The sequence below is a fragment of the Ureibacillus chungkukjangi genome (genome assembly GCF_044795995.1).
GTDB lineage: Bacteria > Bacillota > Bacilli > Bacillales_A > Planococcaceae > Ureibacillus > Ureibacillus chungkukjangi.
In genome coordinates this window covers 3,590,000-3,647,670 of sequence record NZ_CP085009.1, presented here as the reverse complement: position 1 = coordinate 3,647,670, position 57,671 = coordinate 3,590,000, and the positions used below count along the sequence as shown (strand labels likewise).

Genomic DNA, 57,671 nt, shown 5'->3' with positions numbered 1-57,671 from the left:
CAATCCAGATTTACGCGGAATTGTAGTCGCCCATCATGAAAAACCAATTGCTCATATTACAAGAACTCATTTCTATCAAAAAATTGGAACGTTATATGGTTATAATTTGTATATGGGAAGAGAAAGTAATTTACTAGCAAAGACAAGCCCTCTAATCGTTGATTTTCATCAGCCCATTACTGAGGTCAGTAAACTAGCTATGGAAAGAGAAGAAGAAGCATTATATGATGATGTGATTGTAACGAAGGGCGACAAATTTTTTGGTGTTGTAAGTATTAGAGCACTACTCATGGAATTTGTTGATATCCAAGTACAAACGGCTAGTTTCCTGAATCCATTAAGCAAATTGCCTGGAAATCACGTAATTGACCAAAAGCTAACTGAAATATTGTATTTAGAGAAATATAGCGTTCTCTATTTCGATATTGATTACTTCAAAACCTATAATGACCTATATGGTTTTAATAAAGGAGATAAGGTTCTGCTTCACTTAACAGATATCCTCAAAAGAAATATTACGCAGCAAGGATATTTTTTAGGGCATATAGGTGGGGATGACTTTATGGCTATTCTTCCACTATATAAGGTTGATGAAATCTGTGAAACCATTATTAAGGAATTTGATGAAACAATTCCTAGCTTCTATGAGGACTATCATTTAAGCGACCCGAACTTTAAGGTGAAGGGGCGATCAGGTAGTTTAGAGAAATTTACAATCATGTTTTTATCAATTGCTGTTTTGACAAATCAAAAAAGGCAATTTGTCAAAATAGAGGATGTATCCAATGCGGTCGCAGCTATAAAAAGAAATTGCAAAAAAGTAAAGGGGAGCTGTTTTATTATAGATGAGACAGATTGCTGTTCCCCTACATATTAATTATAAGCATCGAATGAAAAGGAGCAGCTATTTTTCCATTCGATTTTTTTATTGCCCAATGTATAATAGAACTTATAAACTGTGTTTTAAAAGGATGTGACGTAATGGCCGGAATCAATGCGCCATTTAATGGAACTACTCATGCAAAGCCTATGAATAATATGGCGATACTTTGCGTGAGGTAATTAGATTATTAATCGCCCTAACTGTATAGTCACTTTGTTCATGTGTGCTTTGCCCTTCACTTGAAAGTTAAAAAGTAAAGGAGCGAAAGTTCAAATGCGTTACGTAAATGCACATGAAGTTTTACCAGAGGAGCTATTGATGGAAATTCAGAAGTATGTTCAAGGAGATTTAATTTATATTCCTAAGCCTGAAAAAGAACGAATTCAATGGGGAGTCTTATCTGGTGAAAGACAACGACTACAAAAAAGAAATGATCAAATAAAAAAGCAGTTTCAACAGGGGGTAGCGCTTCAAGAGTTAGCGGAGCAATACCATTTATCTACTGAAACGATAAAAAAGATAATATATAGGAAAAGGTGAACTGGTGAAATCTCAGTTCACCTTTTTATGTACAGTTTGATTTTAAAAGAACTTGCCAATTGCTGTTTTTGGCACATTTATGTACCCTTATCTTAAGGAGTGGTGAAAATGCAATTTATGACGCCAGAGCAGTACCAATTTATTAAAAAACAAGCTAAAAAAATACTGAACACATATACAACCTCAAAAGATCAAAAGGTCATTCAGGCGATTCAAGCCCTTGTCCAAGAGGAAATTGATAGCAAGCTAACCTTTAGTGAAATCGATCAGCAGCTAGTACTACAGCCTATTTTTCATATTCAGTCCAAGGATCAGTTAGAAAAATTTCTAACTGATATCAAGCAATATGTTGAACCGTTTCTTCAACCAACAGAAGCTCAATTGAAAAAGTTGTTTCCAAAGGATAAAAAATTAAAGCTTCCGAAGCTTGAAGCCTTTGATTGGCAGGAAACCTCTTATTTAAGCTGGTTTGACCCAGGGACGAATCGAAAATACATTGTGTATAGAGAAGACGGGGCTTTAAAAGGTGTGCGCGGTACATTTAGCAATTCAGCAAAGGTAGGAATCTGTACAGTATGTAACCAGCATGCTAAGGTTGGCTTGCTTTTAGTATCGAAAAAGGGAGCAGATTTAGGCACATACACGAAAAGAGGGAACTATATTTGTGAGGATAGTGAATCATGTAATGGAGCATTATCAGACTTAGAAAAATTCACTAATTTCGTTAACAACTTAGTATAAAAATAAAAAAAATCGAGGTGCGAGTAAAAACGCAGGCTCGATTTTTTGCTTAGTTGTTAAAATAATCATATGCGTTCTTAGTTAGTAAAAGAACAGTTACGACAATAAATAAAATACGAACGTAGCCACTTCCACGACTAATGGCGAATTTAGAACCGCAAATTGCTCCAATAATTTGGGCGACCCCCATTATAAGACCATAGGCGAAATTAATTTGCCCTAAAAATAAGAACATCACCAAAGCGCCGATATTGCTTGCGAAATTTAAAAATTTCGCATTACCAGCAGCCTTTAAGAAGTTAAAACCAATCATTAAAAAGGCGAACATAAGAAAAGACCCAGTACCAGGACCTAGAAATCCATCGTAAAAGCCAATTGCCGAAACCAAGAAGATAAAGCCAATATATTTTTTTGTTGTCAGTTTCTTGTAGGTAGAAATACTTCCCCAATCTTTCTTAATAAGTGTATATATCGCCACAGCTGCTAACATGATGAGCATTAGGGGTTTTAATACATTAGGGTCCATCAAATGGACAACCCATGCTCCGAGCATCGCCGCTAAAAAGACAAAGGGAAAAATCTTGGCAATAGATTTGAAGTCGATATTTCCTGAACGGTAAAACGTAATGGTGCTAGTTAAAGAGCCCATTGTTCCAGCAAGCTTATTTGTTGCTACTGCTGCTGAGGGACTTAAGCCTGTAAACATTAATGCGGGTAAAGAAATTAACCCACCCCCACCAACGACAGAATCTATAAATGCAGCTAAAAACCCAAAAACAAATAAAATAATAATAAGGGTAGGATCTAAATCAAAAAACATATTATAGTAACTACCTTTCAGTAAACTTGTTATATTAATAGTTTGTCATACACATAATAGTCTTAATAAAGATAGTTTTCAAGATGTTTGGGAAAATAACCCACTAATTATCCTCGCTGTAAGAATGATAAAAGTGAGGATAAATTTTTTATGTTAAAAAATATGAATAATATTGTTGCACATATAATACTGTATGACATACACTGTATAGTATACAGCATGGAAATTCGGAGGTGATTCCTTGAGTAATTTACTGGATTCGTTAAGTACAGAGCTCAGAAGAGGTACATTGACTTTAGCGGTATTAAGTCAATTGCAAACACAGCAATATGGTTATTCATTAGTCCAGTTACTGGAGAAATCCGGAATAACGATAGAACAAAGTACGCTATATCCACTACTTCGACGACTAGAAAAGCAAGAACTAGTGGAAAGCGTTTGGGATACAACAGAAGCCAGACCAAGAAAGTACTATATTCTAACGGATTATGGTGCTGAGGTTTATGAAAAGCTTAAAGAAGAATGGCTAAAAAATTCGAAAGAGCTTTATAAATTATTGGAAGGAGATGATTAAAATGAATTTAATTGAGGTTTATATATATGAAGTGACTCGAAGGCTCCCTAACAAAAACCGTGAGGATATTGGTCTTGAATTAAAATCTACTATTGAAGATATGCTGCCTGAGAAGTATTCAGAGGATGAGGTAAAAAAGGTCCTTGTGGAATTAGGCAATCCTGCTGTTTTAGCAAGCGAATATAATGAACGGCCGATGCACTTAATCGGTCCAAAATATTATGATCTGTATATGTCCTTATTAAAAATGATTGTACCAATTGCTGTTGTGATCGCATTTATTAGCGTTGTTGCAAAGTATCTTGTGGGCTTTGAAGGTGGCGATACAGTATTAAATATGGGTCTAATGATTTTGGGTGAAGGGATATGGAGTATACTTAATGTTTTTATGCAGGTATTCTTTTGGCTGACTTTAACATTTGCCATTCTAGAAAGAACTGACCATAACGAGGATAAGTATCCACGTACAATGAGTCTGCAAAAATGGACACCTGATGATTTAAAGAATATATCCTATATACCCCAGAATAGAGCTGTTTCAAAAGGTTATGTATTTGGTAGCTTACTGTGGACAGCTATTTGGGGAACGATTTACTTTAATGCCGATCACTTAGCTGGTGTTTATGAAGGCACTGGAGAAGGACTTGAGTTTATATTGCCAGCATTAAACCAAGAGGTATTGAACTCATTTTGGCCCCTTATCGTTATTGTTATAGGATTAGAAATTGTTTTTGCCCTAACCCTTTTTATAAAGAACCAGTGGACAAAGAAAATTGCATTTTTTAATGTGATTCGAGAGGTTATAGCTGTAATTGTTTTAATATTCCTTATTACGAATTCAAATCTACTCAATCCGGAGTTTCTAGCATATATGAGTAATATCCTGAATATTGCTGCCGACCAAATTAGAAACTTTATTATTGGGTTAACGTTAATTTTATTTCCTATCTTTTCAATTTATAACAGTGTGGAAGGCTACCGAAAAGCGAATAGATAAAAAAGCTTAGGCATCTTTAATTATGAGATGCCTTTTTATCATACAACAACTATGTAAAACTACCCTTTTTATATATAATTTACTATTTATTACATATCTTTCTTCCTAATCGTTGTTTATATTTTGTTGAAATTTACGTCAAATTAACAAATTTTAATTTTTAAGAAAAAAGTATTTTGGGTAAGAAATCTACTAAATAATTTAAATTTGGATAGATAAAATTGTGCTATGAATAAATTTGGAATTGCCAATGAAACATCAATGTTTTAGAGCGTTTTCGGGCTCTTTATCTCTGTTGGACACTAGTATTTTTACAACAATTATCACATAATAAGTGTAAAAACTAACAATTAATAGAATTATACTAATATAACTACTTATCTAAATTTTCGTTTAACAGTGAATTTTTTGTTTATTTCGTAAATCTTTTTTGATATGATGAGAATTGTTAATCCTATTATCAGAAAATAGGGAAAAAACAAAAAGAGGGGGATTCGCATTGAAAAAGCGCAATCTATTTTTAATGCTTATGTTACTAGCTTTAACTCTAGTACTTGCAGCATGTAACTTCGGAGGCGAAAAAGAAAACGCATCTGAAGAAGGAACAACAAATGAAGGCACTTCTGATACAACAGAAGGTGGCTCTAAAGAGATTAACTTAGTAGTAGCATCTGAACCACCATCATTACACCCACAATTAGCAACAGATACAACATCTGGAGTTATTATCCAAAACGTATTTGAAGGTTTAACAACTTTAGTTAATGGTGAAGTAGAAAATGCAGCAGCTGAAAATGTAGAAGTAAGTGAAGACTTAAAAACTTATACATTTACATTAAAAGATGCTAAATGGTCAAATGGTGACGCTGTAACAGCAGAAGACTTTGCTTATGCTTGGACTTTTGCATTAACACCAGAAAACGCATCTGAATATGCTTCAATCCTTTACCCAATTAAAGGTGCAGAGGCTTTCAACTTAGGTGAAGGTTCTGTTGAAGACTTAGGAATTAAAGTAGTAGACGAAAAAACATTAGAAGTAACTTTAGAAAACCCAACGCCATACTTCTTAGAATTAACGGCGTTCAAAACTTATTATCCAATCCACAAAGCAACTGCAGAAGCTAATGATACTTGGTTTGCAGAAGCTGGAGATTCTTATGTATCAAACGGTGCATACACTTTAGCTGATTGGCAGCACAATGGTTCAATGACTTTAGAGAAAAATGCAAATTACTGGGATGCAGACAAAGTTGCAATCGACACAGTTAACATTTCAATGGTTGAATCAGAAGCAACTCAAGCAACTATGTTTGATGCTGGTGAAATTGATTATTTAGGTGCTCCATTCGGAAGCATTGCTCTTGATGTTATTGATCGTTATAAGCAAGAAGGCATTTTAACAATTGCTGACTATGCTGGTTTATATATGTATAAATTCAACACAACTGGTGAATTTACTTCGAATGCTAACATTCGTAAAGCTTTAACTCTTGCAATCGATCGTCAAGCTTTAATTGATAACGTATTAAAAGGTGAGCAAGCACCAGGTGTAGCTCTTGTACCTGCTGCTATTAAAGGCTTTGAAGAAGACATGGGTTACATCAAGGATAACGATATTGAAGAAGCAAAAGCTGCTTTAGAGGCAGGTTTAAAAGAGCTTGGTCTTTCTGATGCAAGTGAACTTAAACTTAACCTTTCATTCAATACAAGTGAAGCACATGCTGCAATCGCTCAATTCATCCAAGAAGGATGGCGTACAAACCTAGGTATCGAAGTAACTCTTGATAACTCAGAGTGGCAAGTATACTTAGACAAAGTTTCTAACTTAGACTACGATGTAGCTCGTATGGGCTGGATCGCTGACTACAACGATGCTTACACATTCTTAGAAATGTACAACTCTGCTACAAACGGTAACAACGATACTGGTTGGGAAAATGCAGAATACACAGCATTATTAAATCAATCAAACACAGAATCTGATCCAGATAAGCGTTTAGAGTTAATGAAGCAAGCAGAAGCAATCTTCATGAAAGATTTACCAATCGCGCCTATCTATTACTACACAAACCTTTCTGTTAAGAAAGACAATGTACAAAATATCGAACCAGATTCACTTGGTAACATTAATCTTAAATACGTAGATATCACAGAGTAATCTTTTCTAATACTAAAAGGTTACGCATCTTAAGGCTGCTTACAATCGAGAAATCGATTCAAGCAGCCTTTTTTTCTGAATATATATATTCTCCTAAAACACCTAATAGGACTCTGAAAAGTCTTGAAGAAGCGATAAGTGCTTTTTAAAGGACAAGTAAAAAATGGGCAAAAGAAGTATTATTCAACCTTCGATTGATGGATGAATTATCAGCTTCTTTTATGCCAAACTAATTTATAAATTGAGAGCTAGAGGAGGAAAGGGAAAGTTAGTTCGATATTTATAATAAGAATATTAGGAGGATTCGTTATATTCAGAAAATAATAATAGTTATTAATTGAATAATATTTCAAACAATTTAACAATTCAGATTACAAAAATTTGAAATTAACGCAGGAAAAATGAGCATTTTATAAATAAATTAAATAATAAGTTAGAAAAATAAAATTTTTGTTTATTTAGTTAAAACTTTTTGTTAATATAGTAAACGTCAGCTCTAATATTTCTGAAAAATGAATCTTACTGAGCTGAGTTTTCTGAAAAATGGGAAATATATTACAAAAATAAAGTTAGGGGGATCCTCATGAAGAAAAATAACTTTCTACTTCTTTCATTGTTATTAGTGCTTTCTGTAGTGTTAGCAGCTTGTAACTTTGGAGGATCAGAAAAAGATAGCAGTACAACTGATGGGAATGGTGCTAAAGAACTTAATTTAGTTACTGCATCTGAACCACCATCATTACATCCACAATTAGCAACAGATAGTTCTTCGGGGGCTATTCTACAAAACGTTTTTGAAGGTTTAACTACAGTTAAAGACGGAGAAGTAGTAGAAGCTGCTGCAGATAAAATTGATATTAGTGAAGATTTATTAACATATACTTTCACTTTAAAAGATGCTAAATGGTCAAACGGTGACACTGTTACTGCTGAAGATTTTGCATATGCTTGGAAATTTGCATTAAACCCAGAAAGTGCTTCTGAGTATGCATCAATTCTTTACCCAATTAAAGGCGCAGAAAGCTATAACCTGGGTGAGGGTACTGAAGAAGATTTAGGAATCAAAGTGGTTGACGAAAAAACTTTAGAAGTTACTTTAGAAAACCCAACTCCTTACTTCTTAGAGTTAACAGCATTTAAAACTTACTATCCAATTCACAAAGCAACTGCTGAAGCAAATGATACTTGGTATGCAGAAGCTGGTGATAGCTATGTAACAAATGGACCATTCACATTAGCTGATTGGAAACATAGTGCATCAATTACATTAGAGAAAAACGACCAATATTGGGATGCTGAAAATGTTGCTTTAGACAGAGTAAACATTTCAATGGTAGAAAATGAAGCAACTGCTTCAACTATGTTTGATGCAGGAGAAATCGATTTCTTAGGTGCTCCATTCCAAACAGTAAGCTTAGATGTAATTGATCGTTATAAACAAGAAGGAATCTTAAATATCCAAGATTTCGCTTCAATTTATATTTACAAATTTAATACAACTGGTGAATTCACATCTAATGCTAACATTCGTAAAGCATTAACACTTGCAATTGACCGCCAAGGATTAATTGATAATGTTTTAAAAGGTGAACAAACACCAGCTTTAGGTATGGTACCAACTGCAGTACCAGGATTTGAAGAAGATCGTGGTTACTTCAAGGATAATGATATTGAAGAAGCAAAAGCTGCTTTAGAAGCAGGTATGAAGGAACTTGGTATTTCTAATCCAAGTGAAATCTCAATTGGTCTTTCTATTAATACAAGTGAAGCACATTCATCTATCGCTCAGTTCATCCAAGAAGGCTGGCATTCAAATTTAGGTATCGACGTAACTATCGATAACTCTGAATGGCAAGTTTACTTAGACAAGCTTACAAGCTTAGACTTTGATGTTGCTCGTATGGGTTGGACAGGTGACTACAACGATGCTTATTCATTCTTAGAGTCATATGATTCTGCAGATAATGGTAACAACGATACTGGTTGGGAAAATCCCGAATATGCACAGTTACTAAAGCAATCGCTTACAGAAACAGATGAGAATGCTCGTTTTGACTTATTAAAACAAGCAGAGGGAATTGCAATGGCTGAATTCCCAATTGCACCAATTTACTATTACACAAGTCTTCATGTGAAAAAAGATTATGTACAAAACATGGAGCCTGATGCATTAGGTAACGTTTATCTGAAATATGTAGATATTAACAAGTAATTATTTAAGAAGTTACTATTTACTAATTTTTAAATGGTACTTAGGCTGCTTAATTCATTAATTCAATTTTATGATGACGAGCAGCCTTATGTACTATTATTTTTTTCTAAAAATTTAAAGGAGGGGACAAAATTGCTAAAATATATTTTAAAAAGATTAGGTTATATCTTGATTGCACTTTATTTAATCGTAACTGCTACATTTTTCTTAATGCAATTAGCACCGGGGAGTCCTTTCGCTAGTGAAAGATCATTCCCACCACAAATTGAAGCGCAGTTAAATGCAAAATATGGATTAGATAATCCTTGGTACATTCAATATAAGGATTATTTAATCGATACTGTGACTTTTGATTTTGGAGAATCCATGAAATACAAAGGTCGCTCAACGAATGATATGATTGCGGAGAGTTTCCCTATCTCCTTAACTTTGGGGATAGAAGCAATGCTTTTAGCAGTAGGGTTTGGTATTTTATTAGGGGTTATTGCAGCACTATATCACAATAAATTCCCTGATTACCTTGCATCTACAATTGCAGTACTAGGTATTTCGGTACCTTCATTTATCTTAGCTGGTTTAATGCAATACTTCCTAGCATTTAAAATGGGACTATTCCCTGTAAGTGGTTGGAAAGGCTTTATCTATAGTGTGCTGCCAGCATTCGCAATTGCTATTACACATATGGGGTTCATCGCAAAGCTTACGCGTTCTAGTATGCTAGAGCAAAGTAGCAGTGATTATGTTAAAATGGCCCGTGCAAAGGGGCTTGGGAAGTGGACAACGGTATTTAAACACACTTTAAGAAACGCTTTACTTCCTGTTGTTACATACTTAGGACCATTAACTGCTGGGGTTGTAACTGGTAGTTTCATCATTGAACAAATCTTTGCAATTCCTGGTTTAGGTAAACACTTCGTAACAAGTATTACAAACCGTGACTACACAGTTATTATGGGTACGACGGTATTCTATTCAATCATCCTACTATTCGCAGTTTTAATAGTAGATATTCTATACAGCGTAATTGATCCACGAATCAAATTGAAAGGAGCGAAAAAATAATGACACAAAAGCAATTTGATAAGTTCTCACCTGAAATGTTTAAAGTTGTCGGTGGACGTCAGAGTGAAAATGAAAAATTGGCTGCTAAGTCAGTTTCCTTTTGGAAGGAAGTTATACTTCGCTTCTCTCAAAACAAATTAGCAATATTCGGTATTGTTGCTTTAATCGTTGTAGCTTTGTTGGCAATTTTTGTGCCAATCTTCAGCCCATATAGCTATCGTGAGCAATTGGGTTTATATAATGCTGCACCATCAGCAGCACACTGGTTTGGTACGGACGATCTTGGACGAGATATCTTCGTTCGTGTTTGGCAAGGTGCACGTATTTCGTTATTTATCGGTATAACTGCAGCGGTGATTGACTTAATCATCGGTGTATTCTGGGGAAGTGTTTCCGGACTTGCAGGTGGACGTTTAGATAATATTATGATGCGTATTGCGGATATTTTATCTGCTGTTCCTTACCTATTAGTAGTAATTATCTTATTGGTTGTATTACAGCCAGGTTTAATACCTATGATTATTGCGTTATCGATTACAGGTTGGGTTAACATGGCCCGTATCGTGCGTGGAGAAGTATTATCCATTAAAAATCAAGAGTACGTATTAGCTGCTAGAACATTAGGAGCAAATACAGGACATCTAATTATGCGCCACATTGTTCCAAATGCATTAGGTGCAATTTTAGTAACAATGACTTTAACAATTCCTTCAGCGATATTCACAGAAGCATTCTTAAGTTACTTAGGACTAGGTGTACCAGCTCCAATGGCGAGTTGGGGTACGATGGCTTCTGAAGGAAACAAAGCATTAACTTCGGCACCATGGCGTTTATTCTTCCCGGCGTTCTTTATTTCTTTAACAATTTTCGCGTTTAATGCTGTTGGAGACGGCTTGCGAGATGCACTAGATCCAAAATTACGTAAATAGAAGTAGGTGAAAAAAGATGAGAAAAAAATTGTTAGAGGTTAATGATTTAAAAATTAACTTCAAAACATATGCAGGTGTTGTCCAAGCTGTTCGTGGAGTAAACTTTGAGCTATACGAAGGAGAGACACTAGCAATCGTTGGTGAATCTGGTTCAGGTAAAAGTGTAACGAGTAACTCTATTATGAAATTATTACCACAGCCACCTGCTATTTATGCTGGTGGGGAAATTCTATTTAATGGACGCGACCTTGTGCCATTAAGTGATAAAGAAATGGCAAAGGTTCGAGGAAATGATATCGCAATGATTTTCCAGGATCCAATGACTGCTTTAAATCCAACAATGCGTGTTGGGCGTCAAATTACTGAGGTTATCTTAAAGCATAACAAAAACATTTCAAAGTCTGAGGCAAAAGACCGTGCAATTAAATTATTAGATCTAGTAGGAATTCCAATGCCTGAAAAACGTTTCCGTCAATTCCCGCATGAATTCAGTGGTGGGATGCGCCAACGTGTAGTTATCGCAATTGCCTTAGCTGCAGATCCAAAATTATTAATTGCCGATGAGCCAACAACTGCACTTGATGTAACGATTCAAGCACAAATTTTAGAGCTAATGAAAGACATTCAAAAGAAAAGCAATACATCAATCATCTTTATCACACACGATTTAGGTGTAGTTGCAAACGTTGCTGACCGTGTTGCGGTTATGTATGCCGGGCAAATTGTAGAATATGGAACAGTAAATGATATTTTCTATAATCCAAGACATCCGTATACTTGGGGATTATTAGGATCAATGCCTGATCTTAAAAATAATGCAAAAGAAGAGTTACGTACGATTCCAGGTTCTCCACCTGATTTAATTCACCCACCAAAGGGAGACGCTTTTGCAGCGCGTAATGAATTTGCAATGGCAATCGATTATGAACAAGAACCACCAATGTTCAAAATTTCTGATACACACTATGCAAAAACTTGGTTATTGCATCCTGATGCTCCAGAAATTCCGATTCCAGCTGCAGTTCAACAAAGAATTGATGGATACTTAAAGGAGGCAGAAGAAAGTGGCAAATAAGTTATTAGAAGTTAAAAACTTAAAACAGCATTTCGGCTCGCCTTCTAGTCCTATTAAAGCTGTAGATGGTATTACTTTCGATGTATTCGAAGGAGAAACTCTTGGTTTAGTAGGAGAGTCTGGTTGTGGTAAATCGACAACTGGTCGTTCAATCATTCGCTTATATGACATCACAGAAGGCCAAATCCTATTTAAGGGTAAGGATATTCACGCTAGTAAATCACGTCAGGAGTTAAAGGAATTTAATCGTGAAATGCAAATGATCTTCCAGGATCCATATGCTTCATTAAATCCTCGTATGACTGCTGGTGAGATTATTGCTGAAGGCTTTGATATCCATGGACTATACAAAAACAAAAAAGAACGTCGCGAACATATTGGAGATTTACTTGAAGCAGTAGGTTTAAACCGTGAGCACGCTAACCGTTATGCTCATGAGTTTTCAGGTGGTCAACGTCAACGTATCGGGATTGCTCGTGCATTAAGCTTAAATCCAAGCTTTATCATTGCTGATGAGCCAATCTCAGCTCTAGACGTATCGATTCAAGCACAGGTAGTTAACTTATTGAAAAAACTACAAAAGGAACGTAACTTAACGTATTTATTCATCGCCCATGATTTATCGATGGTAAAATATATTAGTGACCGAATTGCGGTTATGTACCGAGGAAGAATTGTTGAACTTGGTGAAGCAAACGAGATTTATAACAACCCAATTCACCCTTATACAAGATCTTTACTTTCAGCAGTACCACTGCCAGATCCACTAACTGAAAGAAAACGTACTAGAATTCAGTACAGCCATGAAGAAACAACTGAAGAAATCAAAGTACACGAAGTATTACCAAACCATTTTGTATATGGGTCAGATACTCAAATCAAAAAATGGACTAACTAAACTTTGCGAATCGCTTTGGTTAAGCAATAGAAAGAAGAGACATCTCAATATGGGGTATCTCTTCTTTCTTTAAAAATAGGTGAATAATTGATTGACATTTCTGAGTAGTGTGACATATAATATGAGTAATAATATGGAAAAGAGGTGAAGTTTTATGACAAATGTATATGCGATTGTAAACAAGCGATTTGGTTTGTCTAATTTCACTCACCTCAAAGAACGGTCTTAACTACCTTCCTTAATGATAACTATTAAGGTGTATTTAATTTACTCTTTGAATGTGTTGAAACCTTTGACTGCCAAATCGCAGCTCAAACGGTTTTTTATTTTGCAAAATTTTTGTGAAAACAACACATTTATCGGAGGAATTTAAATTGAATATAAAATCATTAGGATTAACTACTTTTTTTGAGGACCAAATAAAGGGGTTTTCAGAAGAGAATAAATACGAAAACTGCGTACCTGCTCGCGTGAGTTTAGAGCATAAACATGCTTATCGGGTGATTTCTGAAAATGGTGAATGGCTGGCATCTGTTTCAGGTCTTTATGCATACGAAGCAATTAATCGTGCAGAATACCCAGCTGTCGGTGATTGGGTACTTGTTGAAAAAATGAATGGTGAAGATCGAGCAATCATTCATAAGCTTTTAAATCGAAAATCTCAGTTTTCTCGGAAGATTGCAGGTCGAGAAATCGAGGAGCAAATTGTTGCGGCAAATGTAGATATTGTATTGCTGGTAATGAGTTTAAATGCAGATTTCAATATTCGTCGATTAGAGAGATATTTAGTAGCTGCATGGGACTCTGGAGCAACTCCTATCGTTATTTTAACTAAATCGGATTTATGTAAGGATGTCGACCACTATTTCAGAGAAGTGGAAGCTGTAGCAATGGGCGTAGATATTTTTATAACAAGCTCTTATACAGGCGAGGGAATCGAGGAAATTCGTGCGTTATTTAAAGAAGGGGTTACTGGGGCATTACTCGGTTCTTCAGGTGCTGGGAAATCCACGCTCACAAATGCATTATATGGTGACGTAAAAATGGATGTATCAGATATACGAGAAGACGATGCTAAAGGAAGACATACAACAACACATCGTGAGCTTGTGGCACTACCAGGAGGAGGTTGTTTAATCGATACACCTGGTATGAGAGAGCTGCAACTATGGGATCAAGGAGATAGCTTGTCTTCTAGCTTTAAAGATATTGAGGCGTTCGCATCGGATTGTCGTTATAGAGATTGTACTCACAAAAGTGAACCTGGCTGTGCAGTTAATTTTGCTATTGATAATGGAAATCTTGAGCAAGCGAGATTACAAAGTTATTTTAAACTGCAAAAGGAACTGGCATTCCTAGAAAGAAAAACGAATGCCCAGGCAAAGCTGGCCGAGCAACGAAAATGGAAGCAAATTTCAAAGGGTCAAAAGAAAAAGTATAAATAATCCTTTTCAATAGGAACTTTTGAAATATAAAGTAGTCAATATATAATAATGTTACTATGGCCAACGGAAATTCTCGTTGGCTTATTTTTTTATAAATAATATCGTGAATGAATAAAAGAAAAATTGAATAGGTTGTAATAATAGAGTAGCATTAGAGTATAGAAAAGACAGTGATAGATTCATCACACTATATATTTATACATAAGGAGAGACATAATGGAGACGTGGATAACAACGATAATGGAGGACTTTGGATACTTAGGGGTATTCTTATTAATCATGCTTGAGAATTTATTTCCCCCTATTCCTTCAGAAGTGATTTTAACCTTTGGCGGGTTCATGACGATTTCTACAGATTTAACAGTAACAGGCGTTATTATTGCATCCACAATTGGCTCAGTAGCAGGTGCCATCATTCTTTACGGTGTTGGAGCGATTGTTGGCATTCATAGAATTGAACGATTTGTAGATAAGTGGGGTAGAATTTTACGATTAACAAGTAAAGATATTCATAAAGCCAATGCATGGTTCGAGAAATATGATGTCTGGACAGTATTCTTCTGTCGTTTTATTCCGTTGATTCGTAGCTTGATTTCTCTGCCTGCGGGTCTTGCCAAAATGAACTTTTGGATTTTCCTAGTGCTAACAACCTTTGGTACACTAATTTGGAATATGGTATTAGTCAATTTAGGAGCGGCATTAGGGAACTCGTGGGAAACAGTTGTTCATTACATGGACATCTATTCAAACTTCGCATATGCAGCTATCGTGGTGATCTTTTTAGTTGTAGTTATTCGATTCTATAGAAAAAAGATGAGAAGTTAAACAGGAATGTCCTTCATCCAAGGTGATGAAGGACATTTTTTTAATGGATTGTAGGTTTTATTTTATTGTGGTAATGAAGGGTATTTCTATGGTGCGCTTCATAAGTGGAATGAAGTGCTAACGAGCGGGAGGTGTCGTATGGATGTGGTTCATAATCGGAATGAAGTGCATCCCGCACACCACCCCCAGACTGCACTCCATATGCCAACTGCAGCTCCCAGAATCACTCAAAAAACTCAGCCTCTAGACACAAAAATTTAGATGCTTCACGCTGTGCGTTCAACTTTATCCTTCGGCAGGAAGAAGGCAACTATTAAAAATAGCGGTAAAATGGAGACGATTTTTATTGTAGTCTCGATACCTACATAATCGAGTAAAAAGCCAATCACGACTGCCCCTATCGCTCCCATTCCGAAGGCGAAGCCGGTTGTAAGACCAGCCATTGTGCCGATTTTACTTGGCACTAATTCTTGTGCATAAACTACTGTCACGGAAAAACTAATCATAATTAAGGTGCCGATGATGATTAAGAAAACAAGCACTAACCAAATCGGCATATAGGGTAGTAGTAAACAAAACGGAAGCGGTCCTACTACTGAAAGGATAATAACGTTCTTACGTCCAATTCGGTCAGATAGTGAGCCCCCGAAAAATGTACCCACCACACCAAATGCCATAAAGGTAAAAATAAAGACCTGTCCCATTCTCAGGGTTAAGTCATAGTGATCCATTAAATAGAACACGTAGAAGGTTGTTATATTCGTCGTATAGAAGGAACGAGCAAAAATTACTGTAAGCAGTAATCCAAGTGCAATACCAACCTGCTTCTTTGTAAGTGGTGGTAAGGAGGAGACGAGATTTTTTTTCTTTTTCTTTTCTAATTTTTCTTCTTGGAGCTGGCGCAAATACCAGCGTGACAATTTAAGCAAAATAGCGATACCAATTGATGTTAATAGAAGAACGATAGCGGCTCCATGTTGGCCATACACATCTAGTATGAATGCGCTGATTAATGGTGCTAGTGCTTGTCCTGAATTCCCTCCAACCTGATAAATCGATTGCGCAAGGCCCCGTTTATTACCCGCAGACATAAATGATACCTTGGAGCCTTCTGGGTGAAAGATTGCTGAGCCAAAGCCTAAAAATAAAACCGAGATAAGAATCACCCAATAGGATTCTGCTAAAACAAGAATAAGTAAGCCGACAAAGGAACTCATCATGCCGATGGGTAAGGCATAAGGCATTGGTTTCTTATCACTTACGAAGCCAACAACTGGCTGAAGTGTCGAAGAAAACATATTTAAGACAAAAGATATAATACCAAGCTCTGTAAAGGATAGATTTAGTTCACGCTCCAATAGTGGAAACATTGCAGTAACAACAGACTGCATCGTATCGTTGATTAAGTGCGCAACTCCAATGGCAATCATTACTGGATAAATAGGATTATTGGAGAGGGCATTTTTGTCATTCATATTTTGAAATTCCTACCTTCTATAGAAGCTAATATTTACAATTATACCCTTTTCCACTTGATTTCAAAGGGCAATTTCACGACTCAAAAAATTAACCAATCTCTTTACAGAAACTTAAGTAAGGATTTACCTTTTCTATAATATTAAAGGGTGAGGATGTGTTACAATATAATTTCACTTATAGGAACGGAGGGTTTTCAAAAGATTCAATCAGTTAGACTACGTCACCAAATTTCGAACCACTAATTACATGCTTTCAAAGCTCTGTCATTTGCAGAGTAACTGGGATTGGTCTAACGATTTTGGAAACCTATATTTTATATTCGAGCTCAAGAGGGAGCAGTAACTCTCGTTAAATCGAATTAGGAAAGCTGTTATTGATTTCTTCCACATCAGATCAATACCAACCAACTACAAGAAAAAACAGACAGTGTTTAATGAACGTATTGTAATATAACGGTTCTAATAAGGTTTGAACAATTAAATGACCATTAGAAAAGGATGTATTATTATGAGTCAATCTGAACAAGTTACAGTACAAAATTGGAAGAAAAGCATCACGTTATTTTTAGGAAGCCAAACTATTTCATTATTTGGCTCAGCTCTCGTTCAATATGCCATCATGTGGTATATTACTTTAACTACTCAGTCTGGGATTATGATGACAATCTCAATCATCTGTGGATTTGTCCCAACATTTTTCCTTTCACCATTTGGGGGAGTTTGGGCGGATCGATATAATCGGAAGGTTTTAATACTATTAGCGGATTCGATGATTGCCATTTCTACGCTAATCTTAGCGATTTTATTTTTAAATGGATTTGATTCAATGTGGTTACTGTTTGCCATTTCAGCTGTCCGAGCAGTTGGAACGGGGATTCAAACACCAGCAGTGGGAGCAATCTTACCTCAAATTGTACCAGCGGATAAGCTGACAAAGGTGAATGGTGCGAATGGAAGTATACAAGCACTTATTATGCTAGTAGCTCCTATCGCAAGTGCTGGGCTTCTTGCTACAACCTCAATTGAAATCATTTTCTTTATTGATGTTATTACTGCAGCAATAGCGGTATTTACATTATTATTTTTCTTAAAGGTGCCACTACACGAAAAAGCGAAAGAGGCACAAACAACTGGATATTTTAGTGATTTCAAAATGGGCTTAACCTATATTAATAATCATGCGTTTTTAAAGAAATTCTTTACATTCTTTGCTATGTTCCTCATATTAGCAGCACCGGCAGCCTTTTTAACCCCGCTACAGGTAACAAGGAGCTTCGGAGCGAACGAATGGTATCTATCTGCTATTGAAATTGCCTTTTCGATTGGGATGATGGCTGGAGGTATTATAATTGCTTCTTGGGGCGGCTTTAAAAATAAAACATATACAATGGCAATCTCTGCCTTTGGATTTGGCCTAGGAACAGTTTTACTTGGGATAGTACCTGTTTTTTGGATTTACCTTCTTGTTATGGCGTTAGTGGGATTAGTCATGCCGATGTTTAATACGCCAGCAACGGTATTACTTCAGGAGAAGGTTGAACCTGATTATTTAGGTCGTGTTTTTGGGGTTTTAACGATGATTTCTACTTCTATAATGCCTTTAGGTATGATTATATTTGGTCCTCTTGCAGATGTGGTAGCCATTGAGTGGCTTTTAATTGGAACGGGAATCTTACTGTTCATGCTAGGTTTTGTTTTACTAGGAAGTAAAGTATTGATCGAAGCAGGGAAACCAGATACAGAATAAAATAAAAAGAAGATTTCGGCTTACTACCGAAATCTTCTTTTTTTAGCATCAGGAATGCTTTATGAAAACCTTAAGCTTTAAGTATTAGTATGCTAAACCGAATAGGGCTTTAATATGTGATAAATAACGAACGTGACTAGCTTCTTTCATCAATGAAGCTGGGAGTCCTTTTAATGGGATATTGTTGCTTCCAACTGTAGCAACTCCATCTTTACGTCCAAGACTAGCAAGTGTACCAGAGTTTACAGGACTGAATACTTCAAGCTTTTGACCTTCAAGCGTTGCATATAGGTTATAACCTGCTGTTTCCCCCATTTGCCATGCTACTTGAGCAGTAGGTGCAAATAATGGGCGACCACCATCAGCAGGAAGTGCAACAGAAGCATCACCAACAACATAAACCTCTGGGTGAGATTTAGAACGTAAATACTCATCGATAACAGCTTTACCACGGTCACATTCAAGACCTGATTCTTGTACTAATGGAAGGGCAGCAACCCCACCAGTCCAGATGAATGTGTTTGCTTCGATAATTGAGCCGTCTTTAAGTGAAATTTTATTCCCTTCTACACCTGTAACAGGAAGACCAGTTAAGAATTCAACGCCACGTTTTGTTAAGCTTTCAGTAGCACGAGTAATAAGGTCATCTGGAAGTACAGGCAAGATTTTTGGACCAGCTTCTACAAGCTTGATGCTAAGGTCTTTAAAGTCCACACCGTATTTTCTAGCGATTTTAGGGAAGTTGTCCACGATTTCGCCAACTAACTCAACCCCAGTTAAACCACCGCCGCCAATAACAATTGTTGCATCAGCTGGATTTTTTGATTTTGCGTAAGCAGCAATTTTGCTTTCAATATGGTGATTGATACGGTTTGCATCATCAACAGATTTTAACACCATACTGTTTTCTTCAAGACCCGGAATGCCGAAGAAACCAGTTTGGCTTCCAAGAGCTACTACTAGGTTGTCATACTCCATTACAGAACCATCAACCATATGTACCTCTTTGTTTGCTACTGAGAAAGATTTAACTTCATTTACTACTATGTTTACATCTTTTTCCTTAAACAGCTTTGTTAAAGGGAAAGAAATTGAGCGTTCTGTAGTTGTACCACCAGCAAGGCGGTGTAATTCTGTAATCAGTTGGTGAGTTGGGTATTTGTTTACCACTGTCACTTTTGCTTCTTCTTTACTTACATATTTACGTAATGTTAGAGCAGTTAGTAAACCACCATAACCTGCACCTAAGATGACGATTTCTTTTGCCATGATAAATCCTCCGTCCATACTAGTTAAATATAGGAAACTATTCTTGAGTTTTACGTTCTGCTTGAACTTCTAAAAAAGCATTTGCAAAGCGGAAAAGCTTTTGTGCTTCAGGATCTTTTAATAATTTTAATAGACCAAATAAGCCGATTGTTTCATTTGTAGCATCAGCGCGGTCTTTTGCTTCGATAGCAGTAGCTGCCAGAGTTTTCACTGAACCAATAACTGGCTCTGACATTTCTTTAAGAGCACTTACTGTATCGCTTTTTAATACGTCATCTGTTGCAACTAATTGTGCTAAATCATAAGTCTTAGTTAAAAGTGTTACAACCTCAGTTAGCTTAGGTAATTGCTCTACTAAAGTAGTTAATGATTCTTGAACTTCAGGTTTTAATAATTGGTCAAGTAAATCTGTTCTTCCTGCAAGTAAGCCTTGCTGTGCTTGAGTCAATTCTTCTGACATATCCAATTCTCCTTTGCATTTTGCCTCATGTGCATTTTACTGTGAAAAAATTTGATAAAGCATTTCAAATACAGATATTAAGATGTACTGAAATCAGACCAAATTTTTCATCAATGTGAAATTTATACATCTTCCATGATAAACTAAATATTCTCGTAATCCTATAGTTCTTTGTTAAAAATCTAAATGTTAGTAATATGTTAGAAAATTTTTAATATAAAAATAATTTTATATCAAAACATATACTTTCTAAGAGAGAAAATTGTAGCTTAGGTGTTTTACAAAATGAATTATACGATTTAATTCTTGTAATTTCTAATAAAAAAAATTATTATCCTATTTGTCCACCTGCGAAAAACGTAATGCATACTTTTTTTTATAATAATTTTAATGCTGTTGGTCGTTAGGGATTATACCAGATACCTTCTTTTTAAACTCTTTACTATAATTTGTTGCTTCCATTAAAGCCTTTTCCTCTGTAGGGATTCGAACAGCTAACATTGCAAAATTGAGTAGGGTAAAGCAAATCGCTGTAAAATAAGCCTGAAACATTAAAGGGAGCAGTAAAATTTCAGTACAAACAATAAGATAGTTTGGGTGTCTGATAAATTGATAAGGTCCCTTTTTTACGACGTTTGCTCCAGGCAAGATAATGATTTTTGTATTCCAAAATTGTCCTAAGGAAGCCAAACACCATACTCTTAAGCCCTGCACTAGCAGGAATAAAACAAAGAGCCATAAAAACAAAGGGGAAATTACCCGTTCAAATACAAGCACTTCAGTAATCAAGCTAAGAAAGAAACTAACATGAAGGGCAATCATAAATGGGTAATGAGAAGCACCAGCCTCGAATGCCCCAGCAGCCAACATTTTCTTTTCATTTCTCCTAGCAATTACTACTTCCATTAATCGTTGTAAAATAACAATCGATACAAATAATAAAAAGAACATGATTAACCCCTCCATTGAAGTAATAATGCTTCGCCACTAAAGCCAGGTCCAAGTGCTAATAATAAACCGTAACTATCGGTGCTTGTTTCATTTAGCATAAATTGCTCTAAAACATAATGGACAGTTGGTGAAGACATATTCCCGTGATTTTGAAGTACCTCTCTAGATGTTGCCGTATGTTGTTCGTTCATATTTAATGTATCTTCATAGGCCGCTAAAACCTTTTTTCCTCCTGGATGTGCCACTAAATTCTTAATTTGCTCCTTAGAGAGCTCTTGTTCCTTTAAAAAGTCATCTATAAATGGTCCCAGCCATTTGTTAATAATAGAAGGGATGTCTCGAGAGAAAATGACATGAAGGCCATCGTTTTTTATGTCCCAGCCCATTACATTTTCAGAATCAGGCATCCATTTTGATGCGGTATTTACTATATAAGGCATTGGCTTTTTGTTTTTAATAGCTGCATTATCGCCACTAACTAAAAGGCAGGAAACGCCATCTGCAAAAAGAGAGGCACCTACTAAGTTACTTTTAGAAAAATCATTTGGTTGAAAAGTTAAGCTGCAAAGCTCTACACAAACAACAAGTACATTTGCATCTGGATGAGCTAAACAGTAATCAAATGCTCGACTGATCCCTGCAGCCCCTCCAGCACAACCAAGCCCCCAAATAGGTATACGCTTCATGCGATCTGAAAATTCTAGTTTGTTCATGATACGTGCGTCGATGCTTGGGGTGGAAATACCTGTACTGGATACAAATATAAATGCATCAATATCTTTCGTAGGAATGGTCTGCTCTAAAAAATGTGTATTTGAAAGACAGGCTTCGATGACTTTTACCCCATATTCAACAGCTAATTCAATATACAAATTATTACGTTCCTCAAAAGTATGCTGCTCTTTATGCCATTCTAAAGGAACACAAAAGTGACGCTGTTTTATTTCCCCGTTTGCAAATACCTTCAATAAACGCTCAAGTTGAGGGATTTTATCGGTAAAAAGCTCTTTTGTAAGCTGTTCAATGTTTTCTTGGTTTAATGTATGTGGAGGTTTGTATGTACTAATCGATGAAATTTTTGGCATAGTAAAACTCCTTTTTATAAGTATCTTCCCCTGGAGCATGCTAAATATGCACAATTTGCAAAGGAACTATAAAAGGGGATAATTAAAGGAGTTTGATTGGTGAATCAAACTCCTCACGTGCTATTAATCTGAAGTTTTTTTTGTTTCATTTAAAGTTAATGTTTTTAAAAGCAGCTCTAAATAGAGTAAGAAATAATCGATACAATCCTTCACAAGCTCGGAATATGCATAGAAGTCCGCATTCTTTTGGTAATGTAAATAATCATTTTTTAAAACCTCGAGCAACTTTTTAGAAAAAAGGTGAATATTAGTGGAATGAAATTGTTCAAGACAAGCAATAACATTGCAAAATAAAATAATATCCTCTGAATCAGGATGCTCCAAAATAGCAATATCCTTAAGTAAAATTTCTAGTGATTTGATATAACCGAAAAAGGCAAGGTCATAATAGCCCAAGAGCTCACAGTTAGTAGACTGAGTATATAGGTTTTGAAACTTATTGGATGTATTGTTAATTAATGAGCTCTCATTAAAGCTATACTTTGGAATGGATATCAGAAATTTTTGATTAGTAGTAGCTTCAAGTCGATCATCATTAAAGATAAAATAATCTTTTTTACATGAAGGGCAAGTTAAAGAAATGACACTTAATTTAAAGCTATTATTTTCAAATAAATACGTATTTTCTGTTGTAGGATGAATATCTAAATTGCAATGTGGACATTTATTTATAACTATGTATTCCTTATCGTCATGGTCATATTGTATTTTCTTTAGCTTTTTCTCATGTTTTTGCATTGTAAGATATTGCTCCTTTATAAGGCAGTTAAGTGTCTTTGGAATCGATTCATCTTTAGTATGAGCAATATAATCGGTAATTTTGCATATGAAGGGGAAATAAAAAAGAGGCAAGCAATTGCTTCCCTCTGTATAGCTAATTATTTATCTACATAGTTAATAATCGCATCTCTTAAAAACTCTGTAGCGCCCTTTGCCACCTTGTCGTAATATGCTTTAAAGCGTTCGTCGGCAACGTACATTTCTGCAAGCCCTTTGTGTGCTTCTTTTGAGTAGGAAGCCCATGAGAAGGTTAACCATTCTTTGTGTTTTTCAGCAAGTTCCTGTGCTATTTCTGAAGTTGGGTCACCAGTTGCGATAGCTTTAGGTAGCAAATCGAATATTTCATTTCCGAGCTTTTCCATTGCAGCATAATCTTCCTTAGACATCCCTCGAAGTTTTGCATTAGACTCATCGACAGTTTTGTCTCCGTATTTTTCACGTATTTCTTCACCATACTTCACTTCATTCTCGGCAATTAGGCTCTCTTTGAAGGCCTTGAATTTTTCTTCATTACTCATTACAATCTCTCCTTTTTGATGAGCAATTGTTTTGTCAATTGTCTCGATTAATTTATCTAGGCGGGCTCGTTTTTGGATAAGCTTATTTTGATGGTCCAATAGCGCGGAGAATTGATCAAAGCTAGACTCATTCATGATTTGAATAATAGTCCCTAGATCTACCTCTAATTCGCGTAAAAATAAAATTTGCTGTAATCGATCGATTTCCTTTTGACCATAAATACGATAGCCTGAGCTATTGATTCTAGATGGTTTTAATAGATTGATTTCATCGTAATAACGAAGAGTTCGACTACTTATGCCAGCTAATTTTGCTAATTTACTAATTGTGTACTCCATTGAAATCCCTCCTGATGGATTTATCATAAAGTGTAACGTAACGTGAAGGTCAAGAGTTAAAAAAATATTTTAAGGACGGTTGCTTTACCTCGGAGAAAATCATTAACTAGTCGGATTTAAAACGTGTTTACCTTTTACCAATAAAATAATAATAGCGAGATGTTGACACATGCTTTAATATAATCATATTGAAGAATACAAGCGATATTAATTTTGCCGTTTGAAAGGTAGTCACAATAATGGAAAATAAGAAGGTCCAAGTAAAGCAGCCGAAATACCAAAAGATAGCTGCCGATATAGCATCAAGAATTGTTGAAAAGAAATACTTGGTTGGAGAAAAAATCTATGCACGATCTTCCTTAGCAAGTCAATATAATGTATCCTCGGAAACAGCTAGAAGAGCAATTGCTGTTCTGCAGGATCTGGAAATTGTAGAGGCAACAAAGGGCAGTGGGGTAATGATTAAATCCTATGAAAAGGCTGCACAATTTGTCCATCAGTTTTTAGAGGTACAATCTGTTTATCAAGTCCAGCTAGAGATGCTAGAAAGTATTAAAAGACAAAAAAGTGAGCTAGAGGTTTTACAGGAAACAACAGAGCGATTGGTTAGTAGAACGGAAAGGTTTAAATCTGTTAATCCCTTCGTTCCATTTCAAGTAGAGATTCATGAGGAAACTCCATATATAACGCAAACCATTGGAAGCATTAATTTTTGGCAAAATACGATGGCAACGATTGTAGGAATTCGACGAGGAGTAGAGCTGATTATTTCTCCTGGACCGTATGCTACATTAGAACAAAATGATGTCATTTATTTCATTGGCAATGATGAATGCATAGAGCGAGTTCAAAAATTTTTATATCCGAAATGATTAGGGCATAGATACCGTTTAGGCGGTGTCTAAAGCCCTTTTTTTATTGAGAATAGGTATATCTCTACTACCAGATTCATAGAATGCTAAGTTGACATAAGTAACAACCTTTTGTTAGGATGAAGTTGTTGCTTTGTTGTAATCTAGTAAAATACAGATTTGAGAATTATAGGAAAGGAGAACTGTATGACGAAAATAAAAGTTGAAAATGTTACGAAAATTTTCGGTAAGCATATTAATAGTGCGCTTAAGCTTGTCGAACAGAAAAAAAATAAAACAGAGATTTTAAAGCAAACAGGAGCTACAATCGGTGTTAATGATGCTAGCTTTTCTGTCAATGAAGGTGAAATCTTTGTAATTATGGGACTTTCAGGTAGTGGTAAGTCAACATTAGTACGTCTACTAAATCATCTCATTGAACCAACCAGCGGAAGTATCTACATAGATGGTGAAAACATCTCCAAAATGAATAAACAACAGCTCAGAACAATTAGACGCGAAAAAATGAGCATGGTGTTTCAAAACTTCGGTTTATTTCCACAACGAACAGTCCTTGCTAATACCGAATATGGATTAGAAGTGCGCGGTATCCCTAAAGAAGAGAGAACAAAAAAAGCTGAGCAAGCATTAGAAAATGCAGGGTTATTACCATATAAAGATCAGTTCCCAAGCCAATTATCAGGGGGAATGCAGCAGCGTGTAGGATTAGCGCGTGCCTTAGCAAATGACCCGGATATATTGTTAATGGATGAGGCTTTTTCTGCACTTGACCCATTAATTCGAAAAGATATGCAGGACGAATTATTAGACTTACAACAAAAAGTAAGAAAAACCATTATATTCATTACACATGATTTAAATGAGGCTTTGCGTATCGGTGACCGTATTGCACTAATGAAGGATGGAAAAATCATTCAAATTGGTACAGGTGAAGAGATTCTTACAAATCCTGCAAACGATTATGTTAAAACATTCCTTGAGGATGTAGACCGTTCAAAGGTATTAACAGTAGAAAATGCAATGATTCGCCCAATTTCAGTGAATGTTGAAATGGACGGACCAAAAGTAGCGTTAAAACGTATGCGAGATGAAGAGGTTAGTGTATTGCTTGCGGTTGATAAAAGGAGAGAATTTAAAGGCTATATCACGGCAGACGATGCATTGGAGGCTTCAAAGCGTGGGGAAAAAGATGTGAATGGTATTTTAAAAGCCGACATGCCTGTAGTTCCTCCAGATATGTTAATCCAAGATGTGTTAGGTGTTATTTCAGAATCACCAACTCCGTTAGCTGTTGTTAACGAAAATAAATTAGTTGGTGTATTAATTAGAGGCGTAGTCATCCAATCTCTTGCTTCGAATACAGAGGAGGTGACTCGTGATGAGTAAAATATTAGATCGTATTCCGAGTCTGCCTGTTGCAGATTCAGTGGAATCAGTGATGGATTGGTTAACTGGTAATCTATCATCATTATTTAGCTTTATACAATCTGGTGGTAAGAATGCTATGAACCTTATTACAGATATGCTGGTTGCTATTCCACCGGTTGTATTTATTTTAGTGATTGCCCTTATTGCATTTATAGCAACGAAAAAGAAGCTTGGTTTAGCCATCTTCTCAATCGTAGGTCTGTTATTTATATATAACCAAGGCTTATGGGAACAACTGATGAACACAATAACACTTGTTATTTTTTCAAGTATTATTGCAATCATCATCGGGATTCCAGTAGGGATATTAATGTCAAAAAGTGCTGTTGCAGAAAATGTTATTAAACCGATATTAGACTTTATGCAAACAATGCCAGGGTTTGTTTACTTAATACCTGCGGTTGCTTTCTTCGGTATCGGTGTTGTACCAGGTGTGTTTGCCTCTGTCATCTTCGCACTACCGCCAACAGTTCGTTTTACAAACTTAGGTATACGACAAGTACCAAAAGAGTTAGTGGAAGCAGCTGATTCCTATGGTAGTACTGGCTGGCAAAAACTATTCAAGGTTGAGCTACCATTAGCTAAATCAACAATAATGGCTGGTATTAACCAAACTGTGCTGCTATCTCTATCTATGGTGGTAATCGCATCAATGATTGGTGCACCTGGTTTAGGGCGAGAAGTGTTATCTGCTTTGCAACGTGCTCAAGTAGGTAATGGTTTTGTTGCAGGACTTAGTCTTGTAATCTTTGCTATTATTGTTGACCGTTTAACGCAAAGCTTCAATAAAAAGAAATAAAAAATAGAAAGGAAGATTCGGGTGGATTTTAAAAGATTAAAAATGATGGGTTTAGCCCTAGGTATGGGTGCAATGCTTGCAGCGTGCAGTGGTACAGATGAAGGGGAAACTTCAACTGAAAACACAGGAGATTCAAACGGCTCTACAGCAACTGAGGAATCTAAAGAAATCAATTTAGCTTATGTTGAGTGGGATACTGAAGTTGCTTCTACACATGTAGTAGGAAAAGTACTAGAAGACTTAGGCTATGACGTAACTTTAACTCCATTAGATAACGCTATTATGTGGGAAGCTGTATCAAAAGGGGAAGCAGATGCAATGGTAGCTGGTTGGTTGCCAAATACACATGCTTCACAATATGCAGAATACAAAGATGGTCTAGTAGAGTTAGGTGAAAACTTAACTGGTGCTAAAATTGGCTTAGTTGTTCCTTCTTATATGGATGTGAATTCAATCGAAGAACTAACTGAAGAAGCAGACATGACAATAACGGGTATTGAACCTGGAGCAGGTGTTATGGGAGCAGCAGAACAAGCTATCGCAGAATATGAAAACCTAAGTGATTGGGAATTATTACCTTCATCTTCGGGTGCGATGACTGTAGCCTTAGGTCAAGCTTTTGAGAATGAAGAAGAAGTTATTGTAACAGGCTGGTCACCACACTGGAAGTTCTCATCTTATGATTTAAAATACTTAGAAGATCCTAAAGGTGTATTTGGTGGGGAAGAGACGATCAATACATTTGCTCGCCTTGGATTAGAAGAAGAATCACCAGAAGCTTATAAAGTACTTGATGCTTTCAATTGGACAACAGAAGATATTGAAGCAGTAATGCTTGATATTAACTCTGGCACTAGTCCAAAAGAGGCTGCTGAAAAATGGATTAATGACAATGCAGACAAAGTTGCTGAATGGACTGAAGGCGTAGAATAATTCTAAAGCTGGAGTACATTTAGTATGTGCATTGCAAAAAGTTGCTAAATTTTTTACAAAAGAAGGAGTTATCTTATACTGGATAACTCCTTTATATATAAAGGGGTTGTAATTTTGGTTAAATTAAAAACAATGGGTATTACATTTGGTTTATCAGCTTCGTTATTATTAGCTGCTTGTGGTAGTGATGAAGGAAATCAGGATAATGGGAATAACGCTGGAGAAACTGCTAGTATAGGTGAACAAATCGATTATACGATTACTGGAATTGAACCAGGGGCAGGAACAACAGAGTTAGCCCGTGATACTTTAGAGGAATATGAGAACTTAGAGGGTTGGAACCTTCTAGAAAGTTCAACTGCAGGCATGCTAGGTGCATTAGAAGAAGCCGTTAAAAATGAAGAACCAATTATTATTACTGGCTGGACTCCGCACTGGATGTTCACTGCATATGATTTGAAATTTCTAGAAGACTCCAAAGGCACATTCGGTGGCAGTGAAAATGTAAACACAATCGTAAGAAAAGGTTTAGAAGAGGATATGCCAAGTGCCTATACAATTCTTGACCGCTTTTACTGGGAACCTAAAGATATGGAAGCTGTAATGTTTGACGCACAAGAAGTGCCATTTGAAGAAGCGGCGACGAAATGGATAGAAGAAAATGCCGACAAAGTAGCAGAATGGGTTGAAGGTGTTGAGAAAGTAGATGGCGATGAAATTGAATTAGTTTCAACACCGTGGGATACAGAAAGAGCGTCAGGCTATGTTGTGAAGGCAGTATTAGAACAACAGGGTTATAATGTAACGTTGACACCAGTAGATCCTGCGGTTATGTTCCAAGCAATTGCTACGGGTGAAGGAGATGCCTCTGTTGCACCGTGGTTGCCTTCAACACATGCGTCCTTTTACGAGAAGCATAAGGAGGATTTAGTAGACTTAGGTGAAAACTTAAAAGGTACAGAAATTGGTTTGGTTGTCCCATCGTATATGGATATCGATTCAATCGAGGATTTGCAGCCTAAAGAGTAAAAATAAAGAGGAGAATTCCCGTAATCAGGGAGTTCTCCTTTTCGCGTTATAGAATTATCCACACAAAGACACTTAAAGCAACAGATGTCAAAATTAGAGTAAGAATAGGCTTTAATGCATTTTTACCAAATTTCTTTAAATCTACCGACATTCCTAATGCCGCCATTGCTACAGTTAATAAAAAGGTAGCAGCCTGAGCAACCTGGCTTTGGAACGAAAGCGACATCCAACCATTTTGTAAGGAGATTGTTCCGATAATAGAAAGGGCGATAAATCCTAATATAAAGTATGGAAACGATGCTTTTTTCTTGGATTCTTTATTTTGGAATGAAAGAAACACTATGATCAAGATGGTTACGGGAAAAAGTAAGAGTACTCTACTTAATTTGCTTAGTATTGCTGGTGTTAAAGAATCATCACCAAAGGAAGCACCGGCAAGAAGCGCTTGAGCAATCTCGTGTAGACTAAAACCAACCCATTGTCCATATAAATCGGGGGTCATATTGGTTATAGAAGCTATGAGAGGGGCAACTAATGCGAATATTGTTCCTAGCCATGCAATCATTCCAATTGCTATCGCTGTATCTTCTTCATCTGAATCAAGAATAGAGGAAACTGCTCCAATTGCTGCTGCACCGCAAATTCCAGTACCAGAAGCAAGTAAAAGCAAAAGTTTATAATCTACCCCTAACATTTTACCAATGAGAAATGTCATGAAAAGGGTAAATATAATAACGAGTGCCGCTCGGAAAATAAGGGGAAAGCCTTCATCAACAATCAATTTAATATTTAAACGAATACCATAGAGAATAATCGCAATCCGTAATATGATTTTGGCGGAGAAGTGAATCCCGCTACGCAAATTTTCAGGGTACTGAAAAACATTTCGATAAATAACAGAAATTAATATAGCGATTGCTAAAGGACCTATCAATGAAAGAAAAGGTAATAGACTTAAGCTATAGGCCAAAGCTGTAATGAAAAACATCGATAAAATTCCTATATAAAATCCAGCTGTTTTGTAAATCGTCATATATTAGCCTCACTTTCAACTGCTAGGATAATATGTAGTTATTATATATGTAGTCATTTATATTTCAAAACGCTAATTATTAAAGTAAGGTGATGAATGGGCCTTTAATTCATCACCTTACTCTTATTTATCTATTTTATCGTATCCGATTACCGTCCAAATTCCAGAGGCATCCTGGTTAACAAGTCTTTTTAAATAAACGAATTTGATGATAGTATCGGTATCATTAACTTCTACCACAGCCGTATCCTTTGTACTGTGCAAAAGCTTTATATTTCCTTCTTCTATCGGATATTCCCCTTCAATCCCCTTAGGCGATAGCTGTAAACTCACAAATACTTGTGTGGTTAATACGGGATCGATTCTCCACGGTGAGTGGCCTTCATCTACACTTTTTTGGGCAGTCTCTTCTTTCTTTAAATCATATGGTACCTCTACTTGTGGATTGATATCGTATTCTTTTGCTTGAACAGGGAAGATGATGTTGTTATATACATCAACACTTTCAAGCTCAACTATCAACTGAGTCGATTCGAGAAATGCAGGAATGGCATTTTCTTCTATAATGTCCACAGTAAAAACCTCCGTCTTTAAATAGGTATGTTAAGACATTACCGTTATTATTTACAAAAGATAATATTTTACACTAAAAAGGAATAATAAATTTTAGATGTCAAAAACTCTTTTAAGGTTAGTGGCGGCAATTTATTTTTCTAGTGATTAGATATTTGTTAAGTATGTTATCAATTAGCCGATTTATTCTTCTATATTCAAATTTTCAGGAGTAGATTTGTTAGTAATTTGTGGGAAAGTAAATGGGAAACTCCATATTATATATGTCTTAATGGAAGCTTATTTTAAAAAGTAGATATTTTTAAAATTCAATTCCTCATGTAAACATTCCTCCAAATGGACATTTAACCCAGAATAGTTATCAAATTAAACATACCTTACTTTTAGGTTTGAAAAGGGAGAGTGAATTTGAAGAATGTTTTATCATGTGAAGGAATTACAATATCATGCAAAGCCTGATAGACCAGATCCAGTCTTTGCAAGAATGCTTCAAGAGGTTTTAGGTGGACAATGGGGAGAAATCTCTGTTGCTTTACAATACTTATTCCAAGGCTGGAATGTAAGAGGAAATGAAAAGTACCGTGATTTATTACTTGATACGGGTACAGAAGAGCTTGCACATATTGAAATGCTTGCTACGATGATTGCTCGTTTACTTGAGGATGCGCCGCTTCCAACTTTAGAGGCAGCTGCAAAGGATCCAATCATCAATGCAATTCTTGGAGGAATGAATCCTCAGCATATTATTGTTTCAGGTCTTGGCGCAATGCCAGCTGATAGTAATGGGAATAGATGGACAGCAGATTATATTGTAGCAAGTGGAAATTTACTTGCGGATTTTCGTATGAATTTAACTGCAGAATCCCAAGGACGCCTTCAAGTAGCAAGACTTTATGAAATGACAGATGATCGAGGCGTAAAGGATATGCTTGCGTGGTTACTAGCACGTGATACAATGCATCAAAATCAATGGTTAGCTGCTATTAAGGAGCTGGAGGAAAAAGAAAATATCATTGTTCCAAGTACATTCCCTAGAGAATTAGAGCATCGTGAAGTATCTCATGTGTTATTTAATACATCAGCAGGCAATGCAAGTGCTAAAGGACGTTGGGCTCATGGTCCGAGCCTTGATGGTGAAGGGGAATTCAAGTATGTTGAAAATCCCGAGCCTTATGCTAGAAAGCCAAAATTAAAACCAGCCCCACCGAGCCTTCATAATACACCACCGGAAGATCCAAAGCCGAAGTCAAAACGTAAATAGTAATAAAAGAAGCTCTATTAAAAATGAGCTTCTTTTTATTGCAGAAAAATCGACGTAATTTCCCAGGAAATCTGTTTCTTTTTATAAAATCGACTTAAACCAATACTCTCTTTACGTAATCACCATTTATATGTGAAATTGTGCTCTTATTATGCCTTTGGAATCGTGTCTACCCAACTCATATAATTCACCTATAGAGAAATAATAAAACAAGATTATTGAATTTGGCTATTTAGTGCTTTCTTTGGGCAGCTTTTTATGTCATGTTAATAAATAAAGAACTTTGATAGAATGAAATGACGATTAAGTAATAGGGGGAAATTTTGTGGCAATGCTTGTCCTTTTCTTCATAGTATTCATAGGGATACTGTTCGCGGTAAGTATTTATGTATATGATAATAGTCAGTTTAGCAAAATCACTGGCCATTCATTTATATCTGTACAGACGAATAAAGAAGTTAGATTTCTATATAAATTAGCTAAAAACTTGAAAAAAGTAGATGGAGATAATCAGCTATTATTCAATATTGACCTTCCACAGAGTGAGTGGAAAATCGATTGTATTTTTCTTCATGAGTCTGGCATTTATGTCATCAATGCTAAATATTCTAGCGGGTGGATTTATGGGGATGACCAGGATATTAAATGGGCACAGGCACTAGAAAACGGTAAAATGAATAAATTTCCTAATCCAATTATTGAGAATAAACTAAAGATACAAGAAGTAAAAAAGGCAATTCCAGAAGTAAGAGAAGACCTATATCAATCATTGGTTGTCTTTAATAATGATTGCTCCTTTAAAAAAATTGAGCTGCATTCTGAGGATGTAGATGTACTGAAAATAGATGAACTAAAAGCCTTTTTTGAAAACCGAATAGACTCTGCTTTAACAAAGAATGAGATTATCTCAATCCACTCAAAGATAGAGCCTTATATGGTTAAAAAGCAGCCTAAAGAAAAAGCGGCATTAAAGGACGAAACCTTAAGCTAAACGAAAAAGGGATTATCTCTATAAGGGATAGTCTTTTTTTATTGATTTTCTCATGGAATGACTAAATAAGGTAAAACCTGATGATTTTAATTCCATGGATACCTCCTTTTTTGAACAAAAAATTTACCTGCATAAAAATGTGAATGTTCTATTAATATGGAAATCTACCATGTACAATATAGAAAAAGTATTTAAGGGTGGGGGAAATGCGGAAATTCCATTATAGCTGGGTCATTCTGGCTGTTACGTTTATAGCGATTATTGTAGCTGGTATTATCAGGTCATCCTCGGGGATATTTCTAGATCCTTTTGAGTCGGAGTTTGGCTGGGGAAGACCTACGATTTCCTTTGCATTTGCGGTTTGCCTATTTTTATATGGCTTCTCGGGACCGTTTATGGCAGCATTTGTTGAGGTGTTTGGATTAAAGCGAATGATGCTTTTTTCTATGGTCATTCTTTCAGTTGGTCTTGGTTTAACGTTTGTAATGACAACTGAATGGCAATTGATATTAATCTGGGGAATTATGTTGGGAATCGGTTCAGGATTATTCTTAACGGTTTTAAGCACTCAGGTAGCGAATCGCTGGTTTGTAAAAAGACGTGGGCTAGCTGTAGGTATTTTAACTGCTGCAACGGCTACAGGACAGTTAATATTGCTTCCGGTATTAGCAAACTTTGTGGAAAATTATTCGTGGCGTTCTGCTATTTTATTAATATTTGTGTTAAGTGTTTTAATGTTACTTGTCATAGGGATCTTTATGAAAAGCTGGCCAAGGGATATCGGACTTGCCCCATATGGACAAGAGGCAATGCAGGTGGAAGAGGCACAGACATCTCAAACTCGCAACCCCTTTAAAATGGCCATTTCTTCATTATTAGAAGGAATAAGAGTAAAAGAGTTTTGGCTTCTAGCAGGTAGCTTCTTTATATGTGGCCTTTCGACTAGTGGGTTAATCGGAACCCATTTTATATCCTATTGTATCAGCTTTGGTATTCCGTTAGTTACTGCCGCTGCCATGTTATCCTTTATGGGTGTGTTTGACCTAATCGGAACAACGATTTCAGGCTGGTTATCAGACCGTTATGATAATCGATGGTTATTATTTTGGTATTACACATTACGTGGCATATCACTTCTCTTTTTACCCTTTGCACTAGCTGAAGGTTCATACACCTGGCTTGTTATTTTTTCAATCTTTTATGGGTTAGATTGGATTGCGACTGTCCCACCGACAATTGGCTTAACAAGGCAGAAATTTGGAATTGAAAAAAGTGCGATGATGTATGGATGGATTACGGCAAGTCATCAGGTTGGAGCAGGAGTGGCAGCTTATACGGGAGGTATAGTATTTAATGTCTTCGGTTCGTATATGTGGGCTTTCCTATTAGCTGGTGGTTTTTGTTTGTTAGCAAGTCTATTTGTTATTTTACTTAAAAAACATAATCCAAAAGAACTTGTTTAGTTTTTCAATCTCTGTGAATAGATGATATGATACTTACAGCAAACAAAAAGGAGTATGAGTGTGGGAAAGGTATCAAAAAGAGTTGCAAGTATTTTATATATGAAAGAACATGAAACACTTTTTTCCTGTCCTCTATGTAAAGAAAGTATGCATGTTACAGAAGATGGTCACGTAACATGTGGCAATCGTCATTCATTTGATATTGCAAAACAAGGCTATGTGAATTTCATGATTAAACCTGCTACATCGATGTATAGTAAAAGTTTATTTGAATCACGTCAGGAAATAATTAATAGTGGTCTATATAATCCACTGCAACAAACAATAGCAAAGCATATTGGAAGCGAAGTACGAACGATATTAGATACAGGCTGTGGAGAGGGTTCTCATCTAGAGAGAATTGGCAATCTATTAACACAGGACATTGTAGCTGTAGGAATTGATATCTCAAAAGAAGGGATCCAGTCAGCTGCGAAATTTTATGAGCAAAAAATCTGGTGTGTAGGAGATTTAGCGAATAGTCCCTACAAGAAGCAATCGATTGACTGTATCCTAAATATCTTGTCGCCTGCTAATTACGAGGAGTTTAGCAGGCTGTTAAAGCCAAAAGGTAAGGTTATTAAAGTGGTGCCTCAATCTGATTATTTGAAGGAAATTCGTAAACAAGCCTTTGCTAATTCCGAAAAAGAGAGTTATTCAAATGAACAGACAGTACAGCGGTTTAAAGAGCATTTTACGAATGTGTTGCAGGAACGTATTACATACACAATGCCACTTGAGCCAATGCTAGTACCAAAGCTTCTTGAAATGACGCCTCTTGGCTGGCATTTAGAAGAAGGCATTTCGTTAACTGAAATTACGATTGATTTGGACGTATTAGTAGGCGAGCTATCAAAAGTATAAATCAAGAAAAAACAAATAGTATATAAAGGTAGGAATGTAACGGTGTTATATGATTTTGCTGCAAGATTAGTTAAGGTATTTTTAACTTTAAATGGTTCAAAGGCGAAGATATATGGGAAAGAACATTTACCAAAAGAGGGCGGCTATATTATTGCTTGTACTCATAATGGATATGTGGATATTTTGAATTTAGGCGTTTCTTTATTGCCTCGTCATATTCATTTTATGGCGAAAAAGCAGCTGTTTGATATGAAGCTGCTTGGTCCACTAGTTTCTAATTTAAATGCATTTCCTGTAGACAGAGAAAATCCAGGACCTAGTGTTATCAAAATTCCGAGACAGCTGATTAAAGAAGGAAAAGTTGTCGGGATATTCCCTAGTGGAACGCGTTCAACGGAAAACACAGAGTTAAAGCAAGGTGCGATTACGATTGCTCAGCTATCAAAGGGACAAATTGTTCCGGCCGCTTACGTAGGCCCTAGAAATGTTGGCGAAGTAATGAAACGACAAAAAGGCTATTTAATTTATGGTGAGCCCTTCACAGTTGGGGCTGGAAAAGAAGCTCGTGAAGAAGCAACACAGCATCTGGAGAAGGAATTACTTCGTTTAACAGAAGAGTTGAAAGCAAAAACTAAATAAAGAAACTAACACTTTCCTTTGGGAGAGTGTTTTTTTTTAGGGAATTTTTCCGGTAGCAATTGATGTAAGGGGTGGCTTGGTTAACTGATTGAGGACTCTTTCGCCTTAAATGTACTGTGCTACTAAAAAACAGGGTAATACTAAAGTAAATGATACATTTTTTGGAGGAGAGCTATGGAGACAAAAGGCAGAAGAAAAAGCAGTAATGTAGAGGATCGTCGAGGGATGAGCAAGGGTGCTATAGGTGGCGGAATTGGAGGTGTAGGGATTATTATCGCTATTATCTTCACGCTATTTAATGGAGGAGACGCTGGGGATGTATTAAATCAAATAAATCCAGGACAAATTCAAAGTGGAAGCAATACAGAATATGTGCCGACTGCTGAGGAAGAAGAGCTGGCGGAATTTGTTTCTGTTGTGCTAGCTGATACGGAGGATGTTTGGCAGCAGTTATTTCAGGAGCAAGGCTTAACCTATGAAAACCCGAGCCTTGTATTGTTTACAGATAGCGTCCAATCTGGTTGTGGTGTTGCTGGTGCAGCGGTTGGTCCCTTTTACTGTCCAGCTGACCACAAACTATATATCGATTTAAGCTTTTACCAGGAGCTTAAGAACCGCTTTGGTGCGCCAGGAGATTTTGCAATGGCTTATGTAGTAGCCCATGAAGTAGGTCACCATGTACAAACATTATTAGGTACCTCCCAGCAGGTGCATGCTTTAAATGAGAAGGTCAGTCAGGAAGAGTACAATGCACAAACTGTAAGACTAGAGCTGCAAGCAGATTACTATGCAGGTGTATGGGCAAATCATGTACAGGATGCCGGTTATTTAGAGGCTGGTGATGTTAATGAGGCACTGACTGCAGCAAATGCAATCGGGGACGATACTCTTCAAATGGAAGCTCAAGGTTATATAGTACCAGAAAGCTTTACCCATGGTACGAGTGAGCAACGAGTAAGATGGTTTAAAAAAGGATTTGATAGTGGCACAATTGAGGGAGGAGATACGTTCAATGCAAGGGAGTTATAGTTCTTCCTTAAAACTTTATTTCACTACGAGCCATCTTTCACCTTTTTCTTTAATAATAGAATAGTGTATAATATTACAGTCGCATTTACTTTATAGGGTTTGCTTTTAAACCTTCATTTATATTTAACAATAACGGAAAAGAGAGTGAAATTAATGGGTCGTAAATGGAATAACATTAAAGATAAGAAAGCCGAAAAAGACAAAAATACTAGTCGTATTTACGCTAAATTCGGTACTGAAATTTATGTAGCAGCTAAAAAAGGCGAACCAGATCCAGAGTCAAACTCAGCATTAAAGTTTGTTCTAGAACGTGCTAAAACTTACAACGTACCAAAGCATATTATCGACAAAGCAATCGATAAAGCAAAAGGTGCCGGTGGAGAAGACTTTGACGAATTACGTTATGAAGGCTTTGGTGTAGGCGGAACAATGGTTATCGTTGACGCTTTAACAAACAATGTAAACCGCACTGCTTCAGACGTTCGTGCTGCTTTTGGTAAAAACGGAGGAAACATGGGTGTATCAGGATCTGTTACGTATATGTTCGACTCAACTGCTGTGTTTGGTATCGAAGGAAAAACTGCTGATGAAGTATTGGAAATCCTTCTAGAGGCTGATCTTGATGCACGTGATGTTTTTGAAGAAGAAGACAATGTTATCGTTTACGCTGAACCAGATCAATTCCATGCAACACAAGAAGCATTCAAAGCTGCAGGAATCACAGTGTTTACAGTTGCCGAGCTAACAATGCTACCTCAAACAGAAGTAGCGTTATCTGGAGATGATGCAGCTAAATTCGAAAAAATGATCGACGCTTTAGAGGATTTAGAGGACGTTCAGCGCGTGTATCATAATGCTGACTTAGGCGAGTAATAATACGAAATAATATGTAATAACCCAGTAGTTTTCAATTGCTACTGGGTTTTTCTTATTAATCTTGAATGGTACAAAAGTTCTAAAACGGATAAACTCCTCTTGATTATATTAATGAAAAATAAGAAAAAAGACATTTAAAAATTCAAAAGATGTCATTTTTTGTCGATATATAAGATTAGAAGTTTATAAAGGAGTGAATAGATGATGAAGAAGGAAAAAAAGCTATCAAGGCAAATACTTTCCATCATTGTGATTATATTTATTTTCCTATTAGGAATGTATGTTTTTACAATGAACTACAACTCCAAGGAATCTGTTAAGGCAACTATTGGAGACCGAACGATTGAAATTGCAGAGAACATGCTCAATTTCATAGATGAAGAACAATATCAAGAGCTTGCAGATAACCCTGTGGAAAGCGAGTTGTATTGGGAGCTAAGAGAGCAGCTAAATGAACTGCGTGAAATAAACGGCGTGCTATATGCTTATACATATGCAGTGCCAAAAGAAGGCGAAGAGGTTACGTTTTTAGTAGATGGTATGCCGGCAAATGATACTGAAAATGCGGCTGCCATAGGGGATACATCTGTTTCTACAACCTATGAGCATCTTCAAAAGGTTATTAAAAACGGTTCCTTCTATTCGGATTTACTAAGCAGTGACTATGGAGAATACATTTCTGGAACAATTCCTATGAAGGATGCAAGTGGAGAGGTAGTTGCATTTTTAGGAGTAGATATCGATGCTTCTTATGTTGATGAAGTAAGCTCTGCCGTTGCAATGGATATTGTACCGAAAGTAAGTATCATTTTCTTACTTATTGTTTTAGTTGGCTTGTTCATAACATATCGCTATGTAAATAAATCCTTAAAACCATTAAATGTACTAAAGGACGCTTCTGAGCAGCTTGCTGAAGGTGATTTGAAAGGTGTAAACGATACACTTTCATCATTAAATTTAAAGAGTAATAATGAAATAGCTATCTTCTCAAAAACATTCTCAAATGCGCTGAATAGCTTGTCAAATTCGTTATTAAACATTCATACGAAATCTAAAAACCTGGAACAAGCAGTAGCAGATATAGATTTGACGGCTACAGAGGTGGCAAATTCTAATAATATCATTGCTTCAAGTATTATAGAAATTGCCTCAAGTAGTGACCAACAGGAGGCAAGTAATAACGAAGTTACCCTGGCTATGAATGAAATGTCGGTAGGAATTCAACGCTTAGCGGATTCAACATCAGATATGGCTGAAGCTTCAACTGATATGACAAATTTAGTTGAGACAAGTGTTGACCATGCAAAACGTGTAGTCTCCCAAATTCAAAATGTAGAGACATCTGTGTTACATACAGAAGGGTATGTACGCGAAATGAGTGATAAATTCAAGTCTATCAAAGACATGGTATCTGTCATTACAAGTATTGCAGATCAAACTAATCTTTTAGCTTTAAATGCTGCGATTGAAGCTGCACGTGCAGGAGAAGCAGGTAAAGGCTTCGCTGTAGTAGCTGATGAAGTGCGAAAGCTTGCAGAAATGTCTAGAAACTCTGCAGACGAAATTCAAACATATCTTGAAAACTTCTTATTAATTAGTGAAAAAGCTTTAGTAGAGATGGATAACAGCACAGAAGAAGTAAAAGCTGGTAATCAATCCGTTATAGAAATCGGAGAAAAGTTAAGTCAAATCTTAACGGTAGTGGTTGATGTGAATGCTAAAATTCAGGATGATTCTGCAGTAATTGAAGAAATGTCTGCAAGCTCTGAAGAAATTCTAGCTTCAACTGAGGAAATGCAAAAATTAGTTATCAACACTACAAGCCAAACGAAAGAAGTGGCAGGCTCTTCAGATGTTCAAGTAGAGATGGTCCATAAATTAGAGGATGTTGTTCAGCTACTTGATACAACTTCTAAAGAAATGATTGAAGAAATTAGTAAGTTTAAATTTTGAAATTAGAAGCACATTCACCGAGATTGGTGGATGTGCTTTTTTTGATAGAGTGTGACAATGAAAGCTAGTGGTGGTTTGCAAGAAGCGATACCCAGGACAACAAAGAGTTTAAATGCATAATTTACCCCAAAATCTTAAACTCTAAACTATTAAATTACAAAACAATTATCAGAATAGTTGCTCTTTTGGTAAAAATCGTTAATAATAGAATGGTAAACTTCGAATTGCTAAATATGGAGAGGTGTGTAAGAAAAATGGTAACTTTTAAAGATTATGAATATAATAGACCAAACTTAGACGAAGTAAAGGATAAAGTTAGAGCATTAATTGAACAATTTAAAAATGCAGATTCTGTTGAAGCACAAAGTGAAGTAATCGAGAAAATCAATAATTATCGCAACGACTATTCAACACAAGCAAATCTTGTATATATTCGAGCTTCAATCGATACAAATGACGAGTTTTATCAGAAGGAACGAGATGTTTTAGATGAAATCGATCCACAATTTGAGGAGCTTCTTTTTGAATACTATACTGAGCTAGTTAAAACACCTCATAGAAGTCAGTTAGAAGAAAAATGGGGAACACAATTATTTGCTTTAGCTGAGAACCAAATTAAAGCATTCTCTCCTGAAATCATCGAGTTAATGCAGCAGGAAAATAAGCTGGTTTCTGAATATAGCAAGCTTGTAGCGTCTGCACAAATTGAGTTTGATGGCAAAACATTAACTCTTGCTCAGTTAACTCCATATGGAGAGTCAACTGATCGCAATGTACGTAAAGAGGCTATGGAAGCTCGCTTTAACTTCTTTAGTGAACATGGTGCAAAGTTTGACGACATTTACGATCAGCTTGTAAAACTTCGCCATAAAATTGCAACAACATTAGGCTACAAGAATTATGTTGAATTAGGCTACGTTAATATGAACCGTATTGACTATAATGCAGAAATGGTTGCAAACTTTAGAGACCAAGTGCAAAAGCTAATTGTGCCACTTGCAACGAAACTATATGAACGCCAAGCAAAACGTATTGGTGTGAGTGACTTTAAATATTATGATGAGGGGTTAAACTTCTTAACTGGCAATGCTAAGCCACAAGGTAGCCCGGAGTGGATCGTAGCGAACGGTAAAAAAATGTATGAAGAGCTTTCACCTGAAACAGGAGAGTTTTTCAACTATATGATTGACCGTGAACTAATGGATTTAGAAGCGAAGAAAGGGAAAGAAAGTGGTGGCTATTGCACATTCATCGATAATTATGATTCACCATTTATCTTCTCTAACTTTAATGGTACTTCTGGTGATATTGACGTACTGACACATGAAGCAGGACATGCATTCCAGGTGTACTCTAGCCGCAATATCGGAATTCCTGAATATCTGTGGCCGACATATGAGTCAGCTGAAATTCACTCTATGAGTATGGAATTCTTCACATGGCCATGGATGGAATTATTCTTTAAAGAAGAAACAGAGAAATACAAATTCTCTCACTTAGCTAGTGGATTATTATTCTTACCTTATGGGGTTGCAGTAGATGAGTTCCAGCATGTAGTTTATGAACATCCTGAAATGACACCTGCAGAGCGTAAGCAAGCGTGGAAAGAAATCGAAAACAAATACTTGCCACATCGTGATTACGATGGCTACGAATATTTAGAGGCGGGCGGCTTCTGGCAACGCCAAGCACATATTTATGCAAGTCCATTCTATTACATCGATTATACACTTGCTCAAGTTTGTGCATTCCAATTCTGGAAGCGTTCAAGAGAAGACTTTGATTCTGCATGGAAGGACTATCTTCACCTTTGTGAATTAGGTGGTTCTATGCCATTTACTAAGTTAGCTAAAGAAGCTGGTTTAATTTCACCATTTGATGATGGCTGTGTAGAATCAGTAATTGGAGCTATTGAAGAATATTTAAACTCTGTAGATGATTCAAGCTTATAATATGAAAAACTCTCGGGATATTCCGAGAGTTTTTTTATGTGATAGGATATAATAAAAAATAGAATGAATTCTCTAAATTAGAAAAATATAGATAAGCAGCTCTATATACATAGAAGAAAATTAAAATTAGTCTATCATGGATGAATAGGAAATAATTATCAATGCAACAATATGGAAAGAGGTGATGTTTGGTGACAAAAAAAGTCTGGTTCCAAGTAGGAATTGGTATGATTATTGCGCTATTAATAATTAAATATATAGTTGAAATTCATTGGATATTTAATCCGCTTTATATTATTATCAAAACGATTTTTATCCCCTTATTATTAGGTGGAGTTCTATATTATATTTCTGAGCCATTACAGAGACTAATGGAAAAGAAGGGTGCTCCTAGATGGGCAAGTATGTTAACGATAGTCTTATTGTTGGCGGGAATTGTTACAGGGATTTTGCTGATGATAGGTAATCCAATCTCCCAACAGGTTAATAATTTAGTGAAGAATGCACCAACTATAGAAGACAATATTATGGATGCTGCAAATTTTGTATTCGATAATAAAGAAAATCTTCCACCACAGGTTGAAGAATTTGTAGATTCTGTTTCAAGCTCGATTCAAAATATAATGATGACGGGTAGTAAATACATTGTAAGCATAGTCAGTGGAACAGTAACAGCGACCTTTACATTGATTCTAGTCCCATTTTTCTTTATATACATGCTGAAGGACCATGAAAAATTTGCACCCAATATTTATAATATCTTTACAGGAGAAAAGCGTACTTGGGTAAAAGAAACATTAGCTGATATTGATAATGTTCTAAGAAATTATGTACAGGGCCAGGTGCTTATCAGTCTTATCCTTGCGACGATGATGTATTTGGGGTACATGATAATTGAATTGGAATATGCATTATTACTAGCGCTGTTTGCTTTCTTTATGAACATGATTCCATTTATAGGGCCGTGGATTTCTTTAGCTCCTGCACTTGTCATTGCGATTATCCAGGACCCAATATTGGTAGTATGGGTAGCTGTTATTACACTCGTTGCCCAACAGATAGAAAGTAACTTAATCACACCAAATATTATGGGGAAATCCTTAGATGTCCATCCATTAACGGTAATTACAATTGTATTGGCGGCAGGAAACATCGGAGGCTTTTTATTCATCATCATTGCAATCCCGACCTATGCTGTTATTAAAGCCATTGTAATTAATATATATGAAGAACGAAAAAAGATTAAAGAGGCTGCAAACAAAACAGTTTAATAAGAATGAAACGAATTGCAGTATACCTATTAAGGTGTACTGTATTTCATTTTAGTGTATTGTAGAACTAGTAAAGTAAAGATCGTCACTATTAGAAGCATAAAGGAGTTCATTATATACATGTTAACATTTGAACAAAAACAAGCAATTATCGAATCATTCCCAGAGCTAACAAAAAAAGAAATATCCATGAAGAGAGTAAACTATCATTTTGAAGAAAGTTTATATGAAAAAACAATTGTAGTTGAAAAGTTACATCCTAATGGAAATGGTTTTGTATATATAGGGGATTTATTAAAATACGAAAAAGTGGCAAATGACAAAGGATTAGTCAATATAAGAGACTTTAGTGAGGCGGAATTGCGTGAAATCATTCGTGACGCAATTGATTTTTTATCGGAAGACCGAGATATACCAGTTGTCGAGAAATGGACATCCCGTGAAGGGGTTACATTAGAGCTAAGACATCATCAAAGGGACTGGAATATTTATTTCCAAGAAAATTTAGAAGAGACTTTTGGTGCTCGCGAAGAAGCGGTAGCATATTTACTAGAAGAAGGATTTAAGCTGAAAAAATAAAGGAGTAGCTTTATGAATGGAAAAAAGGTAGCAATATACTTTGTGGGATTCATTATCTTGGTTTGTGTATTAATTGTCGTAGCAATGCAAATATTCTTTAAGACATATGAGCCTAAAACGAATAATGAGGAAGACTCAGTTTCAATTAAGATCCCTGAAAGTGAAGGGACTCAACATTTAGATATAGCATAAATAATAAAAACCAAACGAAAATTAATTCGTTTGGTTTTTTACTTAAAAGAACAGATTTAAAACTAAGAAAATAATTCCCGCCATTACAGCTGAAATTGGCATAGTAATTAACCAAGTTAGAACGATTTTACGTGCAACGCCCCATTTAACGCCTTTAACACGCTGTGCAGAACCTACACCCATAATTGCTGAAGAAATTACATGAGTTGTGGAAACTGGTAAATGGATAACTGTCGCCCCGAAAATAATGGAAGCTGATGCTAAGTCAGCTGCCACACCATTTACTGGACGAATCTTCATAATTTTACCACCGACAGTTTTGATGATTTTATAACCACCGATTGAAGTTCCAAGCCCCATTGCGATAGCACAGGCAACTCGTACCCAATCTTGAACCTCATCTGTTGTTTGTAAACCGGCTGCAATCAATGCCATAGTAATAATCCCCATTGCTTTTTGAGCATCATTTGTACCATGGGTAAAGGATTGGATTGCCGCAGTAACAATTTGCACTGAACGGAAGCCTTTGTTCGTTCGGTAAAGATTTAGATTTTTAAACAGTACTTTGAATATCGACATAAATAAAAATCCGATGGCTAAGGCTAAAAATGGTGAAGCGATTAACCCGATTAAGATATTCGTAAATCCACCATAATTTAAAATGCTAAACCCAGCTGCAGCAATAGCAGCACCAGCAATTGAGCCGATTAATGTATGAGAAGAACTTGATGGAATACCGAAGTACCATGTAAGTAAGTTCCAAGTAATAGCAGACAGTAACGCCGCTAAAATAACGATAGTTCCAGTTGTATCATCGGCAGTAGCATTTAATGCGAATGGGTCAACAATATCCTTGGCGATTGCCTTAGCTACACCAACAAAAGTAATTGCCCCAATAAAATTCATAACAGCAGCTAATAATACAGCAACGCGTGGTGGCAATGCACGAGTAGAAACAGAAGTAGCAATTGCATTTGCTGTATCATGGAAACCGTTAATAAAGTCGAATGCTAAAGCAAAGATTACGACTAATATTGTTAGTATTAATATAGTATCCATTTATAAATTCTCCTGATCTTACGCGTTACGCATAATAATTGTTTCTAATGTGTTTGCAACATCTTGACATGAGTCTGCAATTTCTTCAAGCTGGTCGTAGATATCACGCATTTTAATTAAACGAATAGGATCCTTTTCATTTAAGAATAATTGCTTTGTTGATGAACGAGAAATTTCATCGCATTCACGCTCATAATCCTTGATAAGGATAATATGCTTACGCATTGCAATTAAATCCTTCTTGTTTAAAAGGTCAGTAGCCGCAACAATTTCATCTGCACTTCTTGAAATGTATTCAAAGAATTTTCTCATTGAATCATCAATTTCAGTGAATGAGAACATTTCAAAGTGTGCTACACAATGCTCTGCTCCATCTAAAACGTCATCCATTTTATTAGCTAATGCTAAAATGTCTTCACGCTCAATAGGAGTCATGAACGATTTATTTAACATGACGATTAACTCATGAATTAAATGGTCACCATCAGTTTCATATTTTTTCATTTTAACGCTTAGCTCTTTTAAATCAGCAACTGATTCAATTTTGAAGTCTCTAGCGTAATGTACAGCTTCTCTCATATTTTCTGCGATCTTGTGTAAAGATAAGAAAAATGGATCTGGTTTTCTTGAACTAAACATGGAATTGCCCCCTGATATACGTGTGATTAAAAAAGTTAAATTAAACCTAAATCATCATAACAAACTATTTGCAAAATCAGTACAAAAATTTAACGCGAAGTCTATAAAATTTACATTGCCGTAATATTACCTAGTGTTCAATTGTATTATTTGTAAAATAAAGGAAAATGAAAGGAGGTAAGTATATTTTGAATAAGAAACTTCTTATTTAATATACTTACCCATTTATTTTATTTTATGAAGGATTATTTCTTTAAATAATCTTTCAGCTCATTTTCTAAAAAAGGCTTTGCAGATAAGAACTGTGTAAAGGCATGATATCTTTCTAGTTGAGCAGTAGATGGCTTTTTACCAGTAAAATATGCACGAATTAAAATGTTCTTGGGTGTATGCTCAATATCGATAAATTCTAAAATTTGAGTAGAATAGCCAACAAGTGTTAGCAGCTCGGCTCTTATGGAGTCAGTAGCTAAAGAAGCAAATCGTTCTTTTATTAAGCCATGCTGAGTCATAATTTCCAAGGCTGGCGACTCCAGCTGACGATTCAGCTCATGCTGACAACAAGGCACACTTAGAATAACTTTTGCTCCCCATTTAACTGCACGTGCTAAGGCCATATCAGTTGCAACATCACAGGCATGCAAAGTCACGACCATATCTACTGAATTCTCATCATTATAATCATTGATATCTCCAACTAAAAATTCAAGTTGCTCATAATTTAAGTCCTGAGCAATCTGGTTACATTCCTCGATAACTTCCTTTTTCAAATCTAGCCCAGTAACTCGGATATCTAATCCCTTTTCAATCTTCAAATAGTGGTAAAGTGCAAAGGTTAAATAAGATTTACCTGAACCAAAATCGAGTATTCTTATTTGTCGATTTTTTGGTAAATGCTCTAACGAGTCATGGATGAATTCAACAAACCGATTGATTTGTCGGAACTTATCGTACTTTTGCTTTTTAACTTTTCCCTCTTCTGTTTGCACACCCAGGCGAATCAAAAATGGGTAAGGAGTAGATTCGTCTAAAAGATATTGCTTTTTTCGATTGTGAGAGAAATTGATTTCTTTAGCCTCGTTTAGCTTTTCGGTTTTCCATAAAACCTTATTTTTTTTGGATAATTGAATATGGATATTTTGATTTTTAAATTGTGCATGTATTTGACGGAATTGTGGTAATAATATATCGAAGGAATCCGAGAAATGCTCGAGTATAACATTTTCGTGCTTTAAGATTCGCTCATATTGATATTCAATTTGAATATGATACACACCCTTAAGCTCGAGAGGCTTCAGTTTTACACGCTTCAAATCATTTGACTTTTGTCGTGGTTGACTAATTGTGGCGTTTATAAGTTCCTTACTATTTATAAGATTTAAAAATTCTGTTTTCATTTGATCGAAATCCATAGGTATCAGCCTTTTCTAATAAATTGTTGGCATTAGTTTAACATAGCTGCGTTTGTAAGTGTTAAATTCTCACTTCAGTGATTGCTTCATTATTAGGAGCGAAATGACGATGGGGGATTGAAATATTATTTTTTTCTAAATTATTAAATACTTTAAAACGGAAATATGTTAAATTAGATTCAACGAAATAGAGTTATTTCTTAATAATAACTTTAATTTACTTCATTAACAGACTCTATTAAAAAAATACATAATTATAAATTAGGGGGATTAGGGATGTCAGATCAAGCGTTTCAATTGTTGGCAATTGTGATTTACTTGCTTGCTATGATTATTATTGGATGGTTTGCGTATAGAAGAACGAAAAGTTTAAACGATTATATGTTAGGTGGACGAGATTTAGGTCCAGCTGTCACTGCGTTAAGTGCAGGGGCTGCGGATATGTCCGGCTGGTTACTCATGGGGTTACCGGGGGCAATTTATGCAACGGGTTTAGTTGAGGCATGGATTGCAATCGGCTTAACAGTGGGTGCTTGGTTAAACTGGTATTTTGTTGCACCACGTTTACGTGTGTACACACAAATTTCGAAGGACTCTATTACAATACCGAGTTTTTTAGATAATCGCCTACGTGATAATACAAAGTTAATCCGTATTGCAGCGGGTATTGTTATATTAGTTTTCTTCACTTTCTATGTATCATCAGGGATGGTATCTGGAGGGAAGTTCTTCCAAAGCTCATTTGGATTTGACTATCACACAGGATTGATTCTTGTAAGTGTTGTTACGGTTGGTTATACATTATTTGGCGGCTTCTTAGCCGTTAGTTATACTGACTTTTTACAGGGTCTAATCATGTTTTTAGCTTTAATATTAGTACCGATTGTCGGGATCTTCTTTACAGGTGGTATTGGTGAAACAGTTGATACTATTACAGCGATGAAACCGGAACACTTTAATTTATTTGCTTCAACTGCAACTGTTGCAGGTGTTATTTCATCTGTTGCTTGGGGGCTTGGTTATTTTGGACAACCCCATATTATCGTTCGATTTATGGCTATTAAATCTGTAAAAGAGACAAAGCAAGCTCGTCGTATTGGTATTGGTTGGATGATTTTAAGCTTAATAGGTGCAACATTAACGGCACTTATCGGGTATGCTTATTTCCAGCAAAACGGTCTAACACTGGATGATCCTGAAACAGTATTTATCGTAATGGGTCAAATCTTGTTCCACCCATTCATTGCAGGGATTATGCTTGCTGCTATCCTAGCTGCGATTATGAGTACGATTTCTTCTCAGCTAATCGTAACTTCTTCAGCATTAATCGAGGATATGTACAGAGCATTATTTAAAAAAGAAGCATCAGATAAGCATTATGTTACTGCAGGGCGAATTGCTGTTCTTATTGTTGCAATTGTCGCAGCTATATTAGGATGGAATCCAGAGAACTCTATTTTAGACTTGGTAGGGTTTGCGTGGGCTGGTTTTGGTGCTGCCTTTGGACCAACGATTTTACTTGCTTTATATTGGAAGAAGCTTACGAATATAGGGGCATTAGTAGGGATGGTTGCCGGAGCTGTAGTAGCCTTTGTATGGGGACAAAGCGAGACACTATCAGGAATGCTTTATGAAATCGTACCTGGCTTCATTATAAACTTAATCTTAACAGTCATCATTAGTTTATTGACTTATAAACATAACGCTGAAATTGAAAAAGAATTTGATGATACGTTAGAGCTATTGAAATCAGACAAAGAAAAGTAAAAATTGTGTCTCAAAAGTTGAATGATGACTTTTGAGGCATTTTTTATAGTGAAGTGTTGAATGACTTGATTTAGGGAAGAAGCGTAATTGAAATGGATTTTAAGCATATACTATATGATACGATAGATTGAAATCTATAATGGATATATTACATCCAAAGAAAAAGAAGGATATTGAACGCTTATTACTATAGATAAGCTGTGTTTTCAAACGGGGAGGTATATTAGTGACAAATTTGCAAGAAGTGGAAACAATCATTGAAAGAGCAATTTTAGTAGGTGTCAATTTACAAAACGATCGCAATTTTGCCTATTCAATGGAAGAATTAGAAAGCTTAGCAGAAGCACTAGAGGTTGAAGTAATCGGAAATGTCATTCAAAATTTAGAAAGGGTAAATCCTTCTCACTATGTAGGAACAGGTAAAATCATCGAAATTAAAAATTTTGTTGATGAGTCTGAAGCAAACCTTGTTATTTTTAATGATGAACTATCACCTTCTCAAATTCGCAACCTAGAGCGTGATTTAGAATGTAAGGTAATTGATCGTACGATGCTGATCCTTGATATTTTTGATCGACGGGCAAATACGAGAGAGGCGCAAATGCAGGTAGAGTTAGCTCAGCTGCAATATATGTTGCCTCGACTAGTTGGGCTACATGCTTCACTATCACGTCAAGGTGGTGGTACAGGTGGAGGATTTAGAAACCGTGGTGCTGGGGAAACAAAATTAGAATTAGATAGACGAAAAATTGAAGACCAAATCGCCAAATTGCGTAAGGATCTTGAGGTTGTAAAAAATATTAGGGAAACGCAAAGAAAGCAACGACGTAAAAATGAGGTGCCAGTTGTATCCCTTGTTGGTTATACAAACGCTGGGAAATCCACAATCATGAATCGTCTTCTTAAGAAAATCGGACAAGAGGACAATAAACAGGTATTTGAAAAGGATATGCTGTTTGCGACACTTGATACATCTGTTCGTAATATCGAATTACCTGATAAAAAGACTTTTTTACTAACAGATACTGTTGGATTTGTAAGTAAGCTTCCTCACCATCTAGTTAAAGCCTTCCGTTCCACTTTAGAAGAAGCGAGAGATGCTGACCTTTTATTACATGTGGTGGATGTATCAAATGAACAACATCCATTTATGATGGATGTTACGAACAAAACATTAAGTGAGGTTGATGTTGAGGGAGTTCCTACCATTTATGTTTATAACAAATCTGATTTAGCAAATGTGAAGTACCCATTAGTGAGTGGAGATAATATTTGGATTTCAGCACAAGAAGATGAAGGATTAGATGAACTAATCGAATTGATTCGTCAGCATGTCTTTTCAGACTATGTGGAGTGTGAAATGCTCATTCCATTCGATCGAGGGGATGTTGTATCGTACCTGAATTCAAATGCGCAAGTAAAGGATACAGAATATGAAGAGCTAGGGACAAAGCTTCTAGTGGAACTGAAAGATGTTGATTTGAAAAAATATGAGCAATATGTAATAAAATAAGCAGAGTGGGTAACGATGAATATATCGTTACCTTTTTTGATTTTCTAAAAGCTTGAGGGATTATTGGTGATAGGTATTTGAAACTATATTGATATACCAAACAAAAGCGCGAATTAATTAAAAAATAATGAAAATAGAGAAGAAATTGAAATTTCTAACTTTTTTATAATATATTGAAAAAACTTTCATTATGATTTAATGTAGTAAAATGCACTTTTGACAGCTGAAGGGGTATAACTTAAATTGTCAGAAGATATGAACAATAAACGGAAGAGGGTAAATCTTTATGTATAGTAAAGAAGAAATAGTCAAATCCGTTCCTCAAAAAGGGTTTTTTGGACATCCTAAAGGATTATTAACATTATTCTTTACAGAATTTTGGGAGCGATTCTCATATTACGGAATGCGTGCCATTCTTATCCTTTATATGTACTATGAGTTACATGAAGGCGGATTAGGATTAGATCGAGGAACAGCAAACTCACTTATGGCTCTATATGGGTCGTTAATTTATATGTCTAGTATTATTGGTGGTTGGTTTGCAGACCGCATTTGGGGTACTCGTAAAACAGTATTCTATGGTGGCGTACTCATCATGATTGGGCATATTGCTTTAGCATTCCCAGGCGGACTTACAGCATTATTAATCTCGATGGCATTTATTATCATCGGTACAGGGCTATTAAAATCGAATGTATCCACAATTGTGGGAGATATGTATGCAGAAGGCGATAACCGTCGTGATTCTGGTTTCAGTATCTTCTATATGGGTATTAACATGGGTGCTTTCATTTCTCCACTTATTATTGGATGGGTTGGAGAAAACTATAATTTCCATTTAGGGTTTGGTATCGCTGCTATCGGTATGCTACTTGGATTAATAGTTTATTACGTAACACAAAAGAAATTTTTAGGTTTAGCGGGTCTTGAAGTTCCAAACCCATTAACACAACAAGAGAAAAAGAAAACAATACTTCGTGTTGCAATTGGTATAATTGTAATTTTAATTATTGGCCTAATTTTATATACAACTGGCAATTTAACGATGGCAATCTTCAGTTTAATCATTACGACACTTGGTGTATTAATTCCAACGATTTTCTTTATCGTTATGTATCGTAGTCCTAAAACTACAAAGGACGAGAAATCTCGTGTATTAGCTTATATTCCATTATTCATTGCTGCGGTTATGTTCTGGGCGATTCAAGAACAAGGGGCAACAATTTTAGCAACATATGCTGATACTCGTACAAACTTAATGGTTGGAGATTTTAAAATTCCTGTTTCATGGTTCCAATCTTTAAATCCATTATTCATCATTATGCTTGCACCTGTGTTTGCATGGTTATGGTTGAAGCTAGGAAGTCGTCAACCATCTACACCTAAGAAATTTGCTATCTCACTATTCTTTGCAGGTGCTTCTTTCTTAGTAATGATTATTCCAGCTTCAATGTCTGGCGGTACAACGCTTGTTAGCCCATGGTGGTTAGTTCTTTCCTTCTTCTTAGTAGTAGTAGGGGAATTATTATTATCACCAGTTGGTTTATCGGCTACAACAAAACTTGCCCCAGCTGCATTTGCTGCTCAAACAATGTCTTTATGGTTCTTAACAAGTGCTGCAGCCCAAGCCATTAATGCTCAGCTAGTTCGAATCTATGAGGCTGTTACAGAAATTACGTACTTCGGTACACTTGGTGGTATCTCTATTGTAATTGGTGTGCTTTTATTAGTATTAACGCCTATTATTTCCAAAGCGATGCGCGGAGTAAATTAATGAAAAAAGAGGTGTGATTTTATTCACGCTTCTTTTTTTATTTATTTTCAGGAAAAAAATGACACCTTTTCCAATTCTCATCCGTTAATTATATATACCCTAAAAGAGAGGATGAGAAACTATGAAAAAATGGGGAATTGCTTTTTTAGCAAGTTTAGTTGTTTTGGTATTGGCAGCTTGCAATGACTCGGCGGTACCTACGAAGGGATCCGAAAATAATAGTGAGCTAACACTAGAGGAGGTCTATCAAAAGGCATTAGAGCGTCAAAATGAATTAGAAAGCGTTTCGGCAATTGTTGACATGGAACAAGAAATGTCTTTTGGTTCGGGTGAAGAGGCAATAGAAATTAATTCGAAAAGCGATATGAAGATGGACATGATTACAAAACCGTTATCAGTATATATGGAAGGAACAATTGGAACGGGAGATCAAGAAGCCGCGGAAGAATTGAATATGAATTTAAAAATGTATATGACAGAAGATGGTTTGTATATGCATGACGGGTTAGAGGCGTATTGGACAAAGCTCCCAACGGATGATTTTGATGCAATTCTTGTGCAAACAGCAGGGCAAGTGAACGCAGCAGAGCAGCTAGAACAAATGAAAGAATTCATAAGTGACTTTAAATTCGAACAAACTGACTCAAGCTTTATACTGAAATTGGATACTTCGAGTGAAAAATTCAATGAATTTATGCTAGGGCAGTTAAATCTAAATGAAATGCTTGCAACGGAAGAAACACAGCAACTTCTTCAAGATACGAAGTTTGAAAAAGTAGGTTATGAAATCACGATAAATAAGGAAACATTTGATATTACTGAAATGGTAAACAATATCAACTTCACTATGAATATTGAAGGAGAAAGTATTTCAACAATTTCTAATTCGAAGATAAGCTTCAACAATTTCAATGGTGTAGAGGAAATAACAATTCCTCAAGAGGTAATTGATACTGCGCAAGAAATAGAATATTAATATAAAACTTGGCTTGATATAATCGAGTCGAGTTTTTTTATGGAAATTGTTTTACAAAATGTATCATTTTCAACGATTCTCATTCTCATTTAGTATTGATTTTTGAAATTTTAGTCCTTATAATTAAAGACGTACTCGAGGCTGAGAATCATTTTCATTACATACTTGAGAATAAAAAGAATATGGGGATCAAAATGAGACTGTGGATGTTAATAATCGCAGCAATCATCCTGTCGTTTATTTCGCTATTTATAGGTGCGATTGATATAAAACCAAGTCATTTGCTGGATTGGGACTCACGAGAAATGAAAATTTTCTTAATCAGTCGTGTACCGCGTTTAATTGCGATTATTCTAGCAGGTGCAGGGATGAGTATTGCTGGCTTAATCATGCAAAGCTTAAGTCGAAATAAATTCGTATCCCCAACAACCGCAGGAACATTAGATGCTGCAAAGTTAGGGATTCTCATTTCGATGTTGTTCTTTACTAATGTAACGTATACACAGCAGGTTATTTTTAGCTTTGCGTTTGCATTAATTGGAACTTTAGTTTTCATGCAAATTTTAGATCGTATTAAATTTAAAGATGTGATTTTCGTACCGCTAATCGGGATAATGTACGGGAACATTTTATCTTCAATTACAACATTTTTTGCATATGAAGCAGACTTGCTTCAAAATATTAGCGCATGGTTAATGGGTAGCTTTACCTTAATCATTGCAGGACGTTATGAGCTCCTTTACCTGAGTGTACCAGCCGTTATTTTAGCCTATCTTTATGCTAATAAGTTCACAGTTGCCGGTATGGGAGAGGACTTTGCAAAAAACCTGGGCTTAAGCTATAAATTTGTCCTTAATATTGGACTAATTCTTGTAGCAATTATTGCAACTACTGTTGTACTGACAGTCGGAGTTATACCATTTTTAGGGCTAATAGTACCAAACATTGTTTCTTTATATATGGGAGATAACTTGCGTAAAACCATTCCACATACCGCTGTATTAGGAATCGTTTTCCTATTAATCTGTGACATTATTGGACGAGTGATAGTTTATCCATTTGAAATACCTGTAAATGTTACTGTGGCTGTTATTGGCAGTGCCATCTTCTTAATTATGTTATTTAGGGGGAGAGCATATGCGAAAAAATAGTACGAAACTAATTATTTTAGCTATAGTAGCCGTGATCTGTATACTATTGTACGGATTTTACGATATTAAAGGCGGTTTTGACTATGCCTTTCCTCGACGCATGATGCGTGTCGGTGCGATGATAATCACAGGTTTTGCAATTGCCTACTCGACTGTAGTGTTCCAAACCATAACTCACAACCGTATTTTAACACCTTCCGTGATGGGCCTTGACTCAATGTTTGAAGTTGTTCAGACTCTTATCTTCTTCTTTGCAGGTTCAATTTCTATCTGGGTAGTCAACCAATATTTAAATTTTGCAGCATCTATTGTAGCGATGGTATTGTTTGCAATTATATTATATCGATTACTTTTCCGTGCCGATAAATATCCAATATATTTATTATTATTAATCGGGATGATTATAGGGACCTTCCTTGGTAGCCTTGTCTCCTTTTTACAGGTTCTTATTGATCCGGTCGAATATTTAAGCCTACAAAGCAGATTATTCGCAAGCTTCACGAATATAAAAGTAGAGCTGCTTTATATTTCATTAGCAATCCTTTTACTGGCATTTGCTTATGGCTATCGTATTTTAGGCCAATTAGATGTCATGTCATTGGGTCGTGAAAATGCTATCAATCTTGGAATCAATTATGATCGAATCGTTTTGAACGTATTAATTTTATCGTCAGTTCTAATTGCAACCTCAACAGCATTAGTTGGACCGATTACGTTTTTTGGTTTAATTATTGCTAATCTTTCTTATCAGTTTTTAGTCACATACAAACATTCTGTTCATATTTTAGGAGCCGGCTTAATGAGTGTCATTGCTTTAGTCGGTGGGCAGTTTATTGTAGAGCATATTTTTGAGATGAATACGACATTAAGTGTCATTATTAACTTTGTCGGCGGTATTTACTTTATTTACTTACTCTTAAAGGAAAGTAGGGCAGCAGGATGATTGAAATCAAAGGGTTAACTAAGAGATTTGGTAACAAACCTGTTGTAGAAGACGTTTCCATTAAAATTCAATCTGGGGCTATTACGTCCTTTATCGGCCCGAATGGTGCTGGTAAATCTACACTATTATCAATGGTTAGTCGTCTGCTAGATGCTGACACGGGTGAAGTATTACTAGATAAAAACAATGTAAAGCAGTGGAAGTCCGATGAATTTGCAAAGCGGGTCTCCATTTTAAAACAGGCAAACTTTTTAAATGTGCGTTTAACCATACGCGAGCTTGTTTCTTTTGGCCGTTATCCTTATTCAAAAGGGCGTTTGACAGCTGAGGATGAACAATTTGTAGATCAAGCTATTGAATATATGAATTTGAAAGATATGGAAGATAAGTTTTTAGATGAGTTATCTGGTGGGCAGAAGCAACGTGCTTTTATTGCAATGGTAATTGCTCAGGATACTGAATTTATTTTGCTAGATGAACCTTTAAATAACTTAGATATGAAGCACTCTGTTCAAATCATGAAGATTTTACGCAAGCTTGTTGATGATCTTGGTAAAACTGTCGTAATTGTATTGCATGATATTAACTTTGCTTCGGTCTATTCAGATTATATTGTTGCTTTAAAAAATGGCAAAGTCGTAAAAGATGGCACTACAAATGAAATCATTAACTCGGATGCATTACGTGAGATATATGATATGAATATTCCTGTACAGGAGCAAAATGGATGCCGGATATGCGTGTACTTTAATTCGCATTCATAATGATTAATGATTTAGAGAAGTATGTAGTAAAACACACTTTTCTAAATCATTTTTTGTAAACATTGGAAAAAGTTTAAAAAAAGTGTTGACCTTTAATTTCTAGGTGATATAATTTCAATTAATTAGTTGATAACGATTATCATTATCAATATCGTTATTGAAATAGAAGAATAGGGAGAGAAAGAGAAATGAAAAATTGGAAATTACTAAGTGTAATTTTAGCAAGTTTATTATTTGTTCTAGCGGCATGTGGTGGAGCTGATGAATCAACTGCACCAGAAAAAGACACAGCTTCTGAAGAGCAAACAGCTTCAGAAACACAAACTGAAAATGCAGAGGGTCCAGCTTACCCAATGACTATATCTCCAACAATTGCTTCAACTGAAAGTGAAGAAGCAGGAACTATCGCTTTTGAAGATGTTACTTTAGAAGAAATGCCTAAAAAAATGGTTGTATTTGATTATGGTTTCTTAGATACATTAGATGCAATTGGTGTTGAAGGTATCGTTGGTGTAGCAAAGGATTCTACTTTACCAGCTCACCTTTCAAAATATGCTGGAGATGAATACGCAAGTGTTGGTAACTTAAAAACACCATTACTTGAAGATATCGCAGCTCTAGAGCCAGACGTAATCTTCATCTCTGGTCGTCAATCAGCTTTCTATGATCAGTTAAAAGAAATTACTCCAAACGTAATTTTCGTTGGTACAAACCAAGATGATTACTGGAACACATTCTTAGCATCAACTGAAATTGCAGCTGAAATGTTCGGTAAAGAAGCTGAAGTACAAGAGCATATTTCTAAAATCGATTCAGCAATCGAAGAAGTAAAAGCATTAGGTTCTAATTACGAAACTTCATTAGTAACAATGTACAACGAAGGTAAATTATCTGGTTTTGCTAAAGAATCTCGTTTTGGTTATATTTATGATATCTATGGTTTCACACCAGTAACAGATGATATCGCATCATCTTCACATGGTTCAGACTTTGGTTTCGAAGCAATCTTAGAGTTCGACCCACAAGTATTATTCGTTATTGACCGTACAGCAGCAACTGGTGGCGAGTCTAATATCGAAAAAGATATGGAAAATGATATTATTAAAGAAACAGAAGCTTATAAAAACAGCAAAATCGTTTACTTAGATGGTCCACTATGGTATTTAAGTGGAGGCGGCTTACAATCTGAGCTTGCTAAAATCCAAGAAATTTTAGACGAATTAAAATAATAGAATCTTAAAGAAGGCTATCTCAAGTTTGAGATGGCCTTATCTTAAATATTAGGAGGAATACTCATGTTTGTTCAAATTCGTAAATGGACGATTACTGAAGGGAATTCAGATAAGATTTTAGAGCGTTTCAAAAAGAAACCAGGTCAAGGCCCAACTTTAATTGAACAAAGAGAAGGCTTTATTGGCCGTGAGCTTCTTGTGAAAAATGTACGCCGTGGTGAAGAAGAAGTCATGATGATTATCCGTTGGGAATCTGAAGAAGCTTGGAAGGCATGGGAAAAGAGTCCTGAGCACATTGCTGGTCACAAAGAGAAGATTAAAGAGCATGGTGGTAAACCACCAAAGCCAGAATTCGTTATTAACATGGAGCATGGTAGCTACACAGTAGTTGAATAAGTACTAATCCCAATGGTTTGTCATTAAACAAGCTATTGGGATTTTTCTTGGATTTTTTCAGCTAAGGGTGCTAGTGGCTTTGAGTTTTAAAGCATAAAACTTACTAATAAATAATAATGAATAATATGGTAATATGTTTTGAAAATGGAAGGAGATTCAATGTGAAAAAAGTTTCGTATATTATTGCACTTTTTACTTTATGTTTATTTTTACTTATGCTAGCTAATTTCGAAAAGACGTCCTTCGTTCAATTTGATAAAGCTATGTCTGATACTCTATTTGGAAATGACTTGATAACTAGTTTTCATATTCTTGGAGAAACAACTGCCATAGCTACTATTGCTCTTATTCTTTTGTTCGTTTTATGGTTCAAACAACGAAATTATCGTGGAATGCTTTTTGTTTTATTAACAATTGGGATGG

At 35.9% G+C, this 57,671-nt stretch carries 54 protein-coding genes (2 of these 54 running past the window's edge); 41 read left to right on the top strand and 13 right to left on the bottom strand.

The features are described from left to right. The 3 genes from LG296_RS17985 to LG296_RS17975 all read left to right on the top strand — a co-directional run. Positions 1-877, top strand: the 3' portion of a protein-coding gene (locus LG296_RS17985) for a GGDEF domain-containing protein (RefSeq protein WP_404427241.1). It extends 128 nt beyond the left edge of the window; 877 of the gene's 1,005 nt are visible here — the last part of the coding sequence; its start codon lies beyond the left edge, outside the window; it ends in the stop codon at positions 875-877. A gap of 279 nt (positions 878-1,156) precedes the next feature. Then, on the top strand, positions 1,157-1,423 hold the full coding sequence (locus LG296_RS17980; protein WP_404427240.1) for a CD3324 family protein: 267 nt from the start codon (positions 1,157-1,159) through the stop codon (positions 1,421-1,423). Between the two features lie 108 nt (positions 1,424-1,531). Next, positions 1,532-2,164: a FusB/FusC family EF-G-binding protein gene (locus LG296_RS17975; protein ID WP_404427239.1), complete on the top strand. Its 633-nt coding sequence runs from the start codon at positions 1,532-1,534 to the stop codon at positions 2,162-2,164. Positions 2,165-2,213: 49 nt separating this feature from the next. Here LG296_RS17975 and LG296_RS17970 read toward each other — a convergent pair whose 3' ends face one another. Beyond that, positions 2,214-2,984, bottom strand: coding sequence for a TSUP family transporter (locus LG296_RS17970; RefSeq protein WP_107934714.1), 771 nt, complete (start codon positions 2,982-2,984; stop codon positions 2,214-2,216). 241 nt (positions 2,985-3,225) lie between these two features. Between LG296_RS17970 and LG296_RS17965 the strand changes: the two genes are divergently transcribed. From LG296_RS17965 to LG296_RS17920, 10 genes are all read left to right on the top strand, one after another. Then, entirely contained in the window at positions 3,226-3,558 is a 333-nt protein-coding gene (locus LG296_RS17965) for a PadR family transcriptional regulator (protein WP_107934715.1), read from the top strand. A 1-nt stretch (position 3,559) separates the two neighbouring features. Further along, positions 3,560-4,555 (top strand): hypothetical protein, encoded by a 996-nt coding sequence (locus LG296_RS17960; protein WP_107934716.1) that lies wholly within the window; start codon positions 3,560-3,562, stop codon positions 4,553-4,555. A 523-nt stretch (positions 4,556-5,078) separates the two neighbouring features. Beyond that, on the top strand, positions 5,079-6,713 hold the full coding sequence (locus LG296_RS17955; RefSeq protein ID WP_107934791.1) for a peptide ABC transporter substrate-binding protein: 1,635 nt from the start codon (positions 5,079-5,081) through the stop codon (positions 6,711-6,713). 583 nt (positions 6,714-7,296) lie between these two features. Further along, positions 7,297-8,925: a peptide ABC transporter substrate-binding protein gene (locus tag LG296_RS17950; protein ID WP_107934717.1), complete on the top strand. Its 1,629-nt coding sequence runs from the start codon at positions 7,297-7,299 to the stop codon at positions 8,923-8,925. Positions 8,926-9,057: 132 nt separating this feature from the next. Further along, a complete protein-coding gene (locus LG296_RS17945) occupies positions 9,058-9,987 on the top strand; it encodes an ABC transporter permease (RefSeq protein WP_107934718.1) in 930 nt (309 codons plus the stop codon). Further along, positions 9,987-10,916 carry an ABC transporter permease gene (locus LG296_RS17940; protein ID WP_107934719.1) on the top strand — a complete coding sequence of 310 codons (930 nt, stop codon included), beginning with the start codon at positions 9,987-9,989 and terminating at the stop codon, positions 10,914-10,916. The genes LG296_RS17945 and LG296_RS17940 overlap by 1 nt, the downstream gene beginning before the upstream one ends. 16 nt (positions 10,917-10,932) lie before the next feature. After that, positions 10,933-11,991 carry an ABC transporter ATP-binding protein gene (locus LG296_RS17935; protein WP_107934720.1) on the top strand — a complete coding sequence of 353 codons (1,059 nt, stop codon included), beginning with the start codon at positions 10,933-10,935 and terminating at the stop codon, positions 11,989-11,991. Next, positions 11,981-12,889 carry an ABC transporter ATP-binding protein gene (locus LG296_RS17930; protein WP_107934721.1) on the top strand — a complete coding sequence of 303 codons (909 nt, stop codon included), beginning with the start codon at positions 11,981-11,983 and terminating at the stop codon, positions 12,887-12,889. The genes LG296_RS17935 and LG296_RS17930 overlap by 11 nt, the downstream gene beginning before the upstream one ends. 374 nt (positions 12,890-13,263) lie before the next feature. Continuing rightward, complete coding sequence (gene rsgA, locus LG296_RS17925; RefSeq protein WP_107934722.1) at positions 13,264-14,334, top strand: ribosome small subunit-dependent GTPase A; 1,071 nt, start codon at positions 13,264-13,266, stop codon at positions 14,332-14,334. A gap of 216 nt (positions 14,335-14,550) precedes the next feature. After that, a complete protein-coding gene (locus tag LG296_RS17920; protein WP_107934723.1) occupies positions 14,551-15,159 on the top strand; it encodes a DedA family protein in 609 nt (202 codons plus the stop codon). 266 nt (positions 15,160-15,425) lie between these two features. On the opposite strand, the gene LG296_RS17915 is transcribed toward LG296_RS17920, so the two are convergent. Beyond that, positions 15,426-16,634 carry an MFS transporter gene (locus LG296_RS17915; RefSeq protein WP_107934724.1) on the bottom strand — a complete coding sequence of 403 codons (1,209 nt, stop codon included), beginning with the start codon at positions 16,632-16,634 and terminating at the stop codon, positions 15,426-15,428. Positions 16,635-17,145: 511 nt separating this feature from the next. Here LG296_RS17915 and LG296_RS17910 point away from each other — a divergent pair. Continuing rightward, a complete protein-coding gene (locus LG296_RS17910) occupies positions 17,146-18,384 on the top strand; it encodes an MFS transporter (RefSeq protein WP_107934725.1) in 1,239 nt (412 codons plus the stop codon). 84 nt (positions 18,385-18,468) lie between these two features. Here LG296_RS17910 and LG296_RS17905 read toward each other — a convergent pair whose 3' ends face one another. The 6 genes from LG296_RS17905 to LG296_RS17880 form a co-directional block, all read right to left on the bottom strand. Next, positions 18,469-19,653, bottom strand: a complete 1,185-nt coding sequence (locus LG296_RS17905; RefSeq protein WP_107934726.1) for an NAD(P)/FAD-dependent oxidoreductase — start codon at positions 19,651-19,653, stop codon at positions 18,469-18,471. Positions 19,654-19,690: 37 nt separating this feature from the next. Beyond that, positions 19,691-20,113: a DUF1641 domain-containing protein gene (locus tag LG296_RS17900; protein WP_107934727.1), complete on the bottom strand. Its 423-nt coding sequence runs from the start codon at positions 20,111-20,113 to the stop codon at positions 19,691-19,693. A gap of 387 nt (positions 20,114-20,500) precedes the next feature. Beyond that, complete coding sequence (locus tag LG296_RS17895; RefSeq protein WP_181418002.1) at positions 20,501-21,064, bottom strand: isoprenylcysteine carboxyl methyltransferase family protein; 564 nt, start codon at positions 21,062-21,064, stop codon at positions 20,501-20,503. 2 nt (positions 21,065-21,066) lie between these two features. Then, complete coding sequence (locus LG296_RS17890; protein WP_107934728.1) at positions 21,067-22,149, bottom strand: type III polyketide synthase; 1,083 nt, start codon at positions 22,147-22,149, stop codon at positions 21,067-21,069. 123 nt (positions 22,150-22,272) lie between these two features. After that, complete coding sequence (locus LG296_RS17885; protein WP_107934729.1) at positions 22,273-22,947, bottom strand: hypothetical protein; 675 nt, start codon at positions 22,945-22,947, stop codon at positions 22,273-22,275. A 140-nt stretch (positions 22,948-23,087) separates the two neighbouring features. Further along, on the bottom strand, positions 23,088-23,846 hold the full coding sequence (locus LG296_RS17880; RefSeq protein ID WP_107934730.1) for a MerR family transcriptional regulator: 759 nt from the start codon (positions 23,844-23,846) through the stop codon (positions 23,088-23,090). 239 nt (positions 23,847-24,085) lie between these two features. Between LG296_RS17880 and LG296_RS17875 the strand changes: the two genes are divergently transcribed. The 5 genes from LG296_RS17875 to LG296_RS17855 all read left to right on the top strand — a co-directional run bounded on the left by LG296_RS17875 (position 24,086) and on the right by LG296_RS17855 (position 28,907). Continuing rightward, entirely contained in the window at positions 24,086-24,718 is a 633-nt protein-coding gene (locus tag LG296_RS17875) for a TrkA C-terminal domain-containing protein (protein ID WP_107934731.1), read from the top strand. Between the two features lie 186 nt (positions 24,719-24,904). Continuing rightward, positions 24,905-26,104, top strand: coding sequence for a glycine betaine/L-proline ABC transporter ATP-binding protein (locus tag LG296_RS17870; RefSeq protein WP_107934732.1), 1,200 nt, complete (start codon positions 24,905-24,907; stop codon positions 26,102-26,104). After that, positions 26,097-26,945 (top strand): proline/glycine betaine ABC transporter permease, encoded by an 849-nt coding sequence (locus LG296_RS17865; RefSeq protein ID WP_107934733.1) that lies wholly within the window; start codon positions 26,097-26,099, stop codon positions 26,943-26,945. Before LG296_RS17870 ends, LG296_RS17865 begins: the two co-directional genes overlap by 8 nt. A 21-nt stretch (positions 26,946-26,966) precedes the next feature. After that, entirely contained in the window at positions 26,967-27,878 is a 912-nt protein-coding gene (locus tag LG296_RS17860) for a glycine betaine ABC transporter substrate-binding protein (protein ID WP_404427238.1), read from the top strand. Positions 27,879-27,992: 114 nt separating this feature from the next. Continuing rightward, positions 27,993-28,907 carry a glycine betaine ABC transporter substrate-binding protein gene (locus LG296_RS17855; protein ID WP_181418001.1) on the top strand — a complete coding sequence of 305 codons (915 nt, stop codon included), beginning with the start codon at positions 27,993-27,995 and terminating at the stop codon, positions 28,905-28,907. 46 nt (positions 28,908-28,953) lie between these two features. Here the strand turns inward: LG296_RS17855 and LG296_RS17850 are convergent, their stop codons facing one another. Beyond that, positions 28,954-29,940, bottom strand: a complete 987-nt coding sequence (locus LG296_RS17850; RefSeq protein WP_107934734.1) for a YeiH family protein — start codon at positions 29,938-29,940, stop codon at positions 28,954-28,956. 123 nt (positions 29,941-30,063) lie between these two features. Continuing rightward, entirely contained in the window at positions 30,064-30,513 is a 450-nt protein-coding gene (locus LG296_RS17845) for a hypothetical protein (protein ID WP_107934735.1), read from the bottom strand. A gap of 415 nt (positions 30,514-30,928) precedes the next feature. Between LG296_RS17845 and LG296_RS17840 the strand changes: the two genes are divergently transcribed. From LG296_RS17840 to LG296_RS17785, 12 genes are all read left to right on the top strand, one after another. Next, entirely contained in the window at positions 30,929-31,774 is an 846-nt protein-coding gene (locus LG296_RS17840) for a manganese catalase family protein (RefSeq protein WP_107934736.1), read from the top strand. 331 nt (positions 31,775-32,105) lie between these two features. After that, entirely contained in the window at positions 32,106-32,765 is a 660-nt protein-coding gene (locus tag LG296_RS17835; protein ID WP_235867617.1) for a nuclease-related domain-containing protein, read from the top strand. 206 nt (positions 32,766-32,971) lie between these two features. Then, positions 32,972-34,228 (top strand): MFS transporter, encoded by a 1,257-nt coding sequence (locus LG296_RS17830; RefSeq protein WP_107934738.1) that lies wholly within the window; start codon positions 32,972-32,974, stop codon positions 34,226-34,228. 60 nt (positions 34,229-34,288) lie between these two features. After that, a complete protein-coding gene (locus tag LG296_RS17825; RefSeq protein WP_107934739.1) occupies positions 34,289-35,131 on the top strand; it encodes a putative RNA methyltransferase in 843 nt (280 codons plus the stop codon). 42 nt (positions 35,132-35,173) lie between these two features. Next, positions 35,174-35,770, top strand: coding sequence for a 1-acyl-sn-glycerol-3-phosphate acyltransferase (locus tag LG296_RS17820; RefSeq protein ID WP_107934740.1), 597 nt, complete (start codon positions 35,174-35,176; stop codon positions 35,768-35,770). 174 nt (positions 35,771-35,944) lie between these two features. After that, positions 35,945-36,799, top strand: coding sequence for a neutral zinc metallopeptidase (locus LG296_RS17815; RefSeq protein WP_107934741.1), 855 nt, complete (start codon positions 35,945-35,947; stop codon positions 36,797-36,799). A gap of 153 nt (positions 36,800-36,952) precedes the next feature. Beyond that, on the top strand, positions 36,953-37,672 hold the full coding sequence (locus LG296_RS17810; protein ID WP_107934742.1) for a YebC/PmpR family DNA-binding transcriptional regulator: 720 nt from the start codon (positions 36,953-36,955) through the stop codon (positions 37,670-37,672). Between the two features lie 207 nt (positions 37,673-37,879). Beyond that, positions 37,880-39,628 carry a methyl-accepting chemotaxis protein gene (locus LG296_RS17805; RefSeq protein WP_107934795.1) on the top strand — a complete coding sequence of 583 codons (1,749 nt, stop codon included), beginning with the start codon at positions 37,880-37,882 and terminating at the stop codon, positions 39,626-39,628. A gap of 254 nt (positions 39,629-39,882) precedes the next feature. Further along, the gene (locus LG296_RS17800) at positions 39,883-41,580 is read left to right on the top strand and encodes a M3 family oligoendopeptidase (protein WP_107934743.1); all 1,698 of its coding nucleotides are present in this window, start codon (positions 39,883-39,885) and stop codon (positions 41,578-41,580) included. Positions 41,581-41,771: 191 nt separating this feature from the next. After that, on the top strand, positions 41,772-42,851 hold the full coding sequence (locus LG296_RS17795) for an AI-2E family transporter (protein WP_107934744.1): 1,080 nt from the start codon (positions 41,772-41,774) through the stop codon (positions 42,849-42,851). 120 nt (positions 42,852-42,971) lie between these two features. Then, a complete protein-coding gene (locus LG296_RS17790) occupies positions 42,972-43,430 on the top strand; it encodes a hypothetical protein (protein ID WP_107934745.1) in 459 nt (152 codons plus the stop codon). A 12-nt stretch (positions 43,431-43,442) separates the two neighbouring features. After that, positions 43,443-43,622: a hypothetical protein gene (locus LG296_RS17785; RefSeq protein WP_107934746.1), complete on the top strand. Its 180-nt coding sequence runs from the start codon at positions 43,443-43,445 to the stop codon at positions 43,620-43,622. Positions 43,623-43,664: 42 nt separating this feature from the next. Here the strand turns inward: LG296_RS17785 and LG296_RS17780 are convergent, their stop codons facing one another. The 3 genes from LG296_RS17780 to LG296_RS17770 form a co-directional block, all read right to left on the bottom strand. Beyond that, entirely contained in the window at positions 43,665-44,681 is a 1,017-nt protein-coding gene (locus LG296_RS17780) for an inorganic phosphate transporter (RefSeq protein ID WP_107934747.1), read from the bottom strand. An 18-nt stretch (positions 44,682-44,699) separates the two neighbouring features. Further along, positions 44,700-45,320, bottom strand: coding sequence for a DUF47 domain-containing protein (locus tag LG296_RS17775; protein ID WP_107934748.1), 621 nt, complete (start codon positions 45,318-45,320; stop codon positions 44,700-44,702). A 245-nt stretch (positions 45,321-45,565) separates the two neighbouring features. Beyond that, positions 45,566-46,732, bottom strand: a complete 1,167-nt coding sequence (locus tag LG296_RS17770) for an SAM-dependent methyltransferase (protein WP_107934749.1) — start codon at positions 46,730-46,732, stop codon at positions 45,566-45,568. A 276-nt stretch (positions 46,733-47,008) separates the two neighbouring features. Here LG296_RS17770 and putP point away from each other — a divergent pair, with 276 nt between their 5' ends. The 10 genes from putP to LG296_RS17720 form a co-directional block, all read left to right on the top strand. Beyond that, a complete protein-coding gene (putP, locus tag LG296_RS17765; RefSeq protein ID WP_107934750.1) occupies positions 47,009-48,499 on the top strand; it encodes a sodium/proline symporter PutP in 1,491 nt (496 codons plus the stop codon). 226 nt (positions 48,500-48,725) lie between these two features. Then, positions 48,726-50,012, top strand: coding sequence for a GTPase HflX (gene hflX, locus LG296_RS17760; protein ID WP_181417999.1), 1,287 nt, complete (start codon positions 48,726-48,728; stop codon positions 50,010-50,012). A 286-nt stretch (positions 50,013-50,298) separates the two neighbouring features. Further along, a complete protein-coding gene (locus tag LG296_RS17755) occupies positions 50,299-51,786 on the top strand; it encodes a peptide MFS transporter (protein WP_107934751.1) in 1,488 nt (495 codons plus the stop codon). A 121-nt stretch (positions 51,787-51,907) separates the two neighbouring features. Then, on the top strand, positions 51,908-52,762 hold the full coding sequence (locus LG296_RS17750) for a DUF6612 family protein (RefSeq protein WP_107934752.1): 855 nt from the start codon (positions 51,908-51,910) through the stop codon (positions 52,760-52,762). Positions 52,763-52,956: 194 nt separating this feature from the next. Next, complete coding sequence (locus tag LG296_RS17745) at positions 52,957-53,913, top strand: ABC transporter permease (protein WP_107934753.1); 957 nt, start codon at positions 52,957-52,959, stop codon at positions 53,911-53,913. Next, complete coding sequence (locus LG296_RS17740; protein ID WP_107934754.1) at positions 53,900-54,856, top strand: iron chelate uptake ABC transporter family permease subunit; 957 nt, start codon at positions 53,900-53,902, stop codon at positions 54,854-54,856. Before LG296_RS17745 ends, LG296_RS17740 begins: the two co-directional genes overlap by 14 nt. Then, on the top strand, positions 54,853-55,620 hold the full coding sequence (locus LG296_RS17735; protein WP_107934755.1) for an ABC transporter ATP-binding protein: 768 nt from the start codon (positions 54,853-54,855) through the stop codon (positions 55,618-55,620). The genes LG296_RS17740 and LG296_RS17735 overlap by 4 nt, the downstream gene beginning before the upstream one ends. A 188-nt stretch (positions 55,621-55,808) precedes the next feature. Continuing rightward, a complete protein-coding gene (locus LG296_RS17730; RefSeq protein WP_107934756.1) occupies positions 55,809-56,849 on the top strand; it encodes a siderophore ABC transporter substrate-binding protein in 1,041 nt (346 codons plus the stop codon). Positions 56,850-56,915: 66 nt separating this feature from the next. Beyond that, the gene (locus tag LG296_RS17725) at positions 56,916-57,248 is read left to right on the top strand and encodes an antibiotic biosynthesis monooxygenase (RefSeq protein WP_107934757.1); all 333 of its coding nucleotides are present in this window, start codon (positions 56,916-56,918) and stop codon (positions 57,246-57,248) included. Between the two features lie 161 nt (positions 57,249-57,409). Further along, positions 57,410-57,671, top strand: partial view of a phosphatase PAP2 family protein gene (locus tag LG296_RS17720; protein ID WP_107934758.1) — the beginning only. 356 nt of this gene lie beyond the right edge of the window; 262 of the gene's 618 nt are visible here — the first part of the coding sequence; its start codon is at positions 57,410-57,412; its stop codon lies beyond the right edge, outside the window.

What these genes read in the sequence shown, in the direction of transcription:
- LG296_RS17905 (WP_107934726.1), bottom strand. Translation starts at nt 19,653, where the DNA reads ATGGCAAAAGAAATCGTCATCTTAGGTGCAGGTTATGGTGGTTTACTA.
- LG296_RS17790 (WP_107934745.1), top strand. Translation starts at nt 42,972, where the DNA reads ATGTTAACATTTGAACAAAAACAAGCAATTATCGAATCATTCCCAGAG.
- LG296_RS17750 (WP_107934752.1), top strand. Translation starts at nt 51,908, where the DNA reads ATGAAAAAATGGGGAATTGCTTTTTTAGCAAGTTTAGTTGTTTTGGTA.
- LG296_RS17740 (WP_107934754.1), top strand. Translation starts at nt 53,900, where the DNA reads ATGCGAAAAAATAGTACGAAACTAATTATTTTAGCTATAGTAGCCGTG.
- LG296_RS17830 (WP_107934738.1), top strand. Translation starts at nt 32,972, where the DNA reads ATGCGGAAATTCCATTATAGCTGGGTCATTCTGGCTGTTACGTTTATA.
- LG296_RS17810 (WP_107934742.1), top strand. Translation starts at nt 36,953, where the DNA reads ATGGGTCGTAAATGGAATAACATTAAAGATAAGAAAGCCGAAAAAGAC.
- LG296_RS17910 (WP_107934725.1), top strand. Translation starts at nt 17,146, where the DNA reads ATGAGTCAATCTGAACAAGTTACAGTACAAAATTGGAAGAAAAGCATC.
- LG296_RS17735 (WP_107934755.1), top strand. Translation starts at nt 54,853, where the DNA reads ATGATTGAAATCAAAGGGTTAACTAAGAGATTTGGTAACAAACCTGTT.
- LG296_RS17935 (WP_107934720.1), top strand. Translation starts at nt 10,933, where the DNA reads ATGAGAAAAAAATTGTTAGAGGTTAATGATTTAAAAATTAACTTCAAA.
- LG296_RS17895 (WP_181418002.1), bottom strand. Translation starts at nt 21,064, where the DNA reads ATGTTCTTTTTATTATTTGTATCGATTGTTATTTTACAACGATTAATG.
- LG296_RS17840 (WP_107934736.1), top strand. Translation starts at nt 30,929, where the DNA reads ATGTTTTATCATGTGAAGGAATTACAATATCATGCAAAGCCTGATAGA.
- LG296_RS17970 (WP_107934714.1), bottom strand. Translation starts at nt 2,984, where the DNA reads ATGTTTTTTGATTTAGATCCTACCCTTATTATTATTTTATTTGTTTTT.
- LG296_RS17745 (WP_107934753.1), top strand. Translation starts at nt 52,957, where the DNA reads ATGAGACTGTGGATGTTAATAATCGCAGCAATCATCCTGTCGTTTATT.
- LG296_RS17875 (WP_107934731.1), top strand. Translation starts at nt 24,086, where the DNA reads ATGGAAAATAAGAAGGTCCAAGTAAAGCAGCCGAAATACCAAAAGATA.
- LG296_RS17915 (WP_107934724.1), bottom strand. Translation starts at nt 16,634, where the DNA reads ATGAATGACAAAAATGCCCTCTCCAATAATCCTATTTATCCAGTAATG.
- LG296_RS17920 (WP_107934723.1), top strand. Translation starts at nt 14,551, where the DNA reads ATGGAGACGTGGATAACAACGATAATGGAGGACTTTGGATACTTAGGG.
- LG296_RS17900 (WP_107934727.1), bottom strand. Translation starts at nt 20,113, where the DNA reads ATGTCAGAAGAATTGACTCAAGCACAGCAAGGCTTACTTGCAGGAAGA.
- LG296_RS17960 (WP_107934716.1), top strand. Translation starts at nt 3,560, where the DNA reads ATGAATTTAATTGAGGTTTATATATATGAAGTGACTCGAAGGCTCCCT.
- LG296_RS17890 (WP_107934728.1), bottom strand. Translation starts at nt 22,149, where the DNA reads ATGCCAAAAATTTCATCGATTAGTACATACAAACCTCCACATACATTA.
- LG296_RS17800 (WP_107934743.1), top strand. Translation starts at nt 39,883, where the DNA reads ATGGTAACTTTTAAAGATTATGAATATAATAGACCAAACTTAGACGAA.
- LG296_RS17940 (WP_107934719.1), top strand. Translation starts at nt 9,987, where the DNA reads ATGACACAAAAGCAATTTGATAAGTTCTCACCTGAAATGTTTAAAGTT.
- LG296_RS17755 (WP_107934751.1), top strand. Translation starts at nt 50,299, where the DNA reads ATGTATAGTAAAGAAGAAATAGTCAAATCCGTTCCTCAAAAAGGGTTT.
- LG296_RS17835 (WP_235867617.1), top strand. Translation starts at nt 32,106, where the DNA reads ATGCTTGTCCTTTTCTTCATAGTATTCATAGGGATACTGTTCGCGGTA.
- LG296_RS17730 (WP_107934756.1), top strand. Translation starts at nt 55,809, where the DNA reads ATGAAAAATTGGAAATTACTAAGTGTAATTTTAGCAAGTTTATTATTT.
- LG296_RS17775 (WP_107934748.1), bottom strand. Translation starts at nt 45,320, where the DNA reads ATGTTTAGTTCAAGAAAACCAGATCCATTTTTCTTATCTTTACACAAG.
- LG296_RS17980 (WP_404427240.1), top strand. Translation starts at nt 1,157, where the DNA reads ATGCGTTACGTAAATGCACATGAAGTTTTACCAGAGGAGCTATTGATG.
- LG296_RS17885 (WP_107934729.1), bottom strand. Translation starts at nt 22,947, where the DNA reads ATGCAAAAACATGAGAAAAAGCTAAAGAAAATACAATATGACCATGAC.
- LG296_RS17955 (WP_107934791.1), top strand. Translation starts at nt 5,079, where the DNA reads ATGCTTATGTTACTAGCTTTAACTCTAGTACTTGCAGCATGTAACTTC.
- LG296_RS17880 (WP_107934730.1), bottom strand. Translation starts at nt 23,846, where the DNA reads ATGGAGTACACAATTAGTAAATTAGCAAAATTAGCTGGCATAAGTAGT.
- LG296_RS17805 (WP_107934795.1), top strand. Translation starts at nt 37,880, where the DNA reads ATGAAGAAGGAAAAAAAGCTATCAAGGCAAATACTTTCCATCATTGTG.
- LG296_RS17950 (WP_107934717.1), top strand. Translation starts at nt 7,297, where the DNA reads ATGAAGAAAAATAACTTTCTACTTCTTTCATTGTTATTAGTGCTTTCT.
- LG296_RS17725 (WP_107934757.1), top strand. Translation starts at nt 56,916, where the DNA reads ATGTTTGTTCAAATTCGTAAATGGACGATTACTGAAGGGAATTCAGAT.
- LG296_RS17815 (WP_107934741.1), top strand. Translation starts at nt 35,945, where the DNA reads ATGGAGACAAAAGGCAGAAGAAAAAGCAGTAATGTAGAGGATCGTCGA.
- putP (WP_107934750.1), top strand. Translation starts at nt 47,009, where the DNA reads ATGTCAGATCAAGCGTTTCAATTGTTGGCAATTGTGATTTACTTGCTT.
- LG296_RS17780 (WP_107934747.1), bottom strand. Translation starts at nt 44,681, where the DNA reads ATGGATACTATATTAATACTAACAATATTAGTCGTAATCTTTGCTTTA.
- LG296_RS17850 (WP_107934734.1), bottom strand. Translation starts at nt 29,940, where the DNA reads ATGACGATTTACAAAACAGCTGGATTTTATATAGGAATTTTATCGATG.
- LG296_RS17865 (WP_107934733.1), top strand. Translation starts at nt 26,097, where the DNA reads ATGAGTAAAATATTAGATCGTATTCCGAGTCTGCCTGTTGCAGATTCA.
- LG296_RS17770 (WP_107934749.1), bottom strand. Translation starts at nt 46,732, where the DNA reads ATGGATTTCGATCAAATGAAAACAGAATTTTTAAATCTTATAAATAGT.
- LG296_RS17975 (WP_404427239.1), top strand. Translation starts at nt 1,532, where the DNA reads ATGCAATTTATGACGCCAGAGCAGTACCAATTTATTAAAAAACAAGCT.
- LG296_RS17870 (WP_107934732.1), top strand. Translation starts at nt 24,905, where the DNA reads ATGACGAAAATAAAAGTTGAAAATGTTACGAAAATTTTCGGTAAGCAT.
- LG296_RS17785 (WP_107934746.1), top strand. Translation starts at nt 43,443, where the DNA reads ATGAATGGAAAAAAGGTAGCAATATACTTTGTGGGATTCATTATCTTG.